The sequence below is a fragment of the Saccharopolyspora sp. NPDC002376 genome (assembly GCF_053593195.1).
Map to the genome: position 1 here is coordinate 1 of NZ_JBSFBZ010000062.1, position 43,959 is coordinate 43,959.

The following is a 43,959-nucleotide window of genomic DNA, read 5'->3' on the forward strand; positions in this document are numbered from 1 at the left end:
TGGCTTCAGGTGACCACGCTCGTGCTCGTGAACGTGTTGATCGCGAGCTTGTTGTTCGTTCGGCCGGCGCGGGCGCAGCACGGTGGTGCTGGTGATGGGGCGTTGAGCGTGTGGCAGTTGATCGACGAGGTCGAGGCCGAGAGGCAACGGCAAGGCGAGGCCACCGGGCGGCACCACATATCCCCTGAAACCCTCGCCCGCCTCCAAACCTGACGCTCCCGCGCACGGCACAGAACACAGCGAATCCCGCACTCTCCCAACGCAGATCCAGACCGCGGGCAGACGTTCCCCTCCCTGTGCCTGCCCGCACGCGCGCCCCGCGGTCCTCCCCCGACCGCGGGGCGCTGCATTATTTGGCGCGGAGGCGGATCCTCGACATGAGGGCTTCGGTTGGGTGGCCTGAGCTGTCGAGGAGGTGGGGTGGGGTCATCAGCCAGGGTTGGCGGAAGCCGTCGCGGGTTGGGGTTCGTGGGGCGTAGAGGGGGCGGAAGCCTTGGTCTACCAGGGAGATCGCGTAGTCGACTGCTACTTCGTGGTGGGGGTTGAGGGCTGCTGTGCCGTGCCAGGGCATTACTCCTGAACCGCCTAGCGGGACGAAGCGGAGTCGGCCTGGGGTTGGGCGGATCGAGAGGCTCATGCGGACGTCGTTCTGCCAGAGGACTTCGTAGCCGAGGTCGGCGTCCACGTGCTTGTTCGCCAGGTAGGTGATCGTTTCGTGCCAGGCCGCGAGCAGCAGGTCGCGGCGGGCGTGGCGGATCTCGGCCGGGACATCGCGGGTCAGGTTGAAGGGGTCTGCGTAGATCTGCTGCGACCAGGCGAGGGGATCTCCGCCGTGGCACGGGATGTCCACCGCGTGCAGGACTGAGCAGAACAGGTCCGCGAAGCGGGGTTGGCCGGGGCGCGCCGGATCAAGGGTCGCTGCCTCGGCCAGCACCGCGCGCGGGTTGCGGCGGATGTCCAGGCCCGCGAAAGCGGATTCGTAACGCTCGCAGTGCGCTTCCAGGAGTTGCGGGCGTTGGGTTCGGTTGCCGCAGTTCGGGTGGGCGTTGGCTGCGTCGTCGAAGTCCTCGACCGCCACCAGGTCCGTCGCGCCGACCGAAGCCACCTGGCGGGCGAACTCCTCGTGGTAGTCCGCGCAGCGCTGGGGTTCGCGGAACCTGAAGTGGCTGGCGTCGGTGAGCGCCCGGACGCGGACGCCCGGCGGATGCACCTGCCGGACCGCCTCGTCCAGCTGCCGCAGCCGGACCAGCATCGCGAGTTCTGCCAGGTCAGGCAGGCCGCCGAGGGCTTTGAGCCGGGAGCCGTCCTGCTTCAGCGACGGTCCCACCACGACGAACCGGATCGGCTCGCCCACCTCGATCGAACCGCGCAGATCCCGCTCCGCCGCCGCCAGCGGGTACGCCGAACGGGACGCGCCGAACGGCTTCGCGGTGATCACCTGCCACACCGCCCGCACTGGATCGGCCTCGGACGCGATCTCCCCGCCGAGCCGTCGACCGCTGGTCACCGCGTCCGTCACCAGCGATTCGACGATCCGCGCCTGCTCCTCGACGGTCAGCTCCACACCCTGCGCCCAGACCGTGGGGCGCGTGCTCAGCTCTCCCACCCGCAACTTGCTGAGCGAAGTCACGTGCGACAGCTGCGCCTCGCCGGAATGGCCGCGGCCGAGCGGAACCGGGGTCGGCAGGGACTCGAAAGTCGCGATGCCACCAGCGGCTCCGTCCGATGTGAACAGCTGTGAACTGACCGGAACCACCAGAGCGCCGGGGAATGCGGAACCGAGCGCGGTGCGGTTGGCGGCCGAGTCGTCGAACGCGGCGAACAGCTCGTACCCGTGGAATTCGCGCAGCGCAGCCACCTTCTGCTCCGCGACGCTGCGATCCGGATCGGACGTGCACAGGTCGAGATGCCCGAGACCGCGAGCAGCCAAGAACTTCTCAGTCGCAGCCCGCACGCGGTGTCGACGACCGGTCAACCAGATGACCCGCGCACCCGCCTGCTCCAAATCCCGCACGTACCGCCGGATCCCCGGAGCGAGGTCATCGGTCTGCAGCGACTCCCCGTCCCACGCGATGCTCCGGCGGTACTCGCCGTACAGCGCATCCCGATCACGCAGGCCGTTCCGCTCCACGAAGGACGGCCAGCACGCCTGGTACAGCCCGGGCAGCACGTCGAGCCGCGCAGAATCGACGAACTCCGCGATGCCGTGCGCTTCACCAACGCGACGCAACGCCTCGCGGACCCGCTGTTCCGGTTGCAGCGCGCAGAAATCGAGGTCGATGGCGACCAGCGGACGCGGCACGCCGCTCTCCCGACGGCACCGAGCGCTGCGCTCCCGGACCAGCCGGACGACCTGACGCAGCACTTCGTCCTGACCCGCGTCCACAACGTGCACGAACCTCCGCCACGGGTGGTCACCAGCCAAGGCCAGCGCAGTTTCCGCCGACAGGTTCCGCAGTTCCTGCGCGATGACCACGTCGAAAGCATCCCGGATCCGGTACCGCTCATCACCGGTGACCAGCACCCCGGCCGACGCCAGCTCGTCCAACCGCCCGTCCAACGCAGCGATCGTCGCCGGCACCGACGAAGCGGTCGCCGGGCGAACGTCCTCGACCACGATCCGACCGGTGGCCGACGACTCCGCGCCGAGTTCCACGCCGATCTCGCCCACCGGCAGGAAACCCCTGGCCAGCAACCCACGAAAGGTGATCAGCAACGGGCGGACCACGAACTCGGCGAGGTGGTCCCGCGCCGTCCAGCCCTCCGGTGGGTCGGCGATGAGCCGCTTCAGGTCCAGCACGTCACCGGCGAAGTCGCCGCCCACCAGATCCCCCAGGCTGATCTCGTCCTGCGGAGCAGTCGCGCAGTAGGACCGAAACAGCACGTCGGTCAACCCGGGGATTTCGTCCGGACGGCACAAAACCATCTCCCATCAAGGTTTTTCCGGCCGCCGACGAGCGAATGCGCCGGAGCCCGAAGAGAAATCGACTGCGGTGAAACAAGGTCGAGAGAGGACGCGGTTAGATCACCACGCCCGAACACGTGGCGTAGTTGACCGGTCGGACCGGCTCATCCGCAGGGCGGAATCAGCTCCGCCGTGCGAAAACCAGGCCTGACCGGGGAGAACGAGCAGTTCGGCCCGACCGAACCCGTCGGCACCGGTCGTCGAATCTGCAGCGAAAGCGGTTGCTCGGCAGCTGGATTCAGCCGCACGTCAGCGATGACGCGCCGGTCGCCGAGCGGTCATTCACCGTCGGTGAGTTGCACCGACCCCGAGACCACCGGGTTCCTCCAGTCGGAGCAGCGCGGCGCGACTGCGCCGTTCGAGCTCGCGACAGGTGATCCACCCTTTGGCGTAGTGCCGGTGGTTCTGGGCGAGCAGCACCAGTTCGGCGAGGTGGTCGGCTTGGCGCCGGCGGAGATCGGGCGGCAGCAGCGGCAGCGACGCGACCTGGGAGTCCACGACGTCATCGAGCACCTGCGCGGAGCGCAACGCGCGCGTCCGGTGCCAGTGTGGGAAGACCTTCCCCAGCATGAACTCCGCGACCATCATCGACAGCCCATCCAGTAGCAACGCCCTGACGGATCAGTTACCCAGTATGGTTTACCCCTTCGGGTCAGTGTCGTCACCAAGAATCACCAAACAAGCGCGGCGATCGGATTCAAGATCGCCCATTTGGGTGCACGTCAGCTGTACGGAGCCCATTGCGCAGCCAGATCCCCGTCGCGCATCGTGCGCAACCGCCGGTGCAGCTGCTCGCGCAGTCCCGGATTGCTGCGCACGATCGGCAGCACCCCGGTCGTGATCTTCAGTTCACGCAGCTCCCGCAGCACCGGGAAGCCTTCCCACTCCGTGATGTCGAAGCCGTACGCAGCGGCCAAGTCCTCGTACCACGACGGCGGGTGCCCCATCCGCAGACGACCGACCGCCAACGGCGTCAGGTCCCACTCCGGCGGGCCGATGCACAACGAGTCCAGGTCGCACAGCAGCGGACCGTCCGGCCCACCGACCACGTTGCCCAGGTGCGCATCCGCGTGGATCACGCACTGCGGCAACGGGAACCGCAGCTCGGCCAAACGCACTTCGACGTGGTCGCAGCGCTGCTCGAGGAAGTACCGGTCGCCCGGGTCGATGTCCACGGCATCGGTCAGCCGACGCCGGATGTCGGCCATCGGCTGCCAGTCGCGAAAGGTCGGGGACAGCGGTTTGGAGTGCATCAACCGCAGCAGTTCGCCGAGGTCAGCCCCGTCGGGCACCGGTCCCAACTCCGGCACGTACTGCCAGAGCGTCGCCAGGTGCTCCCCCACCTGGACCGGCTGCTCGAAACCGGGCAGCAACCGCACCGCGGGAATCCCGTGCACGGCCAGCCAGCGCGCGGCCTCCACTGCGTTGAAAGCTCGGTAACCGAACGACGGGGACAGCACCACGCGGACGATGACGGGATCGTCGCGGAGCAGGAAAACCCCGTTGTTGATGAATCGGATCAGCCGCGCACCCCGCGGATCCAGTCCGACGGAAGCGCAGATCTCGGCCAGCGCCAAGCCCAGCTCGAGCGGGACTTCCTGGCCCTCTACCTGGTATGTCTGCATGCTCATCGTTCTCAACGACGCACCGGTCCGATCGAACCAGCAGCCGGCTCACGCCTGCCGGAACTTCCGGACCTCGTCGAACAGATCGCGGGCATCGGAGTTCGCGCGGTGCTTGGCGGCTTCCAGCTCCAGGGGCTTGAGCCGGTCGGAGACGCGGGCGGACTTGACCCGCTCACCGTGCTGCAGCGCGCGGCGCCCGACCTTGATGCCCTCCTGAACGTCACCGGCCCGGAAGTGGTTGGTGGCCTGCAGGCTGAGCCCGAAGACGTGCGTGCGCTGCATGTCCGCGCCGTAGGCCTCGTTGCACTTGATGGTCTCGCCGACGGCGATCGGCGCGTGCTTCTTCGGGTCGAACACGGCCAGCGCGTCGTGCGCGGAACCGATCATGCCGTGCAGGTCGTTCTCGCCGAAGAACCGCACCCAGTCCGGCGCCTCGCTGGACTGCGCCCGCGCGAACTCGTCCTTCGTGCGGCCCACCATCTTCTGCACCTGGTCGGGCTTGTTGAGCATGCCGTAGGCCCAGGCTTCGTTCGCGCACAGCACCGCGACGGTCAACGCCGAACCGGATTCCTGCGCGGCGATCTGGCCGAGCTGGAACAGCTTCAACGCCTCGTTGGGCTCCTGGTGGTGCAGGTAAACCCGACCCATCCGGTACAGCACGCTGGCCAGCAACCCGTGGTCATCGGCCTGCTTCGCGAACTCCAGCGCCTTGCCGAAGTGCCCACGCGCCGGGTCGAGCAACCCCACGTCGAACGACGTCCACCCGGCCAGGCTGTGCATGTCGGCCAGCGCCACGAACAACTGCTTGCGCACGATGTCGGTGGAGGCCGAGTCGAGCAGCTGCTGCGCCCAGGACAGCTGGGCCACCACGGCGTCCCGGCAGGTGCCGCCGCCGTAGCGGTAGTCGAGATCGCGCAGGGCCTTGGTGGCGGCCTGGATCTGCTGCACGTCGGTCATGCCGATCCTGGACGGCGCCGGCGTCTGGGCGTTCGCCGGAAGCCAACCGCTGGCCTCCCCGAACACCGCCGCACCCATGGTCACCTGGGCGGCGTGGGACAAGAACTTCCGCCGCTTCACCGATTCGTCCTCCTCAGCTTCGAGGGCGTTGGCCGCACTAGCGACCCGCATCGCGGTCGCCCCGTCGTAGGCGAGGCCCATGAAGCCCCGCGGGATACCCAGCCCGTCGGCGATCCTGGCCAGCACGTCGTAAGCCATGACCTGCCGGCCCTTGAGAATCTCGGACACCTCGGATTGCGACTGGCCCGTCGAGGCCGCGATCTGGCGCTGCGAGACACCGCGTCGACGCAGTAGCTTGTAGATCTCGCTGATGTCCCGCCGGGCCAGGGCATCCCGCATCTCCCGATCGTTCCAAACGTCGGGTGTAACGGGAGAGCCGCTAGAACCGATGATGTTCATTTAGACCCCCTGACGCTCTGCACGGGCGTTGGTCGCAGAGTAAGGGCACTGCGGCAACCCGGAGAAGTCCGTTTCGGTAGAGGTGATCGGTTGCGCTGAAGTCCGCCGACCGCTCGTCGTCGCCATTGGGCCGGTCACCGCCCAACGACTAGGCGAACCCGGCCGACTGGGCCCAATGTAGTCATCAGCAAGCAACCGAGTACGGACGGGACGGCAACCACGGTGGACGGACAGGCGCAGGAATCCCGGATCGGCCGAGCGGCCGAATCCGCTCCGGCACCGGCCGAACGCCGTCGTTGGTGGCAGGTGGACTGTCGCGATGTGACCAACACGCATCGCAACCTGGCCGTACTGGTCAACCGGGATGAGGTTGAGCTCGTCGGACCACCTGGCCACGCAGCGGTGCTCAGCACCGTGGGCGTGCGCCAGTTGTCAACAGCGTTGCGGGATGCCGCGATGCAGGCGAGAAAGTGACGGTGACCTTTCAGTGGACGAGATTCTGGGGCAGGTGCTGCGCAACGCAGTCCGCGAACGGCTCGACATGTTGAGCGAGCTCGCGGACCGCGCCGACGCCACCTCCCTGCTCTCCGTAGCGCGTTCCGAACTCCCCCGACTCACTGAGGGATGGCGGACGCTCCTCACCGCTCACGAAGCCGATGAGAAGGGCAACTGCCCGGAGTGCTCGAGCCGTTGGCGCCCGCAGAAAGCACCGTGCTCGGTGTGGCGCTCGGCTTATGAGCACCTGGTGGCAGGCGCTTTGTCTCCCCGTCCCGCACGGCACCAGCGACCGGCGCACGCTCTGCGCCCGGTGGCGCCGGTGCCGTAAAGCCGGCGGACTCGGTCCCGGACGCAGTACCCCCTCCCCGACCCGGGACCACTGAGAAACCGCCTGGTGGCGGTCGATGCGCGACTGGTCGCGTATCCCCGACCTCGACCATCGAGCATCGGCCGCCACCGATAAAAACTCCACAAAGCTTCCGCGGGCTGGTGCTGACGCACTCCCCTCCCCGACCGGTACTGGTCCGCGGAGTCCAACTGCCGCGGTACCCGTTTCCCCGGACGGCTCCGAGGCGAGGATGGAAAGGCCCTGGCGCTCGATTCCCCGACCGAGCCCAGGGCTCTTTCCTTTTCTTCGTGGGTTCCAGGCTCATTTTGCGTAGCGGTGCCAGTAGCGGAACCTCAGACGCCGCCTGGACTGCGGGAGCCCGTTTTTATGTATGCCAATACACGGCAAACGGGCTGACCTCGCCAAGAGCCCAAGGCGGGCGGGCACAGTCTGAGAACCCGCGGCGGTGCAAGCGTCGAGGGTGGGCTATGCGCCTGACGGCGCATGCGACTCTTCCCGTCCAATACCAGCCAAGCTTCGCAGTGCGGTGTACCACCGAAAGCGGCTTCGCCGATTGCACGGCGGGCTGGTTACTTGCGGCGGAGTCCGGCCTTTGCCGTGAAGTGGTCGTCCAGGTGGAGGCCTGGTTGGGGGGATGCGCCGCGGGGCGTTGGGACGTGGGGGCGTTCCGCCGGAGTCGTGCGGTCGGCCGGGACCATCGCCCAGGGTTGGCGGGGGCCCAACAGCGGCGAGTAGACCGGGACGAATCCCTGGTCCAGCAAGGAGATCGCGAAGTCCACCGCCACGTGGCCGCGCGGGTCCAGGACTCCGGTGCCCTGCCACGGCAGCAGTCCTGAGCCGCCGAGGTAGGTGAAGCCGAGGCAGCCCTTGCGCACCGCGCTGAGGGTCAGGCGGACCCGGTTCGGGAACATCCGCTCGTAGCCGAACTCCTCGTCCACCTGCATCGTCGCCATGTAGCGGATGACGGTGTGCCACGCCCGGCGCAGCACCGCGCAACGCGCTTGGCGCACTTCGGCGGACACGGTCTGGTCGCCGAGGTTGTAGACGTCGGCGTAGATCGCGGTCGACCACTCCAGCCGGTCGACGCCGGTCGGCACCGAGACCGGGACCGAGTACACCATCGACATCAGGATTTCCCGGAACAGCCCGATGACGTGCGGCGCGAAGTCGTCGGCGCCGGCGGTCCACCGGTGCACCCGCTCCAGCGTCCGCAGCGGGTTGTCGGTGATGTCGAACTCGCGCAGCGATTCGCCGAGCAACCGCCGGTACTTCGCGATCCGCTCCGCGCGCTGCGCCGGTAGCCCGGGGCCGAGACGCTGCTCCGCGACCACGTCGATGTCCTCGACGACGGTGCGGTCGCCGATGCCGACCAGGTCCACGTACTCGCGCAGTTTGCGCTGGTAAGCATCGGTGATCGCGGCCGGGCGGCTCCGGAAGTGCCGACCGTCGGTGAGGATGTTGAAGTGCAGGCCGGGCGGGTGCACCGCGCTGATCGCCCGCTGCATCTCGCGCAGCCGGGCCATCGCGCCGAGCTCGGCCAGGTCGGGCAGCGGGCCACCCGCCTTGAGCCGGTTCAGGCACTGCTTGACCGGGAATCCGAGCAGCACCACCTCGATCGGCTCGCCGCGCCGCACCAGCGGCTCAACGTCCGCGCGCAGGTCGGCGAGCTGGTAGTTCGACCGGGATCCCTTGAAGAACTGCTTGCGGGTCAGCACGTGGTGCACCGCACCGAGCACCTGCTCGCAGTCCGCAGACCCCGGCTGGTCGAGCCCGAACTTCGCCGCTGCGCCGCGCCCGGTGCGCGTCGCCGCACGGTCGACGTCGGCGAGCATCGAGTTCACGATGTCCTGGGTTTCCTGCGCGGTGAGGTGCACGGCCCAGCGCTGCGCCAAGCGGTTCTTGCGCAGCGCGCCGATCTGCAGCTCTTCCAGGGAATGCGTGTTGGACAGGCGCGGGCCGATGCGCTCGTCGGGGCGCGGGCGGGTTTCGAAGGTGGCGATCACCTCGTCCTGGTGCACCCGGCGTTCGGCGGCGAATCCGGGGATCTCCACCGCGATCGACCGCACACCACCGAATTTCGCAATGATCTTCGCCCGATCGGCCTTCGTGTCGTCGAAGACCGCGACCACGTCGACGTCGCCGAGCTCGCGCAGCTTCGGGTCGCAGCTCGCGTCATCACCGAGGCAGAGCAAGGTGACCTCAGCGATCCCGGCCGCGGCCAGGACTTCTTCGGTCTGCTCGCGGAACCGCTCCTTGCGCCGGGTGTAGAACACCACGCGGCCACCGGCGTCCTGCACGTCCCACACGAACCGGGCCAGACCTGCGTTGACGCTGTCGGTCCGCAGCCGCTCGCGCGGACGCGCCATGAACGCGCGGACGAAATCGGCTCGCACCGCGGCCCAATCCACCGCCGGGTAGCGCTCGCCCAATCCGCTCTGCGCGACGAAGTCGTCCCAGGTCTCCGGGGCATGCGTTGGCAGGACCGGGAGAGTCCCCGCGCTGGCGAGTTCGAGGATGCCCTCCGATGCGCCAGGTCTCGGGCCGGAAGTCGCGCGGGCGGCGTCGAGGATCCGTTGCAGCGGAACGAGTCCGCACAGATCGATGTCGATGGCGACCGCGGGTTTCGCGACCTCGGGGTTCCACCGGCGCCGCCGGGTGCGCTGCTGGACCTCGTCGAGCACCGATCGCAGCACCGCGTCCTGCGCTTCCGGCACGGTGTGGGCGTAGCACTGCAGCGGTTGCTCGCCGGAGAGCAGCTCGGCGGTGCTCGGGTCGAGGTAGCGAAGTTCCTCGGCGATCACCCGGTCCACCGCGTGCCGGATCTGCCCGGACCGGCGACCGCCGTCGAGCTCGGAGAAACCGGTGCTGAGCCGGTCGAGCGTGCCGACCAGCGCGCGGACCCCGGTGGCGACCTCGGCGCGGCTCGGCTCCCAGCTCACCCGCTCCTGGTTGGTGATCACGATCCGGCCGGTGGCCTGCAGTTCCGGGGAGAGCTCGACGGCCAGCCCAGTCTCGTCCAGCGCGAACAGCCCGATTCCGTGGACGTCGAGCGCCACCCGGAACGTGCGCAGCAGCGGGCGGACGAAGTGCTCCAGGAAGTACTTGAGCTCGTCCTCCCGCCATTCGAATCGGTTGTCCAGCACCACGCGCAGCAGTTCCGGCGTTCCCTCGGCGCCCTGCCGCAGCAGCGCGGACAGCGGTACGGCGATGGTGCCGCCGGGGTGGGACGGGTGCGCGGGCTCGGGCTCGGCCAAGCGGAGCAACGCCGCGGTGTCCGTGTCGGTGTCGACCACGGCACCGTGAACCGGTTGGGTCGCGCAGTGCATGCGCAGGTTCGAGTCTTCCTCCACGACCGCCGAAAACAGTTCCCAGCAGCGGAGTTGCCGTTGCGCGCGCTCGCGGGAGGCGACCGGCCGAAGCTGCACGGTGCGCGCCCGGCTGGCGACGCTGATCTGCTCGCCGGGCAGCGGAACAGTGAGGTCAGGTTCGGTCACCGCGGTCAGCAGGTTCGCGGCCAGCTCGGCGTCGGCACCCGGCAGCAGCTCGATCCGGTCCACCGGAACCTTGGTGCGGTGTCCGGGATCAGGTGCGGCAACCAGAGAACGGGTCAACCGCTGGAGCCAGCTCGCGTCGAAGACCTCGCGGGTGCGGCGCAATCGGACCAGCGCGCGGTACAGATCAGCCCAATCCGGTTCACCGCCGAGGGGAACTCCGCTGCCGATGCCGGTGAGCCGCAGCTGGCCGGACGAGGCGCGCTCGACGCGCAGCCCGTAGCCGCCTTCGGTCAGCAGCGCGTTCGCCGCGAAAGGGGTCAGCGGATGCCGGAGCGCCGGTGCGTCGTCGTCCTCGGCCGCGCTCGCCCGGTCCGGTCGGGCGGCCAGCTCTGCGGTCAACCGCGCGGTCACGGTGCTGCGGTGCGCGTCGCGCGCGGGGCAGCGGAACAGGCACGGGTACCCGCGACAGGGGCGCCGCCGGACAGCGCACTCCCCCAGATCGGTGTCCACCGGGAAAGCACAGCACGTCGAACGACGGGAGGACGAGAGACAGCCGCGCAGTGACCCACGATGACCTTTCTGTCACGGCGAATGACGACCCGATCACCCTAGATAGTGACCGCGCGCGCTGACAACATGACTCAATGCATACCTAGTTCGTGTAACGCGGAGGATCTCCAGGTCAGCTGCTTGGTCGTTACCGGGGCAACGACCAAGCAACCCAATTGGTCAAGTCGTCGCACCGGGAATCACCCGTTCGATTGATACCGTCTTCGGCATGTCCGGAGCGCACTACTGCCCACCGGCCGGGAAACTTGAGACAACACCGACATCGGGGGTCATCCCTCGGAAATCGCCGGTGAACCAGGCCGCCGGGTCGAACTCGGCACCTCTCCCAGGGCTTCCCTGAAGGGGAATCACGGTCGTGGTCGGCAAGATGGTCAGTGCACATGATCAAGGAGTAGCCTTGCCTGCCGAAGTCGCCCCACTGCGCCGCAAGCCGGTACAGCAGCGCAGTGCACAACGCGTGGAGAAGATGCTCGCCGCCTGCGCTGAGCTGATCGACGAGGTGGGCTACGACGGGTTAACGACCACGCTCATCGCCGAACGGGCCGGGGTCGCGGTCGGTTCGCTCTACCAGTTCTTCCCGGACAAGCGCGCGGTCGTGCAGGAGCTGACGCTGCGCAACCTGGACCGCTTCGTGCGCACCGTGTCGGCACGGTTCGACCAGCTGGAGCTGGCGCACTGGTGGGACGCGGTGGACGCGATCTTCGACATCTACCTGACCATGCACCGCGAGGCCCCGGCGTTCAGCCGGCTGCACTTCGGCGACGTGGTCGACCTGCATCTGCTGGACCCGGGCAAGGACAACAACGCCGTCATCGCGGAGAAGCTGATCGGGTTGATCGCCGAGGAGTTCGATCTCGATCCGCAGGAGCTCCTGCTTCCGCTGACGGTCGCGGTGGAGGCCGCCGACGCCGTGCTGCGCATGGCGTTCCGGCGCGACCCGGCGGGCGACCCGACGCTGGTCTCCGAGGCCAAGGAGATGCTCCGCGGCTACCTGTCCAACCGGATCCCGGGGGGTTAAATCCTGTCGGCGCATGCCGTCCGCGCTTGTGGAAGCGGCGGGCCGCTTGGACCACCTACGCAGGGCAACCACCGGCGGGTTCTGAGCGGTTTCCTGGCGAGGACGGCCCCTCCGCCGTGTAGTGGACAGGGGCCTCTCAGGTTCCGCCAAGAGACCACGCAAGCAACGCAACCGCCAACAGGCTTTCAGCCGAAGGACCTGCCCTCACCGCGGTAGGTCGGCACCGTGGTCAGCCGCTGGCCGTCGACCAGGTGGTAGTGGGTGAACCGCTCGGCGAGCTCACCGGCCTTGGCGTGCCGGAACCACACCCGGTCGCCGAGCCGGAGCCGGTCCGCGGCTGACCCGACGACGGGCGTCTGCACCTCTCCAGCGCCCTCCGTCGAGGTCAGCTTCAGGCCGCGCGGTCGGCTCGGCACCGGGATCCGGTCCGCACCGGGCGGGCCGGAGGCCGGGTAGCCGCCGCCGAACAGGGTCGCGATGCGCGGTGCGGGCCGGTGCACGACCGGCAGCGCGTACTGCACCGCGGGTCGCGGCTGGAAGGAGCGGTAGGCGTCGAAGAGCGTGGGGCCGATCAGCCCGGAACCGGCGGCAACTTCGGTGACCACCGGTTCCGCGGAAGTGCGCTCGAGGCTCCCGGTCCCACCGCCGTTGACGAATTCCAGCGGTGCCAACGCGCGCACAGCCCGCACCACCGCACTGCGGCGCTCGGCGAGTTCGGCGGCGGACCGTCGCTGGAGCCAGCGCACTGCGGCGCCGCGCAGCGGATGTCCGGCCGGGGCATCGCCGACTCCGGCGATCTGACCTTCGTAAACCATCACGCCGACCAGCTGAAAACCCTTGCGGCGCACGATGTGTCTCGCAGCCTGACTTGCTTGGTCGGCGGTGTGCACCGGGGAGCGGCGGGTGCCGATGTGCAGTCCGGGCAGCGGACGCCAGGAGGCGTCGACCTCCAGGCAAAGCCGGATGTCCGGGCGGGTGGAACCCACTGCGGCGTCGATGAAGTCCAGGTGCTCGGGCGAATCCACCACGAGCGTGATCGCTTCGGCAGCAGCCGGATCGGCAGTGAGCTCCCGCAATGCGCCGCGATCCACGGTCGGATAGGCGACCAGGATGTCGTCGCTGACCCCTTCTCGTTGCAGCCAAAGGGCTTCGGCGAGGCTATAGCTCATCAGCCCGGCGAACCCGGGCTTTCGCAGCACGCGGCCGAGCAACTCGCGGCAGCGCACCGACTTCGTGGCCACGCGGATCGGCCGTCCGGCCGCTCGCCGCACCAGATCTGCGGCGTTGTGGTCGAACGCGTCGAGGTCGACCACCGCGAACGGCGGGTCGAGCTCGCTGGTGATCTCGTCTAACCGGGACACGCCGACAACCGTAAGCCGAAAGGTCTTGTTATGTGAATCTCTCTCACATAATTTCTCGGGCCATGCACCCGAAGGAGGGTTGGGCATGCAGCGTTGGACCAATTGGGCCCGCACCGCAACCGGAACGCCGAGCAACGTCCTCGCGCCGCGCGACACCGCTGAAGCAGCGGCTGCGATCCGCGATGCGGCGAAGGACGGCCGAACCGTCCGCCCGCTGGGCACCGGGCACTCGTTCTCCAGCATCGGCTCACCGGACACCGGCTGGGCGCTGGACCTCTCGCTCTGGACCGGAATCCTGCAGGCGGAACCGGACACCGGGCTGGTCACCGTCCGCGCCGGCACACCGCTGCACCAGCTGAACGCCGAGCTCGACGGCCTCGGCCTGGCGATGGCCAACCTCGGCGACATCGACCAGCAGACGATCTCCGGCGCCATCTCCACCGGCACCCACGGCACCGGCGCCGGGCTCGGCGGACTCGCCACCCAGGTCGAAGCGCTCGAACTGCTGCTCGCCGACGGCACCGAACGGCGTTGCTCCGCAACGGAAAACGCGGAGCTGTTCGCCGCCGCGCGGGTCGGACTCGGCGCCCTCGGCGTGATCACCTCGGTGACGCTGCGGTGCGTACCGGCGTTCACCCTCGCCGCGGAGGAACGTCCGGCGCCGCTGGACGACGTGCTGGAACGCTTCGACCAGCTGGCCGCCGACAACGACCACGTCGAGTTCTACTGGTTCCCGCACAGCTCGAACACGCTGGTCAAGCGGAACAACCGGCAGGACGGACCGGCGAAACCGCTGCCCCCGTTCCGGCACTTCCTGGAGTACGAGCTGCTGGAGAACCAGCTGTTCGGCGCGGTCTGCAAGCTCGGCCGCGCGGTGCCTTCGCTGGTGCGGCCGCTCAACCGGATCTGCGCCTCGACCTGGTCCGCCCGCTCCTACAGCGACCAGTCCCACCGCGTCTTCACCACGACGCGCAGCGTCCGGTTCGTGGAATCCGAGTACGCCATCCCGCAGGAGTCTTTGCAGGACGTGCTGCGCGAGATGCAGTCCACCGCACGCGGTCTGGACGATCCGGTGATGTTCCCGGTCGAGGTGCGCGTCGCGGCGCCCGACGACATCTGGCTGTCCACCGCCTACCAGCGGCCGACCGCCTACATCGCGATCCACCAGTTCCAGGGCATGCCGCGCGACCAGTGGTTCAACGCCTTCGAGTCGATCGTCGGCGCAGCGGGCGGTCGACCGCACTGGGGCAAGATGCACCAGCTCGACGCCGCCGCGCTGCGCGCGCGCTACCCGCGCTTCGACGACTTCCGCCGGCTGCGCTCCGAGCTGGACCCCACCGGCGTCTTCCGCAACGACTACCTGGACCGAGTCCTCGGGCCCTGTGGATAACTCGGCCACTTATCCACAGGCAGATCGCGAGTTCGGTGGAAATCAGATGTCCGATTTCCACCGAACTCGCATCAGCCCAGGGCCTGGCGGAGGGCCTCGGGGATCGGAGTCGGGCCGTTGACCACCGCCAGTTCCCGCTCGACGGAGGCGGGTTCGTCCAGCAGTGCGATGAGCACCGCCGCGACGTCGGCCCGCGTCACCTCGGCGCGGGCGACCTCGGCACCCAGCGTCACCCGGCCGGTCGGCGGATCGTCGGTCAACCGGCCCGGACGCAGGATCGTCCAGTCCAGCGGACGAGCGCGCAGATCCGCCTCTGCCGCCCGCTTGGCGTCCAGGTACGCGCCGAAGACCGGGTCCACGTCGGACGGATTCGGCTCCGTCGTGCCCATCGCGCTGACCTGCAAGAACCGGCGAACTCCGGCCTCCTGGCAGGCATCGGCCAGCAGCGCCGACGCTGCTCGGTCGACGGTGTCCTTGCGCTCCGCGCCGCTGCCCGGACCTGCGCCGGCGGCGAACACCGCGGCGTCCACACCGGACAGCGAACCGGCCAGGTCGACCGGGTCGACGTGCTCGAGATCGGCCACCACCGGCTCCACCCCGTCGGCCCGCAGGTCGGCGGCGTGGTCCGGGTTGCGGATCAACCCGAGCACCGAATCACCGCGCTCGACCAGGCCGCGGCTCAGGTGTCGAGCGATCTTCCCGTGGGCTCCGGCAATCACGATTCGCATGCCGTCCAACGTAGGCCACCCCACCACATCTGTACCGATTCAACACAGCCTGTGGACAACTGGCCACAGGCTGTGGACAACTCGTCCGAGCTGTGGAGCGGACGGCCTGTTCACCTCATCTAGCGACGCGAACAGGCCGTTCGCTCCACCCGAACAGTGGCGGGTGAAGAATGCGCAGTTCCAGCCGGAATGGTTCGGCGCGGGCGGCTGGAACTGCGTCCCCAGGGGTTAGCTCCTGTTTTGTTCTTTGTCTTTGAAGCGGCGCAGCCGCTTAGCCCACCCACGACACTGGCACCGCCACGCGAACCAGCCGCAGGAAGACCGATTCTCAGCTCCGGGAGGGCGCCGGGGCTTCGGTGGCCAGGAGCTGCTCGTAGATGACCTCGTTCACCCAGCGCGAGACGGCGGTGTGCTCCACGGGCGGGGCGTCGGCCAAGCAGCGACCTTCCAGCTCGACCTGGACGTCGTCGCCGTCCGCGCTGAGCACCGCGATGCCGAACTGGCGGGCCCGGATCAGGCAGGTCTCGGCGAAGTCCGGGGCGACCGCGACGTTGCGCGGCACCACGATCGCCGCACTGGCGAACCGGGAGAACGGCACTGCGGCGGTCAACGCGCTGCGCCAGTGCCGAGCCGGGGCGAGCACCCCGGAGATCTCCGCGGCCGGCGGGGGCACCCGGCCGTCCATCTCGGGCCACACCCAGGTGGCGATCTCGGCGCGGTCCAGCACCGGTCCGCTGCCGAAGCAGAGCCGTTCGGCGTGCGCATCGGGGACCAGTTCGGCCGTCGCGATGATCTGCCGCCCGTAGAGCTTCGCCGGCGGCAGCACGCTGCCCGCCCATCCGAGGATGTCCACCGCTCGCTGGGCGAGCCGGCCCATGGAAGCGACCGGTCCGAGCGGGGACCGAAGTTGCGTCGTCGAGCAGGCTCGGACCTCGTCCTCGGTCCAGGCACGTCCCGGCATTCCGGTCACGGCGTTCCGCCTCCCTCATGAACTGCGCTTGCGGTTCCCGGCCACCGACGACGTGGCCACTGCACGACTAAAACAGCTCGAGGCGGGTTCTGCGCTGATCAATCGGGGTCGCTGCGACCGGCGGCGGACATCGGTCGGTGACTGGTCGATGAATGACATCTGGACTTCAGCCCAGCGATGCGGCCATTCAGGTGATGGCGGTACGACGCCCGCCATGATCGACTGCTGCAGCAGCCCGCAATGCACCGAATCATTGCAGGTCGCACGCTATCTGGACAGCAGATCGAGCTCGGTTCGTTCCATCTCCACCAGTCGCTGCCGGATCCCCTCCGCGGCGGGCAGGAGGGATTTGACGAGCTTGCCGACGTCGGCCCGAACGCTGTGCGCCACCACGCCGAGCGCAGCGACGACCGCTCCGCTCGCGTCCTGCACCGGCACGGCGACCGAGCAGTTCCCGAGCGTCATCTCCTCGTTGGCCTGCGCGAATCCCCGGTTGCGCACGCTCTGCAGTTCGCGCCCCAACCGGCCGGGTTCGGTGATGGTGTAGGCGGTGTAGCGGGTCAAACCGCGCTCGCAGCACTCGTGGACCACGGTGGTCGGCGCGTGTGCGAGCAGCACCTTGCCGACTCCCGTCGAGTGCAACGGCAACCGCCCACCGCTGCGCGAGATGATCGGCACCGCGCGAGGCGTCGTGAGCTTCTCGACGTAGACGACTTCCATCCCGGCACGCACCGCGAGGTGGACGTTGTCATGGGTGTTCTGGCACAGCTCCTGCATGTGCGGCAGGGCGATCTCGCGGAGTCGGCTGTTCACCGGCGCAAGCAGCCCGATCTCCCACAACCGCAGGCCGATCGAGTACCGGCCGTCGCCGTCGCGCTGCAACGCGCCCCAGATCTCGAGCTCGCGGACCAGCCGGTGGGCGGTGGCCAGCGGAATCTCCGCCCGCCGCGAGATGTCGGTCAGGGTCAGCCGGACGTTGTCGACGTCGAAGGCGGTGAGCACGCTGAGCGCCCGCGCCGTGACCGATCTACCGGGATCCCGACTGTTGCCCGCCATCTCGCCTCCCGTGGAGCGGATATCGGACGCCGGGCCGCTCCGATGTCACCCGCTGGCCCCAAGCCCAGCACAGTCGATCGTTTTCGCCAAGCCCGCGACGATCATCCGATTCCGAGGAGTGCCCGCATCCGCGCGTACTTCCGCTCGAGCCGCTCCCTGGTCTCGGCATCCAGAACGGCCAACCGCCCCGGATCGGAGTTGTGCGCCAGATCAGCTTCCTTGACCAGAACAGCCCCAGGCGTCGCCAAGATCCGCGCGGCGTACTCGGCCGGATCTTCACCAGCCCGCTTGGTCACGGCGAGCACGATCTCCTTGGTCTCAGCCGGAAGCGCGGCCTCCCGCAGCCATTCCTCGGTCACCGCCCCGTCCTCGACGGAGTCGTGCAACCAGGCCGCAGCGATCTGAGCATCGCTGCCACCTCGCTCCCGAACCCCAGCAGCTACGGCGGAGAGGTGCTCGACATAAGGCCGCCCAGCCTTGTCGACCTGCCCCCGATGAACCCGAGCAGCGAACTCGGCAACCTCGTCCAACTCCACGCCCACTCCTCCCATCGACTACTGCGAACCGAAGAGCAGCGCGAGCGCCCAGCACAAGAAAGAAGCAGTGCTGGCGAAGGCCCGAACCAGGTTCCACCGGACCCACTTCGCCTCGAACCCCCGACGCAGCGCGGCAACGTCCGCCCCACCAGCTTCCAACGCGTTGTTCAACGGCACGTTCACCCCCGCGGTGATCCCGAACATCACCAGGTACAGCACGAACCCGCCGGCCGCCCACTCGAACCCGGCATCCCCCCGGAACCACAACAACCCGGTGGCCACCCCGCCCAGCGCCAGCCCGCCGAGGAACAAGGACAGGAACACCCAGTTCAAGATCGCCGAGTTGATCCGCTGCATCGCAGCGACGAACGCCGAGTCCTCCACGTCCCGCAACCCGGGCATCACGGCGTACCCGAACGCAGCGAACAACCCGGCCACCAACCCGCTGCACACCACAGCGGCGACCACCACGGCCTCAACCAAGACATCCACCCCACAAGCGAAAACCCGGACGAACCACCGATCACCCTAGGTTCCAGACCCCCCGACCAACCCCACCTCGACCGAAGAAGCCCCAAAACCGAACCGGAGTGGCGATCCCCACACCGAACCCCCGACCCACCTCACCGTTCGCTGTCCGCTGAACCAACCCACCCAGAACATGACGAACCCCACGCCCACAACGAAAAGACGAACCTCACACCCGAAAACCCAAGAAAACCCCCAAAACAGACACAACCAAAAACCCAAAGAAGAGGAACCCCAAAACCCGAAAACTCCAGGTCAACACCCAGAAACCCAAACCAGAAATCCTCAGCCCCCAAGAACTAGGACGACCTCAAAGACGCCGAAACCCCAAGGCAGGCCAGATACAGCCAAGAAGAAGCAGAGATGCGAAGCGAACTGCTGGTTCAGAACCCAGGCCGGGAACGCTCCCCCTGGTGAGGGGCCAGATAAAAGGTGGCCACCGCACCGTGGGGGCCTACGGGGGCTCGGCCCCCGTATAGACATATAAGGAAGGCCCCCCGGCGAAGCATGAGCCGGGGGGCCTTCCGAGTGGGCGAGGAGGGAGTTGAACCCTCACGTCCTTTCGGACACACGGACCTGAACCGTGCGCGTCTGCCATTCCGCCACTCGCCCGTGGCTTGGCTGGAAGCTTACACTGCTTACTTCCGACCGTTGGCACCGGGGTCGCTTTCGCTTCCCTGCTGCCCTGTTGGCGAAAGTAGATTAGCACGGCATGAAGAGGGACTTCACTGGGGGGTCTGGCTTGTTGGGAACAGGGCGGTGTCTCGGCCCGTTGACCCAGATACGATGGGTACCGGAAGTCGTACGCGTGGAAGGGATTTGCCGTGGGCCTCGTGCAGCGCTTTGAGCGCCGACTCGAAGGCATCGTCGGCAATGGCTTCGCGCGCGTTTTCGGCGGGAAGGTCGTACCCCAGGAGGTCGCCCAGGCGCTGCAGCGGGAAGCCGAGCTGCAGGTCCGGGAGCTCGCCGGGGGTCGACTGCTCGCGTGCAACCACTACGTTGTGCAACTGAGCCCGTCCGATCACGATCGGCTCACCGACGACGAGGACCGGGTCACCGACCTCCTCGCCGACTGCGTTCAGGAGCATCTCACCGAGCAGGGGTGGGACACATATGGTGACGTCGTAGTCTCCCTGGAGCGCTCTGAGACGCTGCACACGGGACAGTTTCGAATCAGTTCGACCGTCGACCCCGACGTGACTCGACGGCCGGCACAACCGCGTACCGCAGGAGACCGACCCATGAGCCAGCCACCAGGCCACTACCCCCAGGGAGATCCGTACAACCAGCAGGGGCAGTACGGCTACGACCAGGGTTACGGCCAAGGCCAGGACCCCAACTACGGCCAGCAGCCCCCCGCTGCCGGCGGCTACGACCAGGGCGGCTACGGCCAGCAGCCGGGCTATGACCAGGGTTACGGCCAGCAGCAGCCCGCCGCTGGTTACGACCAGGGCGGCTACGGCCAGCCCGCCGGTTACGACCAGGGCTACGGCCAGCAGCCGGGCTACGACCAGGGCGGCTACGGCCAGCAGCCCGGTTATGACCAGGGTTACGGCCAGCAGCAGCCCGCCGCTGGTTACGACCAGGGCGGTTATGGCGGCCAGCAGCCGGGCTACGACCAGGGCGGCTACGGCCAGCAGCCGGGTTACGACCAGGGCGGTTACGGCCAGCCCGCTGGTTACGACCAGGGCTACGGCCAGCAGCCGGGTTATGACCAGGGTTACGGCCAGCAGCAGCCCGCCGCTGGTTACGACCAGGGCGGTTATGGCGGCCAGCAGCCGGGCTACGACCAGGGCGGCTACGGCCAGCAGCCCGGTGGCGCCTACCCGCAGTCGGGCGGCTTCCCGGACCAGGGCGGCTACGGCCAGCAGCCGGGCGGTGCCTACCCGCAGAGCGCTCCCGGTGGCTACCCGCAGGGCGGCCCGCGCGGTGCGATGACCGCCACGCTGCACCTCGACGACGGTTCGAACCGCTCGTACACGCTGCAGCAGGGCTCTAACGTCATCGGCCGCGGCCAGGAGGGTCAGTTCCGACTGCCCGACACCGGGGTGTCCCGCAAGCACATCGAGATCACCTGGGACGGTCAGAGCGCGATGTTGGCCGACCTCGGTTCCACGAATGGCACCACGGTGAACGGCACCCCGGTGCAGACTTGGCAGTTGGCGGACGGAGACGTGATCAGGGTCGGCCACTCCTCCCTGATCTTCCGCGCCCAGCAGGCCTGAGACCGCGGTACGCGTCCCCGACACGAGTAGGAGCGTTCACAACAAGTGCCAGAGCTGGTTATGCAGCTGACCAGAGCAGGATTCCTCGCCCTGCTCTGGTTGTTCGTCCTGGCTGCGCTTCGAGTGGTTCGTTCAGACCTCTACTCGGCGTCCGGGATGCGGGTCCCGATGCCAGGTGCGGGTCGGGCCCCGGCCAAGGCCAAGGGCAAGGGCAGGAGCAAGGCGCCACGCCAGATGGTGGTGACGCACGGTGCGCTCGCCGGCACGCGCATTTCACTGGACGGTCGGCCGATCATGATCGGCCGGGCGGACGACTCCACGTTGGTCCTCGATGACGACTACGCGTCGACACGACACGCGAAGTTGTCACTTCGGGGCTCCGATTGGTACGTGGAGGATCTAGGCTCCACAAACGGCACATACCTCGATCGGGCGAAGGTCACGGGGCCGACCAAGGTCCCGCTCGGCGTTCCGATCAGAATCGGCAAGACGGTGATCGAGCTGCGCTCATGACCCTCGTCCTTCACTACGCAGCCCGCAGCGACCGCGGCCTGGTTCGTTCCAACAACCAGGACTCGGTCTATGCCGGCCCACGACTACTCGCCCTCGCGGACGGTATGGGAGGCCATGCCGCCGGTGAGGTCGCCAGCAAGGTCGTCATCGCGGCCCTCGCGCCTCTCGATGACGACGAACCGAGCGACGACCTGCTCGGTCAGCTCCGCAACGCGGTGCTGACCGGCAACGGCGCGATCTCCGAGCTGGTGGCCAACGACCCGGACCTGGAAGGGATGGGCACCACGCTGACCGCTGTCCTGTTCGCAGGCAGCAGGCTCGGCTTGGTGCACGTCGGCGACTCCAGGGCGTACCTGGTCCGCGACGGCGAGCTGACCCAGATAACCCACGACGACACCTTCGTGCAGTCGCTGATCGACGAAGGCCGGATCACCGAGGAGGAGGCCGCCAACCACCCGCAGCGCTCGCTGCTGCTGTACGCGTTGACCGGCCACGAGGTGGAACCGAGCCTGGCGATCCGGGAGGCTCGCGCCGGGGACCGCTACCTGCTCTGCTCCGACGGCCTGACCGGCCCGGTGAGCACCGAGACTATGGCGGAAGCCCTGCGCATCCCGGACCCGCAGCAGTGCGCGGACCGGATGATCGAGCTCGCCCTCAAGGGCGGCGGTCCGGACAACGTGACCGTCATCATCGCCGACGTCGTCGACGTCGAATTCGGCGATGACGCCCCGATCGTCGGGGGCGCGGCGGGAAATGGAGATGAGCATCCGCAACCCGATTCGTCGGCGGCGCGCGCGTCCGCGGTAACCATGCCGCGGCCGCAGCCGCAGCGATTCGAGCCCACCTCACCGCCGCCGGAGCAGCCCCGCAAGCGGAGCTGGCTGCGCTGGCTGCTGGTGACGTGCGGCGTGCTCATCCTGCTTGGAGGCGGTGCACTGGTCGGGCGTTGGTGGGTGCTCAACCAGTACTACATCGGTGCGAACAGCGCCGACGAAGTGGTGATCTACCAGGGCGTGCAGGGCACCGTGCTCGGTGTCTCGCTGAACTGGGAGGTGGAGAACTCCTGCCCGCCGGACTCGGCAGCGGACTGCACTCCGATCAAGCTGACGGATCTGCAGGAAGCTCAGCGGCCGGACGTGCGCAACGGCATCACCGAGGTCAACGGTCTGCAGGACGCTCGCGACGCGATGCGCCGACTGCGGATGACCGCGCTGCTGCCCGAGTGCCAGAAGCCCGAGCCCCCGGCGCAGCAGAATCCGCCGCCGCCGGCCAACGGCCAGCAGCCCCCGGGCGAGAACCTGCCGCCCGAATCGCCGAAGCCCCCTGAGGCACCCACGCCGGATGACGCGACACCGCTGCAGACGGAGCAGCAGAAGCCGGGTGTGACCTGCCGGATGGTGAGTTGATGCCTGGACCGGCCGCTCAGACCGGAGCGACCAGCGGCGCCCCGCGAGTTCTCACTCGGCGGGGCACCGAACTGTTCATGCTGGTTTTCGCTGCGGTGATCGTCACCTTCGCGCTGATCCTCGTGGAGGTCGCCCAGAAGCAGACAGTCACCAAGGACCTCTTCCTCTACGGGACGGCGTTCCTGGTGTTGTTCGGCGCGGCGCACGTCGCGGTGCGCCGATGGGCGCCGTACGCCGACCCGTTGATCCTGCCGCTGGTGGCGCTGATCAACGGGATCGGTCTGGTGATGCTGCACCGGCTCGACCTCGCCGAGGTCTACGGCGGGCCGTTCACCGGCAAGCAGATCATGTTCAGCGCGATCGGCGTCGTGCTGTTCGTACTGGTCCTGGCGTTCATCAAGGATCACCGGACGCTCGCTCAGTACGGCTTCACCTGCGGGTTCGTCGGGATCGCGCTGCTGGCCCTGCCCGGCCTGCTGCCCGCCAGCATCTCGGAGGCCAACGGCGCGAAGCTGTGGATCCGGTTCGGCCCGCTGGGCTCCATCCAGCCCGGTGAGTTCGCCAAGATCCTGCTGCTGATCTTCTTCGCCTCGTTCCTGGTCTCCAAGCGGGAGCTGTTCACCACCGCCGGGAAGCGCTTCCTCGGCGTGGACTGGCCGCGCCCGCGGGACCTGATGCCGGTGATCGCGGCCTGGGTGCTGTCCATCGGCATCCTGGTGTTGGAGAAGGACCTGGGCTCCTCGCTGCTGTTCTTCGGCATCGTGCTGGCCATGCTCTACATCGCGACGGAACGCGCGGTGTGGGTGTTCCTCGGCCTGTCCATGTTCGCGCTCGGCGCCGTCGTCGCGTTCAACCTGTTCGACCACGTCCAGGCCCGGGTGAACACCTGGCTGGACCCGCTGGCCGAGGGCGCCGCCAACGACCAGCTCCGCACCGGTCTGTTCGGGATGGCCAACGGCGGCATGTTCGGCTCCGGGCTCGGCTCGGGCCGGCCGTACCTGACCTCCTGGGCGGCCAGCGACTTCATCATCTCGGCCATCGGCGAGGAGCTCGGCCTGGTCGGGCTGATGGCGGTGCTGATGATGTACCTGCTGCTGGTGATGCGCGGTCTGCGCACCTCGCTGGCGGTGCGCGACTCCTTCGGCAAGCTGTTCGCCGGCGGTCTCGCGTTCACCATCGTGCTGCAGCTGTTCGTGGTCGCCGGTGGTGTCACCGGGCTGATCCCGATGACCGGTCTGACCGCGCCGTTCCTGGCGGCCGGTGGGTCGTCGCTGCTCGCCAACTACGTGCTGGTCGCTCTCCTGCTGCGGATCTCCGACGCCGCTCGGCGGCCGCAGACGCCTGCCAAGCCCAAGCCCAAGCAGGCGCCGATCGCGGAAGCGCATACGGAACTCGTGGAGCGTCCCCGATGAACAAGCCGTTGCGCCGCGTGGCGCTGGTTATGATGGCGATGGTCGTCCTGCTGATGGGCAACGCGACCTACATCCAGGTGATCCAGGCCGACGAGCTCCGCGATCACCCGCTGAACAAGCGGACCCAGTACGAGGAGTTCGCCAAGGAGCGCGGGCAGATCATCGCCGGTGGCCAGTCGCTGGCCAGGTCGGTGCCCAACGAGGACAACCGCTACAAGTGGCTGCGCACCTATCCGAACGGGCCGATGTACGCCCCGGTGACCGGGTTCTACTCGTTCTACTACGGCTCCAACGGGATCGAGCGCGCCGAGGACAAGATCCTCACCGGCAAGGACGACAGCCTGGCGTTCGACCGGCTGTCGGACATGATCACCGGCCAGGAGTCGCGCGGCGGCAGCGTCGAGCTGACCATCAACACGGCCATGCAAGAGGTGGCCTACAAGGAGCTGACCAGCAAGGGCTTCACCGGGTCGGTGGTGGCGCTGGACCCGCGGACGGGCGAGATCCTGACCATGGTCAACGCGCCGTCCTACGACCCGAACCTGCTGACCTCGACCGACAACAACGAGGTCGCCAAGCAGTGGAACAACCTCAGCGAGGCCGACGGCGACCCGATGGCCAACCGCGCGGTCTCCGAGATCTACCCGCCTGGTTCGACCTTCAAGCTGATCACCACGGCCGCAGCGCTGCAGAACGGCTACACGCCGGACAGCAAGGTGGAGACCGCCGCGCGCATCCCGCTGCCCGGCACCGCCAGCGCCACGCTGCCCAACTACGGCGGCAAGACGTGCAAGGGCGACACCCTCGAGCTGGCCGTGGCCTACTCCTGCAACACGGCGTTCGCCAAGATCGCCGGTGAGCTCGGCGCGGACAAGATGCGGGAGACCGCTGCCGCGTTCGGCTTCGGCGAGGACCTGCAGATCCCGATGAGCGTGGCCAAGTCCGATCTCGGCCCGATGGCCGACGACGCGTCGCTGTACCAGAGCTCCATCGGCCAGCGCGACGTCCGGGTCACCCCGATGCAGAACGCGATGGTCACCGCAGCCCTCGCCAACGACGGCAAGCTGATGAAGCCGCAAGCGGTGAAGGCCACCCGCGCCCCGGACATGTCGGAGCTGGACACCTTCAAGCCGGAGGAGATGAACCAGGCCGTCTCCCCCGAGGTCGCGCACATGATCCGCGACATGATGATCAAGTCGGAGCAGAACACCAAGGGCTCCGGCAAGATCTCCAACATCCAGATCGCCTCGAAGACCGGTACCGCCCAGCACGGCGACGCCGGCGACAAGCCGCACGGGTGGTACGTGGCGTTCGCCCCCGCCGAGAACCCGACCATCGCGGTCGCGGTGATCGTGGAGAACGGCGGTGACGAGGGCGCCGAGGCCACCGGCGGCTCGATCGCCGCCCCGATCGGCCGGGAGGTCATCCGGGCCGGTCTTCAGGGAGGTGGCTGACCCGTGCTGACCTCCGGCCAGTTACTCGCCGACCGGTACCGACTCGGCAAGCGCATCGCGGTCGGCGGGATGGGCGAGGTGTGGGAGGCGGTGGACGTCCGGCTCGACCGGACGGTGGCGATCAAGGTGCTCAAGGCCGAGCTGTGCGGGGACGCCGAGTTCCTGCACCGCTTCCGCACCGAAGCACGCACCACCGCGTCCTTGAACCACCCCGGCATCGCCGCGGTGCACGATTACGGCGAGACCGCCGCCATCCCGGACGGGCCGGAAGACACCGCCTACCTGGTGATGGAGCTGGTCGAGGGCGAGCCGCTGGCTGCGATCCTCGCCCGCGAAGGCCGCATCAACACCGACCACACGCTGGACATGCTGGAGCAGGCTGGCCAGGCGCTGCAGGCCGCGCACGAGCGCGGTCTGGTGCACCGCGACGTCAAGCCCGGCAACATCCTGATCACGCCCGACGGCAAGGTGAAGCTGACCGACTTCGGCATCGCCAAGGCCGCCGACTCGGCGCCGGTGACCCGCTCCGGAATGGTGATGGGCACCGCGCACTACATCGCGCCGGAGCAGGCCCTGGGCGACGACGCGACCCCGTCCAGCGACGTGTACTCGCTGGCCGTGGTCGGTTACGAGTGCCTGATGGGGCACCGCCCGTTCCTGTCCGACAACGCGGTGACGGTCGCGATGATGCACATCCGCGAGATCGCGCCGCCGCTGCCGCCGGACGTGCCGCCGGGCGTGCGCGCGCTGATCGAGGCGACCATGATCAAGGACCCGCGACGCCGCTACGTCGGCGGTGGCGAGTTCGCCAACGCCGTCGCGGCGGTGCGCGCGGGCCGGCCGCTGCCGACACCGTCGTCGCTGGTCGCGCCGCAACAGCGCCAGCAGCTGAACGTGCCCGTGCCGAACACCGGCATCCACCCGATGCCGGGGCAGCAACTACCGCCGATGGGCAACACCTATCCGCCGGGAGTGATTCCACCGCAGGCACCGGCCCCGCAGCTGCCACCGCCGCAGCAACAGCAGGCGCCGCCCGGCTCCTCGACCAACAAGGTCGTGATCTGGGTGCTGGTGGCGGTGCTGGCGGTGGCGGTGCTGATCGCAGTGGGCTTCACCACGTACTGGATCGTCAACCGCGACCAGAGCCTGGGTGCGGCAACTCACGGCCTGGATTCCGCTGCATCGTTGGGCCACACTGCGCTACGGCACCCGGACCCGGCGGCTCAGCCGGGCCCCGGAGTCGGGGGAGCACCACTCGTCCCGTCGGCCTCGACCGGCGAGGACGGATCGGCATGATGGGACGATCGTTGACAAGGATCGGAACGACGCTTCGATGAGTTCACCCCGACTTCTGTCCAACCGATACGAGCTCGGTGAGACGCTCGGCTACGGCGGCATGTCCGAGGTGTTCCGCGGTCGCGACACCCGGTTGAGCCGGGACGTGGCGGTGAAGATCCTGCGTGCCGATCTCGCCCGAGACCCCACGTTCCAGCTGCGGTTCCGGCGCGAGGCGCAGAACGCGGCCGCACTGAACCACCCGGCGATCGTGGCCGTCTACGACACCGGCGAAACGGACGCCGAGAGCGGGCCGCTGCCCTACATCGTCATGGAGTACGTCGACGGCCGGACGCTGCGCGACATCGTCAAGACCGAGGGGCCGCTGACACCGCGCCGGGCGATGGAGGTCATGGCGGACGCTTCGGCGGCGCTGGACTTCAGCCACCGGCACGGCATCATCCACCGCGACGTCAAGCCGGCCAACATCATGATCACCGGCTCCGGCGCGGTGAAGGTGATGGACTTCGGCATCGCCCGCGCGCTGGCCGACGGCCAGGCGGCGGTCACCCAGACCGCGGCGGTGATCGGCACCGCGCAGTACCTGTCGCCGGAGCAGGCGCGCGGCGAGGCGGTGGACGCGCGAAGCGACGTCTACGCCACGGGCTGCGTGGTGTTCGAGCTGGTCACCGGGGAACCACCGTTCACCGGTGACTCGCCGGTCGCGGTGGCCTACCAGCACGTCCGGGAGGAGCCGCGCAAGCCCTCCGACGTCAACGCGACGGTGCCCGCGTCACTGGACGCGGTGGTGCTCAAGGCGTTGAGCAAGAACCCGGCGAACCGCTACCAGTCGGCCGCTGAGATGCGCGCCGACCTGGTGCGGGTGCTGTCCGGGCAGCGCCCGAAGGCTCCGATGATCATGTCGGACGAAGAGCGCACCGCGATGCTGACCCATACCTCGGCGACCGAGGTCGTGCCGGGTCGCCACCGGTCGGTGGAGCGCGACGCGGAAGAGCCGGTCGACGACGAGCAGGAGCGCAAGCGCCGCAAGCACCGGATGGTCGCGCTCGTGACGGTGGCCTGCGTCGCGGTCTTCGCGCTCGCCGCATGGGCGATCACCTCGTTGGTCGGCAACAACACGCCCAAGACCGAGGCCGTGCCGAACTTCGTGAACATGCTCAAGACCGAAGCGATGGACCGCGCGACCAGGGAGGGCTGGCGGGTCGACCTCAAGTCGTGCCCGTCCACCCAGGACCAGATCGAGAAGATCGTCTCGCAGAAGCCCGAGTACCCGGCTCAGCTGAACAAGGAAGCTGACGCGGTCGAGATCTGCTACGGCACCGGTCCGGAGAGCGTGGACGTCCCAGACCTGGAGGGCTTGTCCATGTCCGAGGCGCAGCAGAAGCTGGAAGGCGTCGGCCTGAAGCTGGGCATCTCGCCGGACTACCAGGAGACCGCGGACTCCAAGATGGTCCAGAAGATCATGGATTGGGACAACCGAGGGGCCGCCATCGCCAAGGGCTCCACGATCAACGTCGTGGTGGGCAAGGCGATCGAGACCGTCGAGGTCCGAAACGTCATCGGCATGCCCTACGACACGGCGAAGGCCTACCTGGAAGGCGCCGGGTTCAAGGTCAGCAAGCAGGTGCGCGACTCCGAGCAGCCGAATGACGTCGTGCTCGACCAGACGCCGGCGGGCGGTACCGAGGCCCGGCCGAATACCGAGGTGACGCTGGTGGTCTCCAACGGCCAGCAGATCACCGTCCCGGACCTGACCGGCATGTCGCCGAGCCAGGCCCAGCAGGCACTGGAGAGCCACGGGTGGACCGGCAGCATCAACGAGGTCAGCCAGGACACCTCGAGCAAGGACATGGACGGCAAGGTGCTCAGCTCCTCGCCGGGCTCCGGCCAGAAGATCAGCCGCAATGAGACGGTGACGATCTACGTGGGCGAATACAGCAACGGCGGGCCCCCGACCACCAGCCCGGACAACGGCGGAGGCCTCTTCCCCCCGTTCGACTGACCAGGCATGCAGAAGGGCGCTTCCCGTGCGGGAAGCGCCCTTCTTCGTTCTGCGGAGCAGGTCAGCGCTGGGCTGCTGCCGCGACCTCGCGCATGCCGCGTTCGAGGTCGGCGACGAGGTGTCCATCCACCGGGTGGCCTGCGCTGGCCATCCAGTTGGCCAGCATGCGGTGGCCGCCGTCGGTGAGCACCGACTCGGGGTGGAACTGGACGCCCTCGACCGGGAGCTCGCGGTGGCGCATGCCCATCACGATGCCCGAGGCGGTCTTCGCGGTGATCTCGAAGTCGTCCGGGATGGAGTCCGCGCGGACGATCAGCGAGTGGTAGCGGGTCGCGATGAACGGCTCCGACAGCCCGGCGAACACCCCGGCCCCGGAGTGGTGGATCTCGCTGACCTTGCCGTGCAGCAGCTCCGGCGCCCGCTCTACGACCCCGCCCCACACCGCCCCGATGGCCTGGTGCCCGAGGCACACGCCCAGTACCGGCTTGCGCTCCGCGGCGCAGCGCTGGATCAGCTCCATCGTGCGACCGGCGCGGTCCGGCGTACCCGGACCGGGGCTGAGCAGGACGGCGTCGGCGGCTGCCACGTCGTCGTCAGTGACGACGTCGTTGCGGCGCACGACACAGTCCGCGCCCAGCTGCGCGAGGTACTGCACGAGGTTGTAGACGAAGCTGTCGTAGTTGTCGACGACGAGTACGCGCACCTGGTCAGCGTACGCGCGCTGTCACCACCTTTTCCTACTGCGTCGTCACGCCGTTGAACGGCAGCAGCGGGTCGATCCACGGGAACACGACACCTGAAGTCGGGCGGTGATCAGCAGCTCGCCGACCACGCGCAGCGCGGAGCGGACGCGTCGACGATCCGGCGGCAGGGCCTCCAAGTGCTCGGGGGATGCCGCGGTTGCGCTCTCCGTCACGGCTCGTACGCGGGTCTGGATGGTCTCCGGGAAAAATGATCATAGCCGGGCTCTAGATCAGCTCTGTGATTGCGTTAACGTGGTACTTGGAACAACGAGCCGATCCGCAGCTGGTTTCGCGGTTTGCACGCCCGAGCACGCGGCACCCGCGGCCGCACCACCTGGCGAGGACACCATGCCGAAGTCCAAGGTCCGCAAGAAGGACTCACCCACCCCGGTGACCGATCGCCGCACGCCGGTGAAGGCGAAGGCGCTCGGCCCGTCGCACCCCATCTACGTCGCAGTGATGCTGGGGATGATGGTCGTCGGGCTGCTGTGGCTGGTGGTCAACTACATCGCGGGCGATAAGATCCCGTTCATGGCCGAACTCGGCGGCTGGAACTTCGCCGTCGGGTTCGCCTTCATGATCGTCGGCCTGCTGATGACGATGCGTTGGCGCTGACCCACCGCAGCGATTCGTGTCGAGGCCCGGAGGGCGCAATCCCTTCGGGCCTCACTCGTCCCGTCGGCGGATTGACTCCGGGTCGTCGAACGACATGGGTGTAACTCATCCCCAGTGGGGATAACTCCTGTGGATAACTCATCGGTAGCAGGTGGATAACGGTGGACGTGCCGAACGAATCGCAGCAGTGGGCCACCCCGGCAGGACTGGTGGTCACCGGCTGGGTGCTCACCGCAGCCGCCGCCGCCTGGTGGTTCGCCACCGAGTCCGCGGTGGACGGCCTGTTCGTCGGCGTCCTGGTGCTCGCCCTCGCCGCTGCCTCGGCGCACGCCACCATCTGCCGCCCGCGCTTGAGCGCGAACCGCGACGGCGTCACCATCCGAAGCCTGCGCGGCCGACGGCACTGGCCCTGGCCTGCCGTGGCGATCCGGGTCCGCGAACACCGCCGCTTCGGCCGCGAGGTGCAGTCCCTGGAGCTCGACGCGGACGTCCTCATCATCCTGACGCGCCTGGACCTCGGCGCGGACCCGCAGGACGTCGCCGACGCCCTGCGCACCTTGCGGAGCTGAGAAGGAATCAGCCCCGGCGTGCCGGTCACCGGGACTGATCGAATTCCTTGCTAATACGAGCTATTACGTTCCGAGCACTCCGCAGCGCGCCTGCGAGCCTGAACCGAAGCACACCAGGTTGCCGAACTGCATGTCCCGCGTGATCAGCATTGCGAGCAGCACCACCAGCAACCCGGCCAGCGCACCGGCCTGGATCAGCGTCTGCCGGTTCCGGGGCGCGTAGACCAGCGCACCGGTCGCGAGCACCCCGAGCACCAGACCACCGAGGTGCCCGAGCAGCGAGATCCCGGGGATCACCACGCTGGCGCCGATGTTCAGAGCGATGACCACCAGCACCGGCCGCAGGCTCACCTTCAGCCGCAGCGCGGCGATGGCGATTCCGCCCATCAACCCGTACACGGCGCCGGACGCACCGGCCACCGGGGCCATCTCGTCACCGAACAGGAACACCGCGGCACCGCCGCCGAGCAGCGACAGCACGTACACCGCGGCGAACCGCCAGCGCCCGAGCAGCAGCTCCAGATCACGACCGATGACCCACAGGGCGATCATGTTCATCGCCAGGTGCAGCAGCCCGATGTGCAGGAAACCGGAGGTGACCAAGCGGAACCACTGCCCGCCGGCGACCAGGATCGGCCACAGCGCGAACTGGTCGAAGATCGGCGCCGTGTGGTTCGCGCCGATGCTGCCGGCCTGGATCGCGGTGATCGCGAAGATCACCACGTTGACCGCGATCAGCAGCGGCACCAGGATCGGCTTGTCGGACAGCTTCGCACCGGCAACCGTCACGGCCTGCCGTTGCCCGCGCTGCCCTTCAGCAACGCAGTCGACGCAGTGCTGGCCGACGGAGGCGTCGCGCAGGCATTCCGGGCACGCCGGACGCTCGCACCGGGTGCAGCGCAGCCCGGTCGGGCGGTCCGGATGCCGGACGCAAGTCGGCAGCTGCGGCGGCGCTCCGTCCGCCCCTGGCTGGGATCCGGGCGGAACAGTCACGTGTGGGACCTGCTCTTTGCTCGGTTGGTGGGTCTCAACTGCGCTCGATCGAGACCTTTTCGATGATGATGTCGTTGACCGGACGGTCGCCCTGGCCGGTCGCAGTGGTCGCGATCGTGTCGACCACGTCGCGGGACTTCTGGTCCGCGACCTCGCCGAAGATGGTGTGCTTGTAGTTCAACCAGCTGGTCGCAGCCACCGTGATGAAGAACTGCGAGCCGTTGGTACCGGGCCCGGCGTTGGCCATGGCCAGCAGGTACGGCCGGTCGAACTGCAGGGTCGGGTGGAACTCGTCGCCGAACTTGTAGCCCGGGCCACCGCGGCCGGTGCCGGTCGGGTCACCGGTCTGGGCCATGAAGCCCTCGATGACGCGGTGGAAGATCACCCCGTCGTAGAACGGGCCGGACTTCTCGCCCTTCGCGTTCGGCTCGGTGTATTCCTGGGTGCCTTCGGCAAGACCGACGAAGTTCTTCACGGTCTTGGGCGCCTGGTCGGGGAACAGGTTGATCCGGATGTCCCCCTGCGAGGTGTGCAGGGTCGCGGTCACCGTCGTCCCAACGAGCGATCCATTGTCTTCAGCCACTCGACCATCCTGCCATCGAACAGGCCGATACCGGTTTCTGGGTGCAATATGGGCCAGGACGCGGCCCAGAAGTCGACCGGCACAACGCCGGACCCAAGGAGGGTTCACGGGTGATTTGCGCAGCGGTGCGGGTAGCGGAACCTCAGCGTCCGTCTGGGCTGCGGGATCCCCTCCTGACGTATGTCCAATACGCGGCGTCGGGGCTGTCCTCGCCAGACGAACGCTGAGAACCCGCGGCGGTGCGAGTGGCGAGCCTGCTCACCAAGAAGAGGAAGCGGCTCGCGCCGCTTATCGAGAACAGGGACTGCGGAGGCAGATGATGGACGAGGTGAAGGCGATGGCCCGAGCTGGCGAGAGCGTGGGCAAGGCGGTGGGGACCGGCATCAAGTCCGCCCGCCACGGCGCGAAACGCGCGAGCGAGGTGGGCGTGGCGTTCTCCAAGCACGCCGCCATGCTGGCCGAGCAGGAACTCGCCAACCGGGGCATTTCGACCGACGAGCTGCAGGAGAAGATCGCGCAGCGCACCACCGGGATGTCCCGCAAGGAGCTCTCCAAGCGCAGCCGCAAGGCGCGCAAGCAGTGGGAGAAGAAGGCCGCCGAGTCCCGCAAGCAGCTCGCCAAGAACACGGTGGCGGCCCGCAAGGAACTGGCCGAGCGGATCAACCCGAAGCCGAAGCGCCGCAAGTGGCCGTGGGTCCTGCTGGCCCTGGGCGGTCTGGCCGCAGCAGCCGCGGTCGCGCTCTCCCGCCGCCCGGAAGAGCTTCCCGTGGCTTCCGCCGAAAGCGACGTCACCAGGCGAGACAACGCGGCCCGCCACCGCGCGGACCGCTACGAGGTGCCACCCCAGTCCGACGGCCATCACCCCGCCGCCGAACGCTCCCACTGACCGAGATCATCCGAATGTGGGCACCTTCAGGCAGTTCAACTCCGTGGCGCGAAGCGCCTCCTTGGGGGGGCGGTCGGGCGACGGGTGGGCTTGCTCGAAGGTGCCCTTCACCGCGTTCTGAAGTGGTTCGAATCATACGGCGGTGGACCGGTTCACGGGGACAGGATGCTGTTATGACAGAATCGACGAGTTTCGATTTGCACGCCACCGCCGAGGTGGCCGCGACCGCGGACGTGGTGTACCGGGTCGCCAGCGACATCACGCGCATGGGCGAGTGGAGCCCGGAGTGCACCGGCGGCGAGTGGATGTCCGAGGAGCCGGGTGCGGTCGGCGCCCGGTTCAAGGGGCACAACCGGCTCGGCGACGACACCTGGACCACCGAGTGCGAGGTGCTCGAGGCCGAGCCGGGGCGCCGGTTCGCCTGGGCGGTGCTCGCCCAGTCCGATCCCTCGGAGAACCCGGTGTGGTCCTTCGAGGTCGAGCCGACCGCCGACGGCTGCCGGCTGACCCAGCGCTTCGTGATGAAGTCCCCGCCGAGCCAGTTGCTGGCCATCCGGGACAGCCTCCCGCCGGAGCAGGCCGCTACGTTCCTGGAGTTCCGCCGCGGCCTCCTCCAAGAGGCCATGCAGCAAACGGTGGACCAGATCAAGGCGGCTGCCGAGAGCTGAATCGCCGCTAGGCGTGCTGGGAGTTGTTGGCGTTGAGCTCCTGCTCCTGCGAAACCCCGGGCCTCCCGACCATCGCAGCGCCGACAGCACCCAGCGCGCCGACCACGGCGAAGGCGTAGAAGCCCCACGGGTAGGCGATGCCAGCCGTGAGCATGGCGCCACCGAGCAGCGGCCCGCAGATCGCACCGATGCGCCCGATCCCGGCCGACCACCCGAGCCCGGTGGCCCGGTTCGCCGCCGGGTACACGCGACCGATGTAGGCGTACACGAGCACCTGCGAGCTGAACACGAAGCACCCGGCGATCAGCACCGCGACGTACACGCCGATCCCCGGCAGCTTGATGCTCAGCGCAGCCAGGAACACCGCGGACGCGGCGAACCAGGCGATCGTCGACGGTCGAAGCCCGATCCGGTCAGCCACCGCACCAGCGATCAAAAGCCCGATCACCGCACCGATGTTCAACGTCAGCAACAACCCCAGCGCCGCACCGAGCGGATACCCGGCGGACTTCATGATCTGCGGCAACCAGGTGTTGAGCCCGTAGACCAGCAACAACCCCATGAAGGACGTGACCCAGAAGGCAATGGTGGCCCGAGCGAACCCACCGCGGAACAACGAAGCGACGGCATCGGCCCCACCACGCGAACCGCGTTCGGCCTTGACCTGCTCGAAGGACTCCGACTCGGGCAGGTACCGAAGCATGAGCGGCACGAGCACCAACGCAGGCGCGGCCCCGATGACGAACATCGCCCGCCACCCCAAGCTCGGCAGCACAGCGATTCCGAGCAGAGCGGTCAGCACGGCCCCAACGTGATACCCGGTCATGATCGAGGTGGTGGCACTACCGCTCTTCCCTGCCCGAGCGTGCTCGGTGACCAGAGCGATCGCGGTCGGCAGACACCCGCCAAGACCCAACCCGGCAAGAAACCGCAGCAACCCGAAGACGAACACCGAAGGCGCAACCGCACACAGCGCGGTCAGCACGGAGAAGCTGGTCACCGCAAAGATCAGAGCCTTCCGCCGGCCGATGACATCGGTGACGGTCCCGATCGCCAGCGCCCCGATGGTCATCCCGACCAACCCAACGGTCGAAACGACGGAAGCGCTAGCAGGAGTCAGCCCCCACTGCTGATTCTCAAGCAGCACCGGCAGCACAGACCCGAGCACAACGAGGTCGAACCCGTCCAGCAGAACGGCGGTCCAGCACAACCCGAGGGCCCAACCACCCCGCCCGACAAACCCACGCCCACCCATAGAACCTCCCTGCAACGCTGCAGAAACCCAACCCCGACAGCAGAAGCAAGGATGTTCACCCGACCAGCCCCGAACCCCACCAAACCCCCTTCCACTCCCCGAAAACTCCCACCAAGAACCCCAAAATGCCAACCAGGAAAGAAGAAGCAAGAAGCAGAACGACAAGCCACAGCCAACCCCAAGCGAACAACGAATAGGCGAGTCCCAAGGGCCGAGCGACCAAGAGGCGAGTCCCAAGGGCCGAGCGACCAAGAGGCGAGTGACGAAGAGGCGAGTGACGAAGAGGCGAGTGACGAAGAGGCGAGTGACGAAGAGGCGAGTGACGAAGAGGCGAGCGGCCGCGACATCAAAACTGCACGGAGGCTAGTCCGAGAGCAGACCGGGAACGCTCCCCGACGCGAGGAGCCGGATAAAGGTGCCCACCGCACCGTGGGGGCCCGCGGGGCTCGGCCCCCGCGATAGGCACGCGGAACGCAAAAGGCTCGCGCTCTCCGCGAGCACGAGCCTCCCATTGCGTGGAGACGAGGGGAATCGAACCCCTAACCCCCGCCTTGCAAAGGCGGTGCTCTGCCAATTGAGCTACGTCCCCTGGTTGTCGCCGCTCCGGGTCAGCTGACCGGTGGTGCTGGCGACGAGAACAGCCCGGTGCGGCGAACCGGACCGGGCTGGTTCAAGAACCTCGCCGGAGGATCAGGCCTCGGCGGTGGCCTCGCGCCACAAGTCGGCCTCGGCCTTGGCGGCGCGGTTTCGCCGAACGACGAACAGGACGACTCCAGCAACTGCGGCGAGTGCGAGCAGCTTCTTCACTTCCGGTCGCCTCCTTGCACGCGGCGCGCGGGCCCGTGACGTCTCAGGTGTTGAAAGGGTTACCAGTGGGCCTAGAAGGACTTGAACCTTCGACCTCTTCGTTATCAGCGAAGCGCTCTAACCGCCTGAGCTATAGGCCCTTGTTGTGATTCAAAGACTACAGGACGCCTTCCGGCGTCTGAACGGGGGGTGGGTCCCGCGCCGGAGGACGTGGCGATTCCGGGCCCGCTGGACCGGAATCGCCACGTCAGCGGCTCACTCCCGCTCGGACAGGGTGATCTCGACGCCGCCGGCGAAGTCGGCCGCCACGTTGTAGATGAACGCGGCCACCGTCGCCAGCGCGGTCACCAGCACGATGTTGATCGCGCCGATGATCGAGGCGACCCCGAACACGCGCGCGGCGCTGATCAACGGCTCGGCCGCCGCGTCGTCGGGCTGGGTCAGCTCGCTGAAGGTGCCGTTGAGCTGCTCCCACACGCCCATGCCGTCGAGCACGCCATAGAGCACCGCCACCGCGATCATCCAGACGAAGAACAGCGCCACGCTGAGCACCAGCGCGAGCTTCAGCACCGACCACGGGTCGACCCGCTTGACCTGCAGGCTGGCCCGGCGCGGCCCCCGGCTGGGCCGTCGCGCCGACGGGGTCGACGCGTTGCGCGCGCTGCCCCCGGAACCAGTGCCGGACCCGGTGAACGACACCGTGGTCCGCGCCGACTGCGGCACCTTGGTGCGCACGGTCTCCTGGTCCGCGAACTGCTTGGGGATGGTCTGCGTGTCGTCGACGTCCGGCACCGGGGTGTCCGGGGTGGAGGCGGAAACCGAATCCGCCCCGGACGCCGACGCGCGCTGCCACGGCGGCGGCGTTTCGGTGCCGTTCAGCTCCTCACCGCTGGCGGCCTCCGCGGCCGCCGAGCCGGATTCGGTTTCCGCCTCGGCGGTGCTGTCGACTGCTTGAGTGCTGACCGAAGCCTGGTCCGCGTCCTGCGGGCCCGAGGACTCCGGCTTCTCGGAAGATGTCACGAGCGATCCTTCGGTGATCGTCGGCGGTGTGCGGCGTGGTCTCCCACAGTGTTACTTCTGCTGCTCCGGCCCCGCAGCGTCCGGGTCGACGGCCTCGTCGGCGTTGCGCGCGATGGCCACCAACGCGGAAGCTTCGTCGAGGTTCATCAGACGAACCCCCTTCGTCTGCCTGCCGGCCTTGCGCACCTCCTTGGCAGTGGTGCGGATGACCCCACCGCTCGAGGTGATCGCGTAGAGCTCGTCGTCGAGTTCGACGATGAGCGCCCCCACCAGCCTGCCACGCTTGTTGTCGTGCTGGAGAGTCAGCACACCCTTTCCGCCGCGACCCTGCACTGGGTAGTCGTCGATCTGGGTGCGCTTGGCGTAGCCCCGATCGGTGGCCACCAGCACGTACCGGTCCTCGCGCACGACGCCCATGGCCAGCAGCTCGTCACCGTCGTTGAACCGCATGCCCAGCACACCCGAGGTGGCACGACCCATCGGCCGCAGCGCGTCGTCGGTGGCGTGGAACCGGATCGACTGGCCCTCGGCGGACACCAGCAGCAGGTCGTCGTCCGCGGAGCACAGCACCGCACCGACCAGCTCGTCGTCCTCCTTCAGGTTGACGCCGATGAGACCACCCGATCGGTTGGAATCGAAATCGGTCAACCGGGACTTCTTGACCAGGCCCTTCTTGGTGGCCAGCACCAGGTACGGGGCCGCCGTGTAGTCCTTGATCTGCATGACCTGGGCGATCTGCTCGTCCGGCTGGAACGCCAGCAGGTTCGCCACGTGCTGGCCGCGGGCCGTGCGGTTGGCCTCCGGCAGCTCGTAGGCCTTCGCCCGGTAGACCCGGCCCTTGTTGGTGAAGAACAGGATCCAGTCGTGGGTCGAGCAGACGAAGAAGTGCGACACAATGTCGTCCTGCTTCAGCGCCGCGCCCTGCACGCCCTTGCCGCCGCGCTTCTGCGCCCGGTACAGGTCGGTGCGGGTCCGCTTCGCGTAACCCGTGCGGGTGATGGTGACGACCACGTCCTCTTCGGCGATGAGGTCTTCCATGGAGACCTCGCCCTCGAACGGGACGATCTTGGTGCGCCGGTCCTCGCCGTACTTGTCGACGATCTCCATCAGCTCTTCGCGGATGATCTGCCGCTGGCGCTCGGGCTTGGCGAGGACGTCCTTGAGGTCCTCGATCTCCCGCTCGATCTCGGCCAGCTGGTCGACGATCTTCTGCCGCTCCAGGGCGGCCAGGCGGCGCAGCTGCATCTCCAGGATCGCGTTGGCCTGGATCTCGTCGACGTCGAGCAGCTCGATCAGGCCGGTACGCGCGTCGTCCACCGTGGGCGAGCGCCGGATCAGGGCGATGACCTCGTCCAGCATGTCCAGCGCCTTGACCAGACCGCGCAGGATGTGGGCGCGCTCCTCGGCCTTCCGCAGCCGGTACTTGGTGCGCCGGACGATGACCTCGACCTGGTGCTTGACGTAGTACCGGATCGTCTGGTCGAGCCGCAGCGTGCGCGGCACGCCGTCGACCAGGGCCAGCATGTTGACGCCGAAGGTCGTCTGCAGCTGGGTGTGCTTGTAGAGGTTGTTCAGCACCACCTTCGGGATCGCGTCGCGCTTGAGCGTGACGACGATCCGCATGCCGCGGCGGCTGTTGGACTCGTCGGCGATGTCCGAGATGCCGGTGATCTTGCCTTCCCGGTGCATCGAGGCGATGTTCTCGATGAGGTTGTCCGGGTTGACCTGGTAGGGCAGCTCGGTGACGACCAGCGTGGTACGCCCCTTGCTGTCCTCCTCGATGGTGACGACGGCCCGCATCTTGATGGAGCCGCGGCCGGTGCGGTAGGCGTCCGCGATGGCGTTGGTGCCCAGGATCTGGGCGTGGGTCGGGAAGTCCGGCCCCTTGATCCGCGCCATCAGGGCCTCGAGCAGCTGCTCGTCGTCGGCCTCGGGGTTCTCCAGCGCCCAGACGACGCCGTCGGCGACCTCGCGCAGGTTGTGCGGCGGGATGTTGGTCGCCATCCCGACCGCGATCCCGCCACCGCCGTTGACCAGCAGGTTCGGGAACCGCGCCGGCAGCACGTCGGGTTCCTGGGTGCGCCCGTCGTAGTTGTCGGAGAAGTCGACGGTGTCCTCTTCGATGTCGGCGAGCATGTGCATCGCCAACGGGGCCAGCCGCGACTCGGTGTACCGCATGGCGGCCGCCGGGTCGTTGCCGGGCGAACCGAAGTTGCCCTGACCGTCGATCAGCGGGTGGCGCATCGACCACGGCTGGGCCAGGCGGACCAGGGTGTCGTAGATCGCCGAGTCGCCGTGCGGGTGGTAGTTGCCCATCACGTCGCCGACGACGCGGGAGCACTTCACGTACCCGCGGTCCGGGCGGAAGCCCGAGTCGTACATCGCGTACAGCACGCGCCGGTGCACCGGTTTGAGCCCGTCGCGCACGTCCGGGAGGGCGCGCGCGACGATGACGCTCATCGCGTAGTTGATGTAGGAGTTCTGCATCTCCTGCTGGAGTTCGACCGGTTCGATCCGGCCGTGTTCCGGCGGCAGGATTTCCGTCATGCTCTTCCCTTGCTATTCGGAGAGTTCGGTGGCTGGCCTGCGCGTCGGCGTCACACGTCGAGGAAGCCGGCGTCCTTGGCGTTGCGGGTGATGAACGAGCGCCGGGCTTCGACGTCCTCGCCCATCAGCACGCTGAACAGCTCGTCCGCGGTCGCCGCGTCGTCCAGCGAGACCTGCAGCAGCAGCCGGGTCTCCGGGTTCATCGTGGTTTCCCACAGCTCGTCGGCGTTCATCTCGCCGAGACCCTTGTAGCGCTGGATGCCGTCGTCCTTCGGCAGCTTGCGACCGGCGGCGGAGCCCGCCTCGAGCAGCGCGTTGCGCTCGCGGTCGCTGTAGGCGTACTCCGGCTCCGAGCGCGGCCACTTGATCTTGTACAGCGGCGGCTGCGCCAGGAAGACGTGGCCGTTCTCGATCAGCGGGCGCATGAAGCGGAACAGCAGGGTGAGCAGCAGGGTGCGGATGTGCTGGCCGTCGACGTCGGCGTCGGCCATCAGCACGATCTTGTGGTACCGCAGCTTGGACAGGTCGAACTCGTCGTGGATGCCGGTGCCCAGCGCGGTGATGATCGCCTGGACCTCGTTGTTCTTGAGGACCTTGTCGATCCGCGACTTCTCCACGTTGATGATTTTGCCTCGCAGCGGCAAGATCGCCTGGAAGCGCGACTCGCGGCCTTCCTTGGCCGAGCCGCCCGCGGAGTCGCCCTCCACGATGTAGAGCTCGCACTCCTCCGGGTTGTTGGACTGGCAGTCCTTCAGCTTGCCCGGCAGGCCGCCGATGTCCATCGCGCTCTTGCGGCGCACCAGCTCCTTGGCCTTGCGCGCGGCCATCCGCGCCTGCGCCGAGGAGACCGCCTTGTTGACGATGACCTTGGCCTCGGCCGGGTTGCGCTCGAACCAGTCGGTCAGCCACTCGAACGCGGTGGTCTGCACGAACGACTTGACCTCGGTGTTGCCCAGCTTGGTCTTGGTCTGGCCCTCGAACTGCGGCTCGCGGACCTTCACCGACACGATCGCGGCCAAGCCCTCGCGGACGTCGTCACCGGTGAGGTTGCCGTCCTTGTCCTTGATGAGCTTCTTGTCCCGCGCGTAGGCGTTGACCACGCGGGTCAGCGCGGAGCGGAAGCCCTCCTCGTGGGTGCCGCCCTCGTGCGTGTTGATGGTGTTCGCGAAGGTGTAGACCGACTGGTTGTAGCCGGAGTTCCACTGCATCGCGACCTCGAGCTCTTGCCCATCACCGGACGCGTTGAAGGCCACCACCTTCTTGTGGATGGGCTCCTTGGTGGCGTTGATGTGCTTGACGAAGTCCTCGAGACCGCCCGGGTAGTGGAAGGTCCGCTCCTTGGCGCGCGCCGTGCTGCCGCTGGCGTCCTCGCCGGACTCGTCCTCCTCCTCGACCCGCTCGTCGCGCAGGATGATGGTCAGGCCCTTGTTCAGGAACGCCATCTCCTGCATGCGGCGCGCGATCGTCTCGGCGTTGTACCTGGTCGTCTCGAAGATCGTCGAGTCGGCCCAGAAGGTGATGCTGGTACCGGTCTTGTCGGTCTTCTCGCCGCGCTGGAGGTCGGAAACGGGCTTGGAGTCCTCGTAGCGCTGCCGCCACACGTAACCGTTGAGGTGGATCTCGGCCTCCAGCGAGCTGGACAGCGCGTTGACCACCGAGACGCCGACGCCGTGCAGACCACCGGAGACGGCGTAGGAGTCGCCGCCGAACTTGCCGCCCGCGTGCAGCACGGTCAGCACGACCTCGAGGGTCGGCTTCTTCTCCACCGGGTGCATGTCGACCGGGATGCCGCGGCCGTCGTCGACCACGCGCACGCCGCCGTCGGGGAGCAGGGTCACCTCGACGGTGGTCGCGTACCCGGCCATCGCCTCGTCGACCGAGTTGTCCACGACCTCCCACACCAGGTGGTGCAGACCGCGTTCACCGGTCGAACCGATGTACATGCCCGGACGCTTGCGGACGGCCTCAAGGCCCTCAAGAACGGTGATGGACGAAGCGTTGTATTCGCTCTTCTTCGGTGCCACGGGCCTCGATTTCTCCTTGAGCCGACTGTGCTGTCAGGGTGATCGGTCGATGCCGGTTCGAACGCGCAACGTCCCGCACCGCTGACCACTTCGGGGCGACTCTCGTCTGCTGGCGCCGCACCGGCCGGTCGGCCGGTTCCGCGCACCGCACCGATGCGCTGTCTGGTGGGCGCCTCGGCCACACCCGGTTTGATTCTACTGGTCTGCCCGGACAGAAGTGGGGCAAGGACACCCCTGACTTGCTCACAGAGCGAAGAACTCGAATCAATCCACCATCAGAGAGCCGGGAGCGGCGGCCGTTGGATCTCGGCGGCGATCGGCCGCCTGTCCGGCCGCTCCAGCGCCGGGGCCCGCTCCCCGACGCGCGGCGATCGCGCCGAGACCGGGCGTCGCCACCGCCTCAGCAGCCCGATCACCTGCACTTCCGGCGCGAAAAGGATCAACCGTAGGTGTCGCGCGGGCCCCTGCCGGGGACGTGTCGCGGGCCGTACCGCCAGCTGGGCGCGGCCGGTCCCTGCACCTTGATGCGGCGGACCACGTCGCGGCCGACGCCGTCGCTGATCCGCTTGAGGATCTGCCGCTGCAGCAGCCGCAGCTGGGTGGCCCAGGCAGTGGACTGGGCCTGAACCGTCAGCTCGCCGTCCTTGAGCGTCACCGGTTTGGTGTGCTCGGCGATGTCGGCGCCGACCAGCGAGGACCACTTCGCGAACACCTGTCCCCCGGAGAGGTGTTCGGTCCAGCCGTGTTCGGAGGCGATGCGGGCTGCCAGCCGGCCCAGCGACTGCGGGTCCCGATCGTCCGGACCGGGCCCTGACCAGCCACGACGACGTCGCGGGCGGATCTTGCCGCCCTTCTTCTTGGCGTCCTTGCGACGGGCCGCGGACTGCTCGCGAGCAGCTTGCAGCGCGGCGCGCGCCAGGTCGGGGCCGCTCATTCCGGCGCTGTCACCGGCGCCGGCGGCCTCGCCCGGTGGCATCGAGTTATCCACACCATCCACAGAGTTATCCCCAGCTGTGGGTGGATCCGTGGACCGAGTGGCCTTGTTGGTCACGCTGGGTGCACCGACTGAACGCGTGCGGTCACTGGACACGTCGCACCTCGCCTTCGCGGACGTCGTATCGCACGCCGGCGAGCTCCGGCGGCACGTCCTCGGCTACCGCCGCGGTCACCAGCACCTGCTCGGCCCCGGCGACCAGCTCGGCCAGCCGGGCCCGTCGGCGCCGGTCCAGTTCGGCGAAGACGTCGTCCAAGATCAGCACCGGTTCGGCGCCATCTTCGGTGAGCAGGTGGTAGGAAGCCAGCCGCAACGCCAGCACCAACGACCACGATTCGCCGTGGCTGGCGTAGCCCTTGGCGGGCAGCTCGCCGAGCAGCAGCTCCAGGTCGTCGCGGTGCGGACCGACCAGCGACACTCCGCGCTCGATCTCCTGTGACCGGACCCGCGCCAGCTCCTCGAGCAGCGCGGCCTCCAGCTCCTCGACGTCGGCAACCTTCCCCATCGGCTCGCCGTAGCCCTCGGGCAGCGACGCGCCGAGGCTGCTCCGGTAGCGCAGGGAAGCGACCCGACTCGACGGCAGGCTGGCTTCATCGGTCGCCGCGACGTTGGCGTAAGCGCTGGTCATGTGGGGTGCGATGGCGGCGACGAGGTCGAGTCGACCGGCCAGCAGCTCCGCGCCGAAACGCGCCAGGTGCCCGTCCCAGACCTCCAGCGTCCGCAGATCCGCCTTGGCCCCACCGCGCTTCGCAGCCCCTGCGGACTTCAACAGCGCGCTGCGCTGCTTGAGCACTCGCTCGTAGTCGGAACGCACGCCCGCGAACCGCGGCGCGCGGGAAACCAGCAGCTCGTCGAGGAACCGACGGCGTTCGCCCGGATCGCCGCGAACGATCGACAGGTCCTCCGGCGCGAACAGCACGGTGCGCAGGATCCCCAGCACATCACGGGGTTTGGCGGCAGCGCCGCGGTTGATCCGAGCGCGGTTGGCCTTGCCCGGCGTGATCTCCAGCTCGACCAGCAGCTCGCGACCACCGTTGACCACGGCAGCACGCACCACCGCGCGCCCCGCACCCTCGCGGACCAGCGGCGCATCGCTCGCGACGCGGTGCGAACCGAGGGTGGCGATGTAGCCGATGGCCTCGACCAGGTTCGTCTTGCCCTGCCCGTTGGACCCGACGAGCGCGGTGATCCCCGGTTCCAAAGCCAGGTCGGCGTGCGGCCAGGACCGGAAGTCGGTCACCTGCAAATGACGGACGTACACGACGATCCAACCTACTGCGCTGAGGAGCGGGAGATTTGCGCGGCGGGGAAAGAGGCGGAACCCCAGCTCCCGCCCGAACTCCGGTGTTGGGTCGATTTGTCGGGCATCCAGCGGCGTCGCACGTCCTCGTCGAGCGCCTCGACGTGGATGCCGATGGAGGTTGCTCCCGCGTCATGCAGGTC

The 43,959-nt window shown here is 68.2% G+C and carries 36 protein-coding genes, 3 tRNA genes and 1 pseudogene; 16 read left to right on the forward strand and 24 right to left on the reverse strand.

The window, feature by feature from the left end; all coding sequences use genetic code 11:
- Window positions 1-213: hypothetical protein (locus tag ACWCO2_RS30585; RefSeq protein ID WP_450131260.1), on the forward strand; the 213-nt coding region annotated here is incomplete at its 5' end.
- Window positions 214-349: 136 nt separating this feature from the next.
- Here the strand turns inward: ACWCO2_RS30585 and ACWCO2_RS30590 are convergent.
- The 4 genes from ACWCO2_RS30590 to ACWCO2_RS30605 form a co-directional block, all read right to left on the reverse strand.
- The gene (locus ACWCO2_RS30590; protein ID WP_450131292.1) at window positions 350-2,884 is read right to left on the reverse strand and encodes an L-tyrosine/L-tryptophan isonitrile synthase family protein; all 2,535 of its coding nucleotides are present in this window, start codon (window positions 2,882-2,884) and stop codon (window positions 350-352) included.
- 363 nt (window positions 2,885-3,247) lie between these two features.
- A complete protein-coding gene (locus ACWCO2_RS30595) occupies window positions 3,248-3,553 on the reverse strand; it encodes a hypothetical protein (protein WP_450131261.1) in 306 nt (101 codons plus the stop codon).
- Window positions 3,554-3,687: 134 nt separating this feature from the next.
- On the reverse strand, window positions 3,688-4,596 hold the full coding sequence (locus ACWCO2_RS30600) for a phosphotransferase enzyme family protein (protein ID WP_450131262.1): 909 nt from the start codon (window positions 4,594-4,596) through the stop codon (window positions 3,688-3,690).
- Between the two features lie 42 nt (window positions 4,597-4,638).
- A complete protein-coding gene (locus tag ACWCO2_RS30605) occupies window positions 4,639-5,946 on the reverse strand; it encodes a helix-turn-helix domain-containing protein (RefSeq protein ID WP_450131263.1) in 1,308 nt (435 codons plus the stop codon).
- A gap of 282 nt (window positions 5,947-6,228) precedes the next feature.
- On the opposite strand from ACWCO2_RS30605, the gene ACWCO2_RS30610 reads away from it, so the two are divergent.
- Window positions 6,229-6,480, forward strand: coding sequence for a hypothetical protein (locus ACWCO2_RS30610; RefSeq protein ID WP_450131264.1), 252 nt, complete (start codon window positions 6,229-6,231; stop codon window positions 6,478-6,480).
- A 13-nt stretch (window positions 6,481-6,493) separates the two neighbouring features.
- A complete protein-coding gene (locus ACWCO2_RS30615) occupies window positions 6,494-6,832 on the forward strand; it encodes a hypothetical protein (protein ID WP_270951993.1) in 339 nt (112 codons plus the stop codon).
- A 590-nt stretch (window positions 6,833-7,422) separates the two neighbouring features.
- Here the strand turns inward: ACWCO2_RS30615 and ACWCO2_RS30620 are convergent.
- On the reverse strand, window positions 7,423-10,758 hold the full coding sequence (locus ACWCO2_RS30620; protein WP_450131265.1) for an L-tyrosine/L-tryptophan isonitrile synthase family protein: 3,336 nt from the start codon (window positions 10,756-10,758) through the stop codon (window positions 7,423-7,425).
- 526 nt (window positions 10,759-11,284) lie between these two features.
- Between ACWCO2_RS30620 and ACWCO2_RS30625 the strand changes: the two genes are divergently transcribed.
- Entirely contained in the window at window positions 11,285-11,935 is a 651-nt protein-coding gene (locus tag ACWCO2_RS30625) for a TetR/AcrR family transcriptional regulator (RefSeq protein ID WP_450131266.1), read from the forward strand.
- A gap of 185 nt (window positions 11,936-12,120) precedes the next feature.
- Here the strand turns inward: ACWCO2_RS30625 and ACWCO2_RS30630 are convergent, their stop codons facing one another.
- Entirely contained in the window at window positions 12,121-13,296 is a 1,176-nt protein-coding gene (locus ACWCO2_RS30630) for an amino acid deaminase/aldolase (RefSeq protein WP_450131267.1), read from the reverse strand.
- 85 nt (window positions 13,297-13,381) lie between these two features.
- Between ACWCO2_RS30630 and ACWCO2_RS30635 the strand changes: the two genes are divergently transcribed.
- Window positions 13,382-14,686 (forward strand): D-arabinono-1,4-lactone oxidase, encoded by a 1,305-nt coding sequence (locus ACWCO2_RS30635; RefSeq protein ID WP_450131268.1) that lies wholly within the window; start codon window positions 13,382-13,384, stop codon window positions 14,684-14,686.
- 71 nt (window positions 14,687-14,757) lie between these two features.
- Here the strand turns inward: ACWCO2_RS30635 and ACWCO2_RS30640 are convergent, their stop codons facing one another.
- The 6 genes from ACWCO2_RS30640 to ACWCO2_RS30665 all read right to left on the reverse strand — a co-directional run bounded on the left by ACWCO2_RS30640 (window position 14,758) and on the right by ACWCO2_RS30665 (window position 19,116).
- Window positions 14,758-15,414, reverse strand: a complete 657-nt coding sequence (locus tag ACWCO2_RS30640) for an SDR family oxidoreductase (RefSeq protein ID WP_450131269.1) — start codon at window positions 15,412-15,414, stop codon at window positions 14,758-14,760.
- Window positions 15,415-15,742: 328 nt separating this feature from the next.
- Complete coding sequence (locus ACWCO2_RS30645) at window positions 15,743-16,375, reverse strand: hypothetical protein (RefSeq protein ID WP_450131293.1); 633 nt, start codon at window positions 16,373-16,375, stop codon at window positions 15,743-15,745.
- Between the two features lie 276 nt (window positions 16,376-16,651).
- On the reverse strand, window positions 16,652-17,440 hold the full coding sequence (locus ACWCO2_RS30650) for an IclR family transcriptional regulator (RefSeq protein ID WP_450131270.1): 789 nt from the start codon (window positions 17,438-17,440) through the stop codon (window positions 16,652-16,654).
- Window positions 17,441-17,541: 101 nt separating this feature from the next.
- Entirely contained in the window at window positions 17,542-17,976 is a 435-nt protein-coding gene (locus ACWCO2_RS30655) for an HD domain-containing protein (RefSeq protein ID WP_450131271.1), read from the reverse strand.
- Window positions 17,977-17,994: 18 nt separating this feature from the next.
- Window positions 17,995-18,468 carry an anthrone oxygenase family protein gene (locus ACWCO2_RS30660; RefSeq protein WP_450131272.1) on the reverse strand — a complete coding sequence of 158 codons (474 nt, stop codon included), beginning with the start codon at window positions 18,466-18,468 and terminating at the stop codon, window positions 17,995-17,997.
- 565 nt (window positions 18,469-19,033) lie between these two features.
- Window positions 19,034-19,116: transfer RNA gene (locus tag ACWCO2_RS30665), tRNA-Leu, on the reverse strand.
- Window positions 19,117-19,328: 212 nt separating this feature from the next.
- Between ACWCO2_RS30665 and ACWCO2_RS30670 the strand changes: the two genes are divergently transcribed.
- Genes ACWCO2_RS30670 through pknB form a run of 7 tightly spaced genes read left to right on the forward strand, consistent with a single transcriptional unit; the run spans window position 19,329 to window position 28,812 of the window.
- Entirely contained in the window at window positions 19,329-20,729 is a 1,401-nt protein-coding gene (locus ACWCO2_RS30670; protein WP_450131273.1) for an FhaA domain-containing protein, read from the forward strand.
- Window positions 20,730-20,774: 45 nt separating this feature from the next.
- The gene (locus ACWCO2_RS30675; RefSeq protein WP_450131274.1) at window positions 20,775-21,242 is read left to right on the forward strand and encodes an FHA domain-containing protein FhaB/FipA; all 468 of its coding nucleotides are present in this window, start codon (window positions 20,775-20,777) and stop codon (window positions 21,240-21,242) included.
- Window positions 21,239-22,648: a protein phosphatase 2C domain-containing protein gene (locus ACWCO2_RS30680; RefSeq protein ID WP_450131275.1), complete on the forward strand. Its 1,410-nt coding sequence runs from the start codon at window positions 21,239-21,241 to the stop codon at window positions 22,646-22,648. The genes ACWCO2_RS30675 and ACWCO2_RS30680 overlap by 4 nt, the downstream gene beginning before the upstream one ends.
- The gene (locus tag ACWCO2_RS30685; RefSeq protein ID WP_450131276.1) at window positions 22,648-24,060 is read left to right on the forward strand and encodes an FtsW/RodA/SpoVE family cell cycle protein; all 1,413 of its coding nucleotides are present in this window, start codon (window positions 22,648-22,650) and stop codon (window positions 24,058-24,060) included. Before ACWCO2_RS30680 ends, ACWCO2_RS30685 begins: the two co-directional genes overlap by 1 nt.
- Window positions 24,057-25,514: a peptidoglycan D,D-transpeptidase FtsI family protein gene (locus ACWCO2_RS30690; RefSeq protein ID WP_450131277.1), complete on the forward strand. Its 1,458-nt coding sequence runs from the start codon at window positions 24,057-24,059 to the stop codon at window positions 25,512-25,514. Before ACWCO2_RS30685 ends, ACWCO2_RS30690 begins: the two co-directional genes overlap by 4 nt.
- A 3-nt stretch (window positions 25,515-25,517) precedes the next feature.
- The gene (locus ACWCO2_RS30695) at window positions 25,518-26,810 is read left to right on the forward strand and encodes a serine/threonine-protein kinase (RefSeq protein WP_450131278.1); all 1,293 of its coding nucleotides are present in this window, start codon (window positions 25,518-25,520) and stop codon (window positions 26,808-26,810) included.
- A gap of 37 nt (window positions 26,811-26,847) precedes the next feature.
- A complete protein-coding gene (pknB, locus tag ACWCO2_RS30700; RefSeq protein WP_450131279.1) occupies window positions 26,848-28,812 on the forward strand; it encodes a Stk1 family PASTA domain-containing Ser/Thr kinase in 1,965 nt (654 codons plus the stop codon).
- Window positions 28,813-28,873: 61 nt separating this feature from the next.
- Here the strand turns inward: pknB and ACWCO2_RS30705 are convergent, their stop codons facing one another.
- Complete coding sequence (locus ACWCO2_RS30705; protein WP_450131280.1) at window positions 28,874-29,515, reverse strand: aminodeoxychorismate/anthranilate synthase component II; 642 nt, start codon at window positions 29,513-29,515, stop codon at window positions 28,874-28,876.
- A gap of 388 nt (window positions 29,516-29,903) precedes the next feature.
- Here ACWCO2_RS30705 and crgA point away from each other — a divergent pair, with 388 nt between their 5' ends.
- Together crgA and ACWCO2_RS30715 are read left to right on the forward strand one after the other, a co-directional pair.
- On the forward strand, window positions 29,904-30,170 hold the full coding sequence (crgA, locus tag ACWCO2_RS30710; RefSeq protein WP_450131281.1) for a cell division protein CrgA: 267 nt from the start codon (window positions 29,904-29,906) through the stop codon (window positions 30,168-30,170).
- A 161-nt stretch (window positions 30,171-30,331) separates the two neighbouring features.
- The gene (locus tag ACWCO2_RS30715) at window positions 30,332-30,739 is read left to right on the forward strand and encodes a PH domain-containing protein (protein ID WP_450131282.1); all 408 of its coding nucleotides are present in this window, start codon (window positions 30,332-30,334) and stop codon (window positions 30,737-30,739) included.
- Window positions 30,740-30,802: 63 nt separating this feature from the next.
- Here ACWCO2_RS30715 and ACWCO2_RS30720 read toward each other — a convergent pair whose 3' ends face one another.
- Complete coding sequence (locus ACWCO2_RS30720; protein WP_450131283.1) at window positions 30,803-31,732, reverse strand: rhomboid family intramembrane serine protease; 930 nt, start codon at window positions 31,730-31,732, stop codon at window positions 30,803-30,805.
- Window positions 31,733-31,766: 34 nt separating this feature from the next.
- Window positions 31,767-32,315: a peptidylprolyl isomerase gene (locus ACWCO2_RS30725; RefSeq protein WP_450131284.1), complete on the reverse strand. Its 549-nt coding sequence runs from the start codon at window positions 32,313-32,315 to the stop codon at window positions 31,767-31,769.
- 316 nt (window positions 32,316-32,631) lie between these two features.
- Here ACWCO2_RS30725 and ACWCO2_RS30730 point away from each other — a divergent pair, with 316 nt between their 5' ends.
- Both ACWCO2_RS30730 and ACWCO2_RS30735 read left to right on the forward strand, forming a co-directional pair.
- Window positions 32,632-33,201: a hypothetical protein gene (locus ACWCO2_RS30730; protein ID WP_450131285.1), complete on the forward strand. Its 570-nt coding sequence runs from the start codon at window positions 32,632-32,634 to the stop codon at window positions 33,199-33,201.
- 173 nt (window positions 33,202-33,374) lie between these two features.
- Window positions 33,375-33,869 (forward strand): SRPBCC family protein, encoded by a 495-nt coding sequence (locus ACWCO2_RS30735; protein WP_450131286.1) that lies wholly within the window; start codon window positions 33,375-33,377, stop codon window positions 33,867-33,869.
- Between the two features lie 7 nt (window positions 33,870-33,876).
- Here ACWCO2_RS30735 and ACWCO2_RS30740 read toward each other — a convergent pair whose 3' ends face one another.
- The 9 genes and pseudogenes from ACWCO2_RS30740 to recF form a co-directional block, all read right to left on the reverse strand.
- Complete coding sequence (locus tag ACWCO2_RS30740) at window positions 33,877-35,124, reverse strand: MFS transporter (RefSeq protein WP_450131287.1); 1,248 nt, start codon at window positions 35,122-35,124, stop codon at window positions 33,877-33,879.
- Between the two features lie 516 nt (window positions 35,125-35,640).
- Window positions 35,641-35,713: transfer RNA gene (locus ACWCO2_RS30745), tRNA-Ala, on the reverse strand.
- A gap of 110 nt (window positions 35,714-35,823) precedes the next feature.
- Window positions 35,824-35,931, reverse strand: a pseudogene (locus tag ACWCO2_RS30750) (DLW-39 family protein); the annotation flags it as partial.
- Between the two features lie 66 nt (window positions 35,932-35,997).
- Window positions 35,998-36,071, reverse strand: a tRNA-Ile gene (locus tag ACWCO2_RS30755).
- A 115-nt stretch (window positions 36,072-36,186) separates the two neighbouring features.
- Entirely contained in the window at window positions 36,187-36,951 is a 765-nt protein-coding gene (locus ACWCO2_RS30760) for a DUF3566 domain-containing protein (protein WP_450131288.1), read from the reverse strand.
- Window positions 36,952-37,002: 51 nt separating this feature from the next.
- A complete protein-coding gene (gene gyrA / locus ACWCO2_RS30765; RefSeq protein ID WP_450131289.1) occupies window positions 37,003-39,498 on the reverse strand; it encodes a DNA gyrase subunit A in 2,496 nt (831 codons plus the stop codon).
- A 50-nt stretch (window positions 39,499-39,548) separates the two neighbouring features.
- Window positions 39,549-41,522, reverse strand: coding sequence for a DNA topoisomerase (ATP-hydrolyzing) subunit B (gene gyrB, locus ACWCO2_RS30770; RefSeq protein WP_450131290.1), 1,974 nt, complete (start codon window positions 41,520-41,522; stop codon window positions 39,549-39,551).
- A 439-nt stretch (window positions 41,523-41,961) separates the two neighbouring features.
- Window positions 41,962-42,498, reverse strand: a complete 537-nt coding sequence (locus tag ACWCO2_RS30775; RefSeq protein WP_450131294.1) for a DUF721 domain-containing protein — start codon at window positions 42,496-42,498, stop codon at window positions 41,962-41,964.
- Window positions 42,499-42,601: 103 nt separating this feature from the next.
- Complete coding sequence (gene recF, locus ACWCO2_RS30780; protein WP_450131291.1) at window positions 42,602-43,777, reverse strand: DNA replication/repair protein RecF; 1,176 nt, start codon at window positions 43,775-43,777, stop codon at window positions 42,602-42,604.
- Between the last annotated feature and the right edge of the window lie 182 nt (window positions 43,778-43,959).

Bases quoted from the DNA above. Each gene is read 5' to 3' on its own strand.
- ACWCO2_RS30595 (WP_450131261.1), bottom strand. From the start codon at position 3,553: ATGATGGTCGCGGAGTTCATGCTGGGGAAGGTCTTCCCACACTGGCAC.
- ACWCO2_RS30645 (WP_450131293.1), bottom strand. From the start codon at position 16,375: ATGCCGGGACGTGCCTGGACCGAGGACGAGGTCCGAGCCTGCTCGACG.
- ACWCO2_RS30600 (WP_450131262.1), bottom strand. From the start codon at position 4,596: ATGAGCATGCAGACATACCAGGTAGAGGGCCAGGAAGTCCCGCTCGAG.
- ACWCO2_RS30740 (WP_450131287.1), bottom strand. From the start codon at position 35,124: ATGGGTGGGCGTGGGTTTGTCGGGCGGGGTGGTTGGGCCCTCGGGTTG.
- ACWCO2_RS30680 (WP_450131275.1), top strand. From the start codon at position 21,239: ATGACCCTCGTCCTTCACTACGCAGCCCGCAGCGACCGCGGCCTGGTT.
- ACWCO2_RS30775 (WP_450131294.1), bottom strand. From the start codon at position 42,498: ATGCCACCGGGCGAGGCCGCCGGCGCCGGTGACAGCGCCGGAATGAGC.
- ACWCO2_RS30730 (WP_450131285.1), top strand. From the start codon at position 32,632: ATGATGGACGAGGTGAAGGCGATGGCCCGAGCTGGCGAGAGCGTGGGC.
- pknB (WP_450131279.1), top strand. From the start codon at position 26,848: ATGAGTTCACCCCGACTTCTGTCCAACCGATACGAGCTCGGTGAGACG.
- ACWCO2_RS30735 (WP_450131286.1), top strand. From the start codon at position 33,375: ATGACAGAATCGACGAGTTTCGATTTGCACGCCACCGCCGAGGTGGCC.
- ACWCO2_RS30635 (WP_450131268.1), top strand. From the start codon at position 13,382: ATGCAGCGTTGGACCAATTGGGCCCGCACCGCAACCGGAACGCCGAGC.
- crgA (WP_450131281.1), top strand. From the start codon at position 29,904: ATGCCGAAGTCCAAGGTCCGCAAGAAGGACTCACCCACCCCGGTGACC.
- ACWCO2_RS30685 (WP_450131276.1), top strand. From the start codon at position 22,648: ATGCCTGGACCGGCCGCTCAGACCGGAGCGACCAGCGGCGCCCCGCGA.
- ACWCO2_RS30650 (WP_450131270.1), bottom strand. From the start codon at position 17,440: ATGGCGGGCAACAGTCGGGATCCCGGTAGATCGGTCACGGCGCGGGCG.
- ACWCO2_RS30605 (WP_450131263.1), bottom strand. From the start codon at position 5,946: ATGCGGGATGCCCTGGCCCGGCGGGACATCAGCGAGATCTACAAGCTA.
- gyrA (WP_450131289.1), bottom strand. From the start codon at position 39,498: ATGACGGAAATCCTGCCGCCGGAACACGGCCGGATCGAACCGGTCGAA.
- ACWCO2_RS30640 (WP_450131269.1), bottom strand. From the start codon at position 15,414: ATGCGAATCGTGATTGCCGGAGCCCACGGGAAGATCGCTCGACACCTG.
- ACWCO2_RS30690 (WP_450131277.1), top strand. From the start codon at position 24,057: ATGAACAAGCCGTTGCGCCGCGTGGCGCTGGTTATGATGGCGATGGTC.
- ACWCO2_RS30625 (WP_450131266.1), top strand. From the start codon at position 11,285: ATGGTCAGTGCACATGATCAAGGAGTAGCCTTGCCTGCCGAAGTCGCC.